50 protein-coding genes (2 of these 50 cut by a window edge) are annotated in these 57,671 nt (G+C 60.8%); 23 read left to right on the top strand and 27 right to left on the bottom strand.

The features are described from left to right. Window positions 1-1,201 carry the final stretch of a bifunctional aconitate hydratase 2/2-methylisocitrate dehydratase gene (gene acnB / locus J4E42_RS16300; RefSeq protein WP_032832425.1) on the top strand. 1,409 nt of this gene lie to the left of the window's left edge, so only the last 1,201 of its 2,610 coding nucleotides appear in the window; its start codon lies beyond the left edge, outside the window; the stop codon is at window positions 1,199-1,201. A 177-nt stretch (window positions 1,202-1,378) separates the two neighbouring features. Here acnB and J4E42_RS16295 read toward each other — a convergent pair whose 3' ends face one another. Beyond that, the gene (locus J4E42_RS16295; RefSeq protein WP_207285655.1) at window positions 1,379-3,040 is read right to left on the bottom strand and encodes a SulP family inorganic anion transporter; all 1,662 of its coding nucleotides are present in this window, start codon (window positions 3,038-3,040) and stop codon (window positions 1,379-1,381) included. Window positions 3,041-4,026: 986 nt separating this feature from the next. Continuing rightward, entirely contained in the window at window positions 4,027-5,307 is a 1,281-nt protein-coding gene (locus J4E42_RS16290; RefSeq protein WP_008036815.1) for an HAAAP family serine/threonine permease, read from the bottom strand. 374 nt (window positions 5,308-5,681) lie between these two features. On the opposite strand from J4E42_RS16290, the gene J4E42_RS16285 reads away from it, so the two are divergent. The 5 genes from J4E42_RS16285 to J4E42_RS16265 all read left to right on the top strand — a co-directional run bounded on the left by J4E42_RS16285 (window position 5,682) and on the right by J4E42_RS16265 (window position 9,902). Further along, on the top strand, window positions 5,682-6,065 hold the full coding sequence (locus J4E42_RS16285; protein WP_207285654.1) for a tautomerase family protein: 384 nt from the start codon (window positions 5,682-5,684) through the stop codon (window positions 6,063-6,065). A gap of 29 nt (window positions 6,066-6,094) precedes the next feature. After that, window positions 6,095-6,679 (top strand): TetR/AcrR family transcriptional regulator, encoded by a 585-nt coding sequence (locus J4E42_RS16280; protein WP_207285653.1) that lies wholly within the window; start codon window positions 6,095-6,097, stop codon window positions 6,677-6,679. A gap of 111 nt (window positions 6,680-6,790) precedes the next feature. After that, window positions 6,791-7,756, top strand: coding sequence for a 2-hydroxyacid dehydrogenase (locus tag J4E42_RS16275; protein ID WP_192227462.1), 966 nt, complete (start codon window positions 6,791-6,793; stop codon window positions 7,754-7,756). A gap of 143 nt (window positions 7,757-7,899) precedes the next feature. After that, entirely contained in the window at window positions 7,900-8,967 is a 1,068-nt protein-coding gene (locus J4E42_RS16270) for a phosphotransferase family protein (protein ID WP_008024825.1), read from the top strand. Window positions 8,968-9,134: 167 nt separating this feature from the next. Beyond that, window positions 9,135-9,902, top strand: a complete 768-nt coding sequence (locus tag J4E42_RS16265; protein ID WP_008036792.1) for an SDR family oxidoreductase — start codon at window positions 9,135-9,137, stop codon at window positions 9,900-9,902. Between the two features lie 632 nt (window positions 9,903-10,534). Here the strand turns inward: J4E42_RS16265 and J4E42_RS16260 are convergent. From J4E42_RS16260 to J4E42_RS16240, 5 genes are all read right to left on the bottom strand, one after another. Further along, the gene (locus J4E42_RS16260) at window positions 10,535-11,251 is read right to left on the bottom strand and encodes a hypothetical protein (protein ID WP_207285652.1); all 717 of its coding nucleotides are present in this window, start codon (window positions 11,249-11,251) and stop codon (window positions 10,535-10,537) included. A gap of 135 nt (window positions 11,252-11,386) precedes the next feature. Next, a complete protein-coding gene (locus J4E42_RS16255; protein ID WP_207285651.1) occupies window positions 11,387-11,638 on the bottom strand; it encodes a DUF1652 domain-containing protein in 252 nt (83 codons plus the stop codon). Window positions 11,639-11,814: 176 nt separating this feature from the next. Further along, window positions 11,815-13,311, bottom strand: coding sequence for a helix-turn-helix transcriptional regulator (locus J4E42_RS16250; RefSeq protein ID WP_207285650.1), 1,497 nt, complete (start codon window positions 13,309-13,311; stop codon window positions 11,815-11,817). 208 nt (window positions 13,312-13,519) lie between these two features. Continuing rightward, window positions 13,520-14,803: a Zn-dependent hydrolase gene (locus J4E42_RS16245; RefSeq protein ID WP_008036779.1), complete on the bottom strand. Its 1,284-nt coding sequence runs from the start codon at window positions 14,801-14,803 to the stop codon at window positions 13,520-13,522. A 140-nt stretch (window positions 14,804-14,943) separates the two neighbouring features. Then, complete coding sequence (locus J4E42_RS16240; RefSeq protein ID WP_008036778.1) at window positions 14,944-16,428, bottom strand: NCS1 family nucleobase:cation symporter-1; 1,485 nt, start codon at window positions 16,426-16,428, stop codon at window positions 14,944-14,946. A 552-nt stretch (window positions 16,429-16,980) separates the two neighbouring features. Between J4E42_RS16240 and hydA the strand changes: the two genes are divergently transcribed. The 3 genes from hydA (at window position 16,981) to preA (ending at window position 21,217) form a co-directional block, all read left to right on the top strand. Beyond that, complete coding sequence (hydA, locus tag J4E42_RS16235) at window positions 16,981-18,420, top strand: dihydropyrimidinase (protein ID WP_008024835.1); 1,440 nt, start codon at window positions 16,981-16,983, stop codon at window positions 18,418-18,420. A 154-nt stretch (window positions 18,421-18,574) separates the two neighbouring features. After that, window positions 18,575-19,942: an NAD(P)-dependent oxidoreductase gene (locus J4E42_RS16230; RefSeq protein WP_207285649.1), complete on the top strand. Its 1,368-nt coding sequence runs from the start codon at window positions 18,575-18,577 to the stop codon at window positions 19,940-19,942. Continuing rightward, window positions 19,943-21,217, top strand: coding sequence for an NAD-dependent dihydropyrimidine dehydrogenase subunit PreA (gene preA, locus J4E42_RS16225; RefSeq protein ID WP_207285648.1), 1,275 nt, complete (start codon window positions 19,943-19,945; stop codon window positions 21,215-21,217). It begins immediately after the preceding gene. Between the two features lie 116 nt (window positions 21,218-21,333). Here the strand turns inward: preA and J4E42_RS16220 are convergent, their stop codons facing one another. Next, a complete protein-coding gene (locus J4E42_RS16220) occupies window positions 21,334-21,954 on the bottom strand; it encodes a TetR/AcrR family transcriptional regulator (protein ID WP_008024841.1) in 621 nt (206 codons plus the stop codon). A 146-nt stretch (window positions 21,955-22,100) separates the two neighbouring features. Here J4E42_RS16220 and copC point away from each other — a divergent pair, with 146 nt between their 5' ends. The 6 genes from copC to J4E42_RS16190 all read left to right on the top strand — a co-directional run bounded on the left by copC (window position 22,101) and on the right by J4E42_RS16190 (window position 27,878). Then, a complete protein-coding gene (gene copC / locus J4E42_RS16215; protein ID WP_207285647.1) occupies window positions 22,101-22,466 on the top strand; it encodes a copper homeostasis periplasmic binding protein CopC in 366 nt (121 codons plus the stop codon). Between the two features lie 3 nt (window positions 22,467-22,469). Continuing rightward, window positions 22,470-23,327 carry a copper homeostasis membrane protein CopD gene (copD, locus tag J4E42_RS16210; protein ID WP_207285646.1) on the top strand — a complete coding sequence of 286 codons (858 nt, stop codon included), beginning with the start codon at window positions 22,470-22,472 and terminating at the stop codon, window positions 23,325-23,327. Between the two features lie 213 nt (window positions 23,328-23,540). Continuing rightward, window positions 23,541-24,839 (top strand): OprD family porin, encoded by a 1,299-nt coding sequence (locus tag J4E42_RS16205; protein WP_008024846.1) that lies wholly within the window; start codon window positions 23,541-23,543, stop codon window positions 24,837-24,839. A 272-nt stretch (window positions 24,840-25,111) separates the two neighbouring features. Next, entirely contained in the window at window positions 25,112-25,930 is an 819-nt protein-coding gene (locus tag J4E42_RS16200) for an NAD(P)-dependent oxidoreductase (protein ID WP_008024848.1), read from the top strand. A gap of 52 nt (window positions 25,931-25,982) precedes the next feature. After that, the gene (locus tag J4E42_RS16195) at window positions 25,983-26,870 is read left to right on the top strand and encodes an SMP-30/gluconolactonase/LRE family protein (RefSeq protein ID WP_207285645.1); all 888 of its coding nucleotides are present in this window, start codon (window positions 25,983-25,985) and stop codon (window positions 26,868-26,870) included. A 129-nt stretch (window positions 26,871-26,999) separates the two neighbouring features. After that, the gene (locus tag J4E42_RS16190) at window positions 27,000-27,878 is read left to right on the top strand and encodes an aldose 1-epimerase (protein WP_192227448.1); all 879 of its coding nucleotides are present in this window, start codon (window positions 27,000-27,002) and stop codon (window positions 27,876-27,878) included. On the opposite strand, the gene J4E42_RS16185 is transcribed toward J4E42_RS16190, so the two are convergent. The 13 genes from J4E42_RS16185 to pedF all read right to left on the bottom strand — a co-directional run bounded on the left by J4E42_RS16185 (window position 27,863) and on the right by pedF (window position 41,345). Next, window positions 27,863-29,590, bottom strand: a complete 1,728-nt coding sequence (locus J4E42_RS16185; protein WP_207285644.1) for a NahK/ErcS family hybrid sensor histidine kinase/response regulator — start codon at window positions 29,588-29,590, stop codon at window positions 27,863-27,865. The genes J4E42_RS16190 and J4E42_RS16185 overlap by 16 nt on opposite strands. Beyond that, window positions 29,574-30,737, bottom strand: a complete 1,164-nt coding sequence (gene ercA, locus J4E42_RS16180; protein WP_008024858.1) for an alcohol dehydrogenase-like regulatory protein ErcA — start codon at window positions 30,735-30,737, stop codon at window positions 29,574-29,576. The genes J4E42_RS16185 and ercA overlap by 17 nt, the downstream gene beginning before the upstream one ends. Before the next feature lie 195 nt (window positions 30,738-30,932). Continuing rightward, on the bottom strand, window positions 30,933-32,075 hold the full coding sequence (pqqE, locus tag J4E42_RS16175) for a pyrroloquinoline quinone biosynthesis protein PqqE (protein WP_008036765.1): 1,143 nt from the start codon (window positions 32,073-32,075) through the stop codon (window positions 30,933-30,935). Beyond that, a complete protein-coding gene (pqqD, locus tag J4E42_RS16170; RefSeq protein WP_008024861.1) occupies window positions 32,053-32,325 on the bottom strand; it encodes a pyrroloquinoline quinone biosynthesis peptide chaperone PqqD in 273 nt (90 codons plus the stop codon). Before pqqD ends, pqqE begins: the two co-directional genes overlap by 23 nt. Beyond that, window positions 32,322-33,074, bottom strand: coding sequence for a pyrroloquinoline-quinone synthase PqqC (gene pqqC, locus J4E42_RS16165; protein WP_207285643.1), 753 nt, complete (start codon window positions 33,072-33,074; stop codon window positions 32,322-32,324). Before pqqC ends, pqqD begins: the two co-directional genes overlap by 4 nt. 118 nt (window positions 33,075-33,192) lie before the next feature. Beyond that, window positions 33,193-34,107 (bottom strand): pyrroloquinoline quinone biosynthesis protein PqqB, encoded by a 915-nt coding sequence (gene pqqB, locus J4E42_RS16160; protein ID WP_207285642.1) that lies wholly within the window; start codon window positions 34,105-34,107, stop codon window positions 33,193-33,195. Between the two features lie 55 nt (window positions 34,108-34,162). After that, window positions 34,163-34,234, bottom strand: a complete 72-nt coding sequence (gene pqqA, locus J4E42_RS16155) for a pyrroloquinoline quinone precursor peptide PqqA (protein ID WP_003253598.1) — start codon at window positions 34,232-34,234, stop codon at window positions 34,163-34,165. 260 nt (window positions 34,235-34,494) lie between these two features. Further along, a complete protein-coding gene (locus tag J4E42_RS16150) occupies window positions 34,495-36,015 on the bottom strand; it encodes an aldehyde dehydrogenase family protein (RefSeq protein WP_008024867.1) in 1,521 nt (506 codons plus the stop codon). A 246-nt stretch (window positions 36,016-36,261) separates the two neighbouring features. Then, window positions 36,262-38,037: a PQQ-dependent methanol/ethanol family dehydrogenase gene (locus tag J4E42_RS16145; RefSeq protein WP_008024869.1), complete on the bottom strand. Its 1,776-nt coding sequence runs from the start codon at window positions 38,035-38,037 to the stop codon at window positions 36,262-36,264. A gap of 248 nt (window positions 38,038-38,285) precedes the next feature. Continuing rightward, complete coding sequence (locus J4E42_RS16140) at window positions 38,286-39,227, bottom strand: quinoprotein relay system zinc metallohydrolase 1 (protein ID WP_207285641.1); 942 nt, start codon at window positions 39,225-39,227, stop codon at window positions 38,286-38,288. A 16-nt stretch (window positions 39,228-39,243) separates the two neighbouring features. Further along, complete coding sequence (locus J4E42_RS16135) at window positions 39,244-40,005, bottom strand: quinoprotein dehydrogenase-associated SoxYZ-like carrier (RefSeq protein WP_207285640.1); 762 nt, start codon at window positions 40,003-40,005, stop codon at window positions 39,244-39,246. Continuing rightward, the gene (locus tag J4E42_RS16130; RefSeq protein WP_207285639.1) at window positions 40,002-40,880 is read right to left on the bottom strand and encodes an ABC transporter substrate-binding protein; all 879 of its coding nucleotides are present in this window, start codon (window positions 40,878-40,880) and stop codon (window positions 40,002-40,004) included. Before J4E42_RS16130 ends, J4E42_RS16135 begins: the two co-directional genes overlap by 4 nt. A gap of 3 nt (window positions 40,881-40,883) precedes the next feature. Further along, complete coding sequence (gene pedF / locus J4E42_RS16125) at window positions 40,884-41,345, bottom strand: cytochrome c-550 PedF (protein WP_207285638.1); 462 nt, start codon at window positions 41,343-41,345, stop codon at window positions 40,884-40,886. 254 nt (window positions 41,346-41,599) lie between these two features. Between pedF and exaA the strand changes: the two genes are divergently transcribed. Next, window positions 41,600-43,492 (top strand): quinoprotein ethanol dehydrogenase, encoded by a 1,893-nt coding sequence (gene exaA, locus J4E42_RS16120; RefSeq protein WP_310650442.1) that lies wholly within the window; start codon window positions 41,600-41,602, stop codon window positions 43,490-43,492. Window positions 43,493-43,630: 138 nt separating this feature from the next. Beyond that, window positions 43,631-44,278, top strand: coding sequence for a pentapeptide repeat-containing protein (locus tag J4E42_RS16115; RefSeq protein ID WP_207285637.1), 648 nt, complete (start codon window positions 43,631-43,633; stop codon window positions 44,276-44,278). A 155-nt stretch (window positions 44,279-44,433) separates the two neighbouring features. On the opposite strand, the gene J4E42_RS16110 is transcribed toward J4E42_RS16115, so the two are convergent. Genes J4E42_RS16110 through J4E42_RS29490 form a run of 3 tightly spaced genes read right to left on the bottom strand, consistent with a single transcriptional unit; the run spans window position 44,434 to window position 46,456 of the window. Continuing rightward, the gene (locus tag J4E42_RS16110; protein ID WP_008024884.1) at window positions 44,434-45,072 is read right to left on the bottom strand and encodes a response regulator; all 639 of its coding nucleotides are present in this window, start codon (window positions 45,070-45,072) and stop codon (window positions 44,434-44,436) included. Continuing rightward, window positions 45,069-46,331, bottom strand: a complete 1,263-nt coding sequence (locus tag J4E42_RS16105) for a histidine kinase (RefSeq protein ID WP_207285636.1) — start codon at window positions 46,329-46,331, stop codon at window positions 45,069-45,071. Before J4E42_RS16105 ends, J4E42_RS16110 begins: the two co-directional genes overlap by 4 nt. A 2-nt stretch (window positions 46,332-46,333) precedes the next feature. Further along, window positions 46,334-46,456, bottom strand: a complete 123-nt coding sequence (locus J4E42_RS29490) for a hypothetical protein (RefSeq protein WP_008024888.1) — start codon at window positions 46,454-46,456, stop codon at window positions 46,334-46,336. A gap of 157 nt (window positions 46,457-46,613) precedes the next feature. Here J4E42_RS29490 and J4E42_RS16100 point away from each other — a divergent pair, with 157 nt between their 5' ends. The 6 genes from J4E42_RS16100 to J4E42_RS16075 all read left to right on the top strand — a co-directional run bounded on the left by J4E42_RS16100 (window position 46,614) and on the right by J4E42_RS16075 (window position 51,814). Then, window positions 46,614-47,798 carry an ABC transporter substrate-binding protein gene (locus tag J4E42_RS16100; protein WP_207285635.1) on the top strand — a complete coding sequence of 395 codons (1,185 nt, stop codon included), beginning with the start codon at window positions 46,614-46,616 and terminating at the stop codon, window positions 47,796-47,798. A gap of 29 nt (window positions 47,799-47,827) precedes the next feature. Next, a complete protein-coding gene (locus tag J4E42_RS16095) occupies window positions 47,828-48,787 on the top strand; it encodes a YVTN family beta-propeller repeat protein (RefSeq protein WP_207285634.1) in 960 nt (319 codons plus the stop codon). Then, window positions 48,784-49,515: an ABC transporter ATP-binding protein gene (locus J4E42_RS16090; RefSeq protein ID WP_207285633.1), complete on the top strand. Its 732-nt coding sequence runs from the start codon at window positions 48,784-48,786 to the stop codon at window positions 49,513-49,515. The genes J4E42_RS16095 and J4E42_RS16090 overlap by 4 nt, the downstream gene beginning before the upstream one ends. Further along, a complete protein-coding gene (locus J4E42_RS16085) occupies window positions 49,512-50,303 on the top strand; it encodes an ABC transporter permease (protein ID WP_207285632.1) in 792 nt (263 codons plus the stop codon). Before J4E42_RS16090 ends, J4E42_RS16085 begins: the two co-directional genes overlap by 4 nt. Before the next feature lie 231 nt (window positions 50,304-50,534). Then, window positions 50,535-51,092, top strand: coding sequence for a PQQ-dependent catabolism-associated CXXCW motif protein (locus J4E42_RS16080; protein WP_207285631.1), 558 nt, complete (start codon window positions 50,535-50,537; stop codon window positions 51,090-51,092). A gap of 56 nt (window positions 51,093-51,148) precedes the next feature. Continuing rightward, window positions 51,149-51,814 (top strand): response regulator transcription factor, encoded by a 666-nt coding sequence (locus J4E42_RS16075; RefSeq protein WP_207285630.1) that lies wholly within the window; start codon window positions 51,149-51,151, stop codon window positions 51,812-51,814. A gap of 429 nt (window positions 51,815-52,243) precedes the next feature. On the opposite strand, the gene nahK is transcribed toward J4E42_RS16075, so the two are convergent. The 3 genes from nahK to J4E42_RS16060 all read right to left on the bottom strand — a co-directional run. After that, on the bottom strand, window positions 52,244-54,877 hold the full coding sequence (gene nahK, locus J4E42_RS16070; RefSeq protein ID WP_162130703.1) for a hybrid sensor histidine kinase/response regulator NahK/ErcS': 2,634 nt from the start codon (window positions 54,875-54,877) through the stop codon (window positions 52,244-52,246). Continuing rightward, on the bottom strand, window positions 54,807-55,970 hold the full coding sequence (nosP, locus tag J4E42_RS16065; protein ID WP_008024902.1) for a nitric oxide-sensing protein NosP: 1,164 nt from the start codon (window positions 55,968-55,970) through the stop codon (window positions 54,807-54,809). The genes nahK and nosP overlap by 71 nt, the downstream gene beginning before the upstream one ends. 646 nt (window positions 55,971-56,616) lie before the next feature. Then, on the bottom strand, window positions 56,617-57,671 hold the 3' portion of the coding sequence (locus J4E42_RS16060; protein ID WP_008040029.1) for a porin. Its footprint extends 130 nt past the window's final position; the window shows 1,055 of its 1,185 coding nt (coding positions 131-1,185); its start codon lies off the right edge, out of view — the gene reads right to left on this strand; it ends in the stop codon at window positions 56,617-56,619.

Below are 57,671 nucleotides of genomic sequence, written 5' to 3'. Positions count from 1 at the left end.
CGGCGGCGTTTCCCTGCGTCCGGGCGACGGCATCATCCACAGCTGGCTGAACCGCATGCTGCTGCCGGACACCGTCGGTACCGGTGGTGACTCGCACACCCGTTTCCCGATGGGCATTTCGTTCCCGGCCGGTTCCGGTCTGGTAGCGTTCGCCGCCGCCACTGGCGTTATGCCGCTGGACATGCCGGAATCGATCCTGGTGCGCTTCAAAGGCAAAATGCAACCGGGCGTCACCCTGCGTGACCTGGTTCACGCCATTCCTTACTTCGCGATTCAGGCTGGCCTGCTGACTGTTGAGAAGAAAGGCAAGAAGAACGCCTTCTCCGGCCGCATCCTGGAAATCGAAGGCCTGGACAACCTGAGCATCGAACAGGCTTTCGAGCTGTCCGACGCCTCGGCTGAACGTTCGGCTGCCGGTTGCACCATCAAGCTGTCGAAAGAGTCGATCACCGAGTACCTGAACTCCAACATCACCCTGCTGCGCTGGATGATCGGCGAAGGCTACGGCGATGCACGTACCCTGGAACGTCGCGCTCAAGCGATGGAAGCCTGGGTTGCCAACCCAGAGTTGATGGTTGCCGATGCTGACGCCGAATACGCTGAAGTCATCGAAATCGACCTGGCCGACATCAAAGAGCCTGTGCTCTGCGCGCCGAACGATCCGGACGACGCCCGTCTGCTGTCCAGCGTTGCTGGCGAGAAGATCGACGAAGTGTTCATCGGTTCGTGCATGACCAACATCGGTCACTTCCGCGCTGCCGGTAAACTGCTGGATCAGGTCAAGGGTCAGCTGCCAACCCGTCTGTGGCTGTCGCCGCCGACCAAGATGGACGCTCACCAACTGACCGAAGAAGGCTACTACGGCATCTACGGCAAGGCTGGCGCCCGCATGGAAATGCCAGGCTGCTCGCTGTGCATGGGTAACCAGGCACGTGTAGAGCCGAACTCGACTGTTGTGTCGACTTCGACCCGTAACTTCCCGAACCGTCTGGGTGACGGCGCGAACGTCTACCTGGCTTCGGCCGAGCTGGCGTCCGTTGCGTCCATCCTGGGTCGCCTGCCGACCGTCGAGGAGTACATGGAATACGCTGGCAAGATCGACAGCATGGCGGCTGATGTTTACCGCTACCTGTCCTTCGACCAGATCGCCGAGTTCCGTGAAGTTGCTGCGAACGCCAATATCCCGGTCGTTCAAGCCTAACGTTACAACGCTGTAAAAAACGCCGCCCATCGTGAGATGAGCGGCGTTTTTTTATGCCCGAAAGGTTTGCACCAATCCCCTGTGGGAGCGAGCCTGCTCGCGATAGCGGTAGTACATTCATATCGATGTTGACTGATCCTCCGCTATCGCCGGCAAGCCGGTCTCGCTCCCACAGGGTTATGCGGATAGCTTCAGGGCTTGTTGGACGGCAACATCGACACTCAAGCCGCTGAGAATCACCTGCTCCAGTTCTTGCGCCGGCAACTTCGACAGCGCCGCTTTTGCCTGATGCTTGAGCCGCGCCAGGATCAGCAGTTTGTCCTCGGCGCGCACCTGCAAAAAGAACGCTTCCAGCGCTTCGATGCTGGTGCCGTCCAGATCGGGCGACTCTTCGAGACTGAGGATAACCGTATGCACCGGCGGCTCCGCGTGCCTCGCCAGGCGCAATGCACCACCGAGAATGCGCTCCACATTGGCGAAAAACAGCGCCTCGCTGGGCCGCACGATCAGCACACCGGGGATTTCCTTCGCGTCGGGATGTCGTTGCAGGTCAATAAAATCGTGACCTCCGGCCATTTGCCCCAACACCTGGATGTCCGCCGACGACATCTGCTTGAGCATCAGCACCACGCTGATCGCCACTGCCAGCAGCAAGCCGTCAAGCACGCCCAGCACCAGCACCGCCGCTACCGCGCAAATCACCAGCAGGCGATCGCGACGCCAGATGAAATACCGGCCCAACGGTTGAAGGCTCAAGCCACGGGCCAAGGCATGAATGACGATGGCGGCCAGCACCGGCTCGGGAGTCAGGGCGATCCACGGCAACACCGTCAGGACGATGAGCAACACCACCCCGGCCGCCACAGTCCCGGCCAGACGCGAACCGGCCCCCGCCGCTTCATTGGCCGATGTCGCAGAATAACCAGCGCCTGCGGGCATGCCATGAAACAGTCCCGATAAAAGATTGGCCGCACCGAGGGCCAGCAGATCGCGGTTGGAAGACACCCGGTCGCCGTGTTTGAGCGCAAACGAGCTGATCGAGCCGTAAGACTCGGCATACAGGATCATCACCATGGCGAACGCGAGTTCACCCAAGCGCAACCAGTCAGTGAACGGCAACACCGGGAGCTGCGGCACTTCGAGGCTCAGATCGATGACGCCGATCAGCTTGACCCCGTAGGCTGGCAGGTTCAGCCATTGGCCCGCCGCGATGCCGAGCGTCACCACCAGCAAACCGCCAGGCAAACGCCTGACCCGCGCGCACAGCCACAACACCAGCAACGCCACCGCCCCGACCAATGCCCCGACTTTATTCCACTGCGGCCACTGCTCCAGCAGTTGCGGCAGGAAACGGATCAGGTTGCCGGTGCTCAAGTGGACGTCGACGATGCTCGCCACTTGTTTGAGGATGATGGTCACGGCCAGCCCCACTGCAAAGCCGCGCAGCACCGGTTTGGCGATGAATGAGGTGACGCTGCCGAGCTTGAATAACCCGGCCAACAGGAAGAAACCTCCGGTCATCAGCACCAGGCCGATCGCCAGACTCATACGCAAGGCCGGATCGCCATTGGCCAGCGCGGCGGTGGCGGCAGCCAGAACGGCCGCTGACGACGAGGTCGCGGACACGATGGCGAACCGGCTGGTGCCGAACAGTCCGTAACACAGCAGCCCGGCAAACAAGGCAATCACCCCGGCCTGTGGCGGCAACGCGGCAATGCTGGAATAGGCGACCGCCTCGGGCAGCAACAACCCGGCAATCGACAGGCCGGCCAGTACATCCAGCCAACGGTCAGGTGTATCGGCACGGGGTTGCGCCGATGCGCCGGGGATACGAGCCATGTAGCGTCTCCAGAGACGGCGCTTTACGGCGCGCCGATGCAGCCGCAGCTTAGCTGTTTATCCCTGGGGACAGGTGTTCTGGATCAGGTGCCATGCCATAAAAACGCTGGCCGTGTGCATATCCGTTTTTTGGGTTACGGCGGCTATTGGTTTCGCCCTTACGGCGAGTCACTTGGAAGAGCCCCAAGTAACCAAGGGCTCTTGCCCCTTTCGTTCGGTGCCTCGCTAATGCTCGGCATGCCCTCGCTCCGGTCCTGCTCCGTGGGCACGCCGCGATCGGCCATCCTTGGCCGTGCGCGGCTAACCCGGCATCCATGCCGGGTTGCCCACTGCGCAGAACCTCCACTCGGCCTCTCGAGGGGGCGACTACCGCCACAGCCGCCGAGGCGGCCTGAAAGCCGACCTGGCTCATTTGCGTACGCGTTGTCCTTCTCTGATGCGCTCACTCATTCCGGACATGTACACCGATCCCCTGTAGGAGCCAGCTTGCTGGCGATGGGCGTCAACGATAACGAGGGCTGTCTGAATGAACGCGTTGTCCAGACGATTTTCGCCGGCAAGCCGGCTCCTACAGGGAATTCCATGCGCTTTTGATTTCCACCACTCATCAGGCCGAGCGTTAGCTCGCCTTCCGCTTTTGATCTGAGCGCCCCCTCGAGAGGCCGAGCGCAGGTTCTGCGCAGTGGGCAACCCGGCATGGATGCCGGGTTAGCCGCCCCCGGCCATGGATGGCCGATGGCGGCGGGCCCACGGAGCAGGACCGGAGCGAGGGTATGGCGAGCATTAGCGAGCCACCGAACGAAAGGGGCAAGAGCGCTTGGTTACTTGGCGCTTCTCCAAGTGACTCGCCGTAAGGGCGAAACCATTAGCAGCCGTGACCGCAGCAACGGATATGCCCCCCCCTCAAAAAACCAGCGCACAAAAAAAACGGCCAACCCGCAAAGCGGATCAGCCGTCATCTCAACCAATCAAGCAAACAACAACAATCAAGCGCTCAGCGAATAAATCAACGCCGAAATAGCCACCAAACCAACCGCCGTCACAAACACATTCGACGCTTGACCACGGAAACGTGCCATCGCCGGCACCTTGCGGATCGCATACATCGGCATCAGGAACAGAATCGCCGCAATGATCGGGCCACCGAGGGTCTCGATCATCCCCAGAATGCTCGGATTCAGCGTCGCCACAATCCAGCACACCACCAGCATGAACGCCGCGGTCATACGGTCCAGCGTCTTGGCTGCCGGACGCTTGCCGCTCTTCACGATCAGACCTTTCAGACCTTCACTGGCACCGATGTAATGCCCGAGGAACGACTTGGAAATCGCCACAAACGCAATCAACGGCGCCGCAAACGCGATGGTCGGGTTGCTGAAGTGGTTGGCCAGGTACGACAGGATCGACAGGTTCTGCGCCTTCGCTTCCGCCAGTTGCGCCGGCGACAGGGTCAGCACGCAGCTGAACACGAAGAACAGCACCATCACCACCATCAACACATGGGCGCGGGACAGGATCTGCGAGCTGCGCTCTTCCGCGTGGTCGCCGTAGCGACGCTTCTGGTCCACCGCGAACGCCGAGATGATCGGCGAGTGGTTGAACGAGAACACCATCACCGGGATCGCCAGCCACAAGGTGTGCAGCAGCGCCGACGGCTCAGGCAGCGTCGATGCCGTGGTGAGGATGCCGCCGTTCCAGTGCGGAATCAGGAACACCGCCAGAAACAGCAACGCCACGATGAACGGATAGACCATCAGGCTCATCGCCTTGACGATCACCTGCTCGCCGCAACGCACCACCGCCAGCAGGCCGAGGATCAGCACAAACGACAGCACGGCGCGCGGTGGCGGCATGATGTGCAGTTGATGCTCAAGGAAACTGCCCACGGTGTTGGTCAGGGCCACGCTGTAGATCAGCAGGATCGGGAAGATCGCGAAGAAGTACAGCAAGGTGATCAGCGCACCGGCCTTGATGCCGAAATGCTCTTCCACCACTTCTGTGATGTCCGCGCCTTCACGACCGGACAACACGAAGCGGGTCAGGCCACGGTGCGCGTAAAACGTCATGGGGAACGCCAGCAGCGCCAGGACCAGCAACGGCCAGAAACCGCCCAGACCCGCATTGATCGGCAAAAACAGGGTACCGGCCCCGATGGCCGTGCCAAACAGGCCGAGCATCCAGGTGGTGTCATGACGATTCCAGCCCTCAAGGCTGACAGGGTTCGCCGCTACATAGCGTTCGTTAACGCTATTGGCCTGATCATTCATCCGGTGGGATCTCCACATTCCGGTCAGTTGCTACCCGGCCAGGACGAGTCGGAAAAATCCGACAGGCAGCGCCCTGGCCGAAACAGGGGCGCGATTCTCCGGGATTAATGAACAGAAGCAAAGACTTAGCTGAGGAATGGTTGTGCGGATCAGCAAATCTGCAGCGAACACCACCCTGTAGGAGCTGGCTTGCCAGCGATGTCGGACGGAAGAAAACCGCAATATCCAAAATCTTTCGCCGGCAAGCCGGCTCCTACAATTTCGGTTGAGCCTCAATCACGCACAAACGCTTCATCGCCAAAGCCAGCTTCGACTTGATAAAGGTTTGCCATCATGTATTTTAAGTAAACCCGCATCCCTTCCGGAGACCTTCCATGCCACTGGTTCGCATCGACATCAAAAAGCATCAGGATCCCACCCACGCCAAACGCATCGGGCAGTTGATCTACACAGCCATGCACAGCGCCATCGGCGTGCCGGAAAACGATAATTTCCAGATCCTCGCCGAACACGACGAGCAGCACTTCATCTTTGACCCGCAATACCTGGGGATCGACCGCAGCGACAAACTGGTGGTGATTCAGATCACCCTGAGCGAAGGCCGCACCGTCGAGCAGAAGAAACTGCTCTATAAAACCATCGCCGAGAGCCTTAACGCTGAACTGGCGGTGCGCCTCGAGGACGTTTTCATTAATCTGGTCGAAGTGAAAAAAGAGAACTGGTCGTTCGGCAACGGAATTGCCCAGTACGCCCTCTGATCGCCATCCTTTATCTATGTGAGCCGCCAATGCCCCGTGTTTCCCGCAAACAAGCCGAACTCAACCGCGAGATTATCGTCGAGGCGGCCACGCGGCTGTTTCGCGAACGGGGCGTGCATGGCATCAGCGTCATCGACGTCATGGCGGCAGCAGGCCTGACCCATGGCGGTTTCTATGGGCATTTCGAGTCCAAGGAGGCCTTGGCCCAGGAGGCCAGTGGCCGCGCATTCCAGCAATCGGCAGACCGCTGGAAAGACTGGATCGCCGCCAATGAAGACAAGAACGCCGCCCGTCAGGCCTTGATCAAACCCTACCTGTCGGCAGCCAGCCGCGATAATCCGGGCGACAGCTGCCCGGTGACGGCGTTTGCCGGTGACATGTGCCACGAAGCCGCCGAAAGCGGCCTGCGCCAAACGTTCATGGACGGTCTCGACTCATTGCTCGGCACGTTCGCCCCCCTGATGGACACTGGCGATGACGAACGCGATCGACAGCAGGCGCTGGTGCAGTTCTCCTTGATGGTCGGCGCCCTGACGCTGGCCCGCGCGACCCGTGGCGAACCGTTGTCCGATGAGATTCTGGACGCGGCGCGCAGCTTTTTGACAGCGCCATAACCTCTCCCTCCTGTTCCGCTATGATCATCTGGTAGCGCTGCGACCTTGATCGTTGCCAATGCACTTTGAAGCCAGCAATCTCTAGGGATTTTCAAGTCACAGGAGCCCAGCATGCCCGCAACCGTTCTGGTACTGGTTGAAACAATCAATGATTACTTGCCGATTCTGGAGCATCAGGGGTTTCACCTGATTCTGGCACCGACCCCCGCCGAGCGCGCCGAGGCCATTGCCACCCACGGCGCCCGGATCGATGCGGTCCTGACCCGTGGCCCGTTAGGTTTGTACGCTGACGAAATAGCCGCGCTGCCGGCGCTGAAGATCATCTGCGTGATCGGTGCCGGCTACGAACACGTCGACCTGCAAGCCGCCGCCGACCGGGGCCTGACCGTCACCAACGGCGCCGGCGTCAACGCGTCTTCGGTCGCCGACCATGCGATGGCGATGCTACTCTCGCTGGTGCGTGATATCCCGCGCTGCGACGCCGCCGTAAGACGGGGCGAGTGGCCGAAGATCATGCGCCCTTCCCTCGCCGGCAAACGCCTTGGCATCCTCGGCCTCGGCGCGGTCGGCATGGCCATCTCCAGGCGCGCGGCCAACGGCTTCGACATGACGGTCAGCTACCACAACCGCCAACATCGCAGCGATGTGCCATACAGCTTCTGTTCGACGCCTACCGAACTGGCCCGCGTCTCGGATTTCCTGGTGGTGGCCACGCCCGGCGGAATCGGCACCAGAAACCTGATCAATCGCCCGGTGCTAGACGCGCTGGGTCCCAACGGTTTTCTCGTCAACATCGCTCGGGCCAGTGTCGTGGTAACCGCCGATCTGATCGGCGCACTGGAACAGCGACGCATTGCCGGCGCGGCACTGGATGTCTTCGACCACGAACCTCAGGTGCCGGAGGCCTTGAAAGCCTTGAGCAATGTCATCCTCACGCCGCACGTCGCGGGACTGTCTCCGGAAGCGACCCAAGGCACGGTCGAACTGGTCGGGCGCAACCTGATGGCGTTCTTTTCCGGTGAACCGGTGCTCACCCCAGTCGCCCTGCCGGCCAATGCGAATCAGGCAGCGCTGTGACAACATTCAAACAGGTGTATCAAAAGCAATGATTGCCCGGCAACACGCTCACCTATAAGGGCTGATCGTGGTTGTCGGTGCCGGGTGTGCACATTAGATTAGCCAATAGTCTCAGGCCTCCAGAATAAGCAGAAGGGATAAGCATGGCGCTTACTGACCAGTCCACCCGTATCCGCTCCGGCGAAGAACTCGATGCCAGCCTGATCGATCCGTACCTCAAGGCCCACATTCCGGGCCTCAGCGGTTTGCCGCAAATCAGCCAGTTTCCCGGCGGTGCGTCGAACCTCACCTACCTGCTGGAATACCCCGAACAGGAATTTGTCCTGCGCCGGCCACCGTTTGGCCACAAGGCCAAATCCGCCCACGACATGGGCCGCGAATTCCGCATCCTCAATCAACTGCGCGACGGTTTTCCGTACTGCCCCAAAGCCTACGTGCACTGCACCGACGAATCGGTGATCGGTGCCGAGTTCTATGTGATGGAACGGGTCAACGGGATCATCCTGCGCTCCGAACTGCCGCCGGAACTGGGCCTGGATTCGGCGAAAACCGAAGCCCTGTGCAAGAGCTTCATCGACAAGTTCGTTGAACTGCACCAGGTCGACTACAAGGCCTATGGCCTCGGTGATCTGGGCAAACCCGAAGGTTATGTGGCGCGGCAGATCAAAGGCTGGAGCGATCGCTACGAAAAAGCCCTGACCCCGGACGCTCCGCAATGGGACGTGGTCAAAGCCTGGCTCAACGACAAAATGCCGGCCGATCACCCGACCTCAAGCATCGTGCACAACGACTACCGCTTCGATAACGTGATCCTCGACCCGAACAACCCGATGCAGATCATCGGCGTGCTCGATTGGGAACTCACCACCCTCGGCGATCCGCTGATGGACCTGGGCAACACCCTCGCCTACTGGATCGAAGCCGGCGACCCGGCCCCGGTGCAAATGATGCGCCGCCAGCCGAGCCACGCACCGGGCATGCTGACCCGCCGCGAATTCGTCGATTACTACGCCCAGCGTTCGGGCATCCAGATCGACAACTTCGACTTCTACTACACCTACGGCCTGTTTCGTCTTGCCGGCATCGTGCAGCAGATCTACTACCGCTTCTTCCATGGTCAGACCCAGGACAAACGCTTCGCGCAGTTCATTCACATGAACAAACTGCTGGAGCAGATGAGTTTGCAGGTCATCCAGAAATCCAGCCTCTGATACAACACACCACTTGTAGGAGCCAGCGATGCGGCGACCCGACTTGCCGGCGAATTGGACACTGCGGTGTATCTGTAATACCGCGTAATCGCTCTTCGCCGGCAAGTCGGGTCGCCGCATCGCTGGCTCCTACAGTACAAATGTCAGGCCTATAACAAGGAACTCCCATGTCCAAGACCCAGTTGTTCGACCTCGACGGCAAGATCGCTTTCGTCTCCGGCGCCAGCCGTGGTATCGGTGAAGCCATCGCCAAACTCCTGGCCCAGCAAGGTGCCCACGTCATCGTCTCGAGTCGTAAACTCGAGGGCTGCCAGCACGTCGCCGACGCCATCATCGCTGCGGGCGGCAAAGCCACCGCCGTCGCGTGCCACATCGGCGAAATGGAACAGATCAGCCAGGTCTTCGCCGGCATCCGCGAACAGTTCGGCCGCCTGGACATCCTGGTCAACAACGCCGCGACCAACCCACAGTTCTGCAACGTACTGGACACCGACCTCAGCGCCTTCCAGAAAACCGTCGACGTCAACATCCGCGGCTACTTCTTCATGTCCGTGGAAGCGGGCAAACTGATGCGTGACAACGGTGGTGGCAGCATCATCAACGTGGCATCGATCAACGGCATCTCGCCGGGAATTTTCCAGGGCATCTACTCGGTGACCAAGGCAGCCGTGATCAACATGACCAAGGTGTTCGCCAAGGAATGTGCGCAGTTCGGGATTCGCTGCAACGCCCTGCTACCGGGCCTGACCGACACCAAGTTTGCCTCGGCGCTGGTGAAGAATGATGCGATTTTGAAGACTGCACTGGCGCAGATCCCGCTGAAGCGCGTGGCGGATCCGAGTGAAATGGCGGGGGCGGTGTTGTATCTGGCGAGTGATGCGTCGAGTTACACCACGGGAGTTTCGCTGAATGTGGATGGCGGTTTTCTTTCCTGAGAAAGTCCGTCAATTGTAGGAGCCCGGCTTACCGGCGATGGCAATCTCGAGAACGCCATCGCGGTAAGCCTTGCATACCCAAATGTAAAATTACGTCTTTTCAGCCGGGATAATTTTCACCCACAACTCAGGTACAGGGAGCTATTGAGTCACGCACCGAGTCAAAGTGGTCTCCCTTGTCACCTGCCCTTCAGCCCTTGCGTCACCCAACACATCTGTTTTTTCAGACGTGTCACACGTGCGTTGAGGTATCGGAGGTGGGGCGGCGGGAGGTGGCGGTGGTGGACTGGCGCAACCGCTGAGTATTGTTATGCAAAAGGCAAGCGACAAAGGCGCAAACGTGCATTTCCCAAGAATGTTCATAGGTAGGCCCGCGGCAACTGATTGTCAGATATCTGTGAAACAAATGGATTTCCGCCTATTCACGGTCCAGTCACAGAGTTTTACCCACTTATTGCTTATAGCCCACTCGACCGCTTCTGCCACCCCGCATCGATGTTTCTTGCCCAATCTGCCAGTGCAAATGCCTACGACCATTAGAGAGGTCACGCCATGCGGTAATCCTGGAATGCCGACTCAATCGTTGTTCCAGTCTCTGCGTGTATTAACCCCCTTGATACCGATGCGCAGCCCTACTCTTCAGAAGAAGCTATTCCTACTTTGTACCCGGAAGGTACGAAGGTGATTCCGGTCCACGATGCAACATCAGCGGAAAAAATCCTTGCCGTTACGAACGCAGGTGTTGTGAAGACAACACGCCAGGTAATACCGTCTTTTACCATCACCTGAGGTTCCGTCGGCGTCACAACAGGTGGAAGCCATGAATCCAACGTTTTCATCTCCACCTGTTTGCCAAGCAAACTATCCCCTACCGGCTTCAACGTAATTTTAAAACTACTGCCAGCCTTTACACCGGGTACAAGCCCTGCGTGTGGTACGAATCCGCTCCAAGACGATGACTCCACGTAAATTGAAGAAACCGAATACCAAGGATGAGGAGGCGGCGTGACAATGCATGGAAACGTCAAAACCTCAGTAAAGTCCATCGCGAACAATATCAACGTGGCTTTTCCGATATTGGATTGTGGAGTGATTGTAAACTCCGCGATGCCGCCGCTCACTGTCACCCAACCCTTCGGGGCTATATCGATATTGGCCAGTTCGACGTCGACCACCTCCAGCCTGATTTGTTTACCGTCCAACAAGTTCGAAACGATCTTCAAAACATGTGAATCAGGCGCCTTCAGCGCAATCGGCGAACCCGGCAGATGCTCGACTCCATCTACAAATATCTTTGAGTCCTCCCACGAGTCAGGCTCTGAAAACTTTCGGCTCGTTTCGATTTCCATTATGAAACCCCTCTGATAACGCCGTGTTAAAAAGACACGGCCCACTATCAGAAAGATCGGGCAAGAGAGCTACTGTCAAACATGACAGTTCAACTAGAACAAAATGCTATAGCCCCCTTCACTTTTGATAATCCCCTACAGGATCGCATTCGGTCGACCCAGACTATTGCTTTCAAGCTCATAACGCAGTTCTTCGATCAGCGCCTGCACAGCGTCCGGCGTTCCGAGCGTTGTTAAGCTCAACCCACTGACCACCAGATCCACCTGCCCGGAAACCGGATGATAGAGCTTCACTGTGAGCGAATGATCCCCCGTAAGCGTGCACTCACAGGCCAGCGGCGAAAAACTGCGTTCCAGTTGCAGACGTAATTGCGCCAGGGAAATCATTGCGATTCACCTTGGCGACGGCGCATAAACCTGTGCGCTCTGAACGTGACCATGTGACGGTTCCTTTTCCTGTATCGAGGGGGACGCGAAGACTCGTATCTCACCCTTACAGCCTAAAAACCGCCGAGCCCGATCAGAACATCCATTTGCACTGCCTCAACTAGTGCATTTGCACCTTACCGCTGCCCTTTGGATCGCCACTCACCGGAAAACAATCCCCGCTCGCGTGCCCAGACAATCGCCTCGCTGCGACTGTGCACATCGAGTTTGGAGTAAACCGTCGATACGTGATTGCGCACCGTATTGGGGGCCAGTTTCAGGCGCGCGGCGATTTCCTTGTCGGCCAGGCCTTCGCAGATCAGGCCAAGCACATCGCGCTCCCGGGCCGTCAGGTCGGTAAACGACACACTGGGCAATTTCGGCGAATTGGCGCTCTTCACATTGGCGAGTTTTTCGATCAGCGTACGGCTGAACCAGGACGCGTCTTGCATCACTTCTTCGATGGCCGCCACCAACTCCAACTCGGTACGTTTGCGCTCGGTAATGTCCATCAACACCAGCAGATAACAAGGATTGTCCTGAATGTTCACGGTGTCGGCGCAAATCGCGCAATCGATCAGTTGAGCGTCTTTTTTTCGGATACGCACATCGATGCGATCAAGGCGGCCGGTTTTCTCCAGCGCCGCAAACAGCCGAGTGCGGTCGCCTTGGTCGTGGATGAAATCGATCTCCGCGAGGGTCTTGCCCAATACGTCTTCGCTGGGGTACGCGAGCGTATCAAGGAAGGCTTCGTTGACGTCGATCACCACCTGATCGCCAGCACCGCACACGAGGGTGGGCACCGGGGTCAATCGAAAGGCCTTGGCGAAACGTTCCTCGCTCTGGCGCAGGGCAACTTCAGCCTTGTGCCGTGGCTCCATGTCGACGAAAGAAAACAGCATGCAGTCTTCGTCGTTCAGCTCCAGCGGCTGCCCTGCGACGATGACCTGTTTGCTGCTGCCATCGGCCAACTTCAGCTCAGCCTGCATTTGGGGAATGGTGGTGTTTTCGCGCAAACGCTCGATCGCCAGGTCTTTCTTTTCGGCGCCTTCAAGGACGTCCAGTTCATAGGTCGAAACACCGATGACTTGATCGCGGGCATACCCGGTCATGTCCAGAAAACCCGAATTGACCTTGATGTAGCGCAAATCGCTGAGGCGGCAGATCACCGCCGGGGCCGGGTTGGCGTTGAACGTCTTTTCGAAGCGCTGCTCGGCGCTGGCCCACTCGGTGACATCATCCATGATCAGCACCAGCGACTCCGGCGCCCCGGCACTGTCGGCCAGGACCATGCTGCGCACGTTGTGAACCCAGGTGCGCTCCTCGTCGGCGGTCGGTGTCACCTCCACCAACACATCGCTGAAGGTCTCGCCCCGGGCAACCCGGTTGATCGGGTAATTGTCGGCCGCCACCGGGTGGTTATTGCGATAGCGCAACGCGAAACGCCGGGCATACTCCCTGGCGTTCGCGCCCAACTCGCTGATCCGGCTGACGCCGTGCATGGCCAGCGCAGCATCATTGGCCCACACAATGGTCTGGTCGAGCTCCAGCAGAATCACCCCGTCGGACAAACCGGCAATGATCTGCTGCAACTGGCGGCGATTGGTTTCGGTGGTCAGGACGTCCTGGCTCATTGGATCTCCACAATGGCGGCCGCGCCAACGTGTGGCGCTCTGTGAAGATTACGACCGCGAGGTGTGGGGATCGTGCGGCAAACATCCGAATCCGTAGGAGCGAAGCTTGCTCGCGAAGGGGCCATCGACTTCACTATCACTGTCGATTGAACGGGCGCCTTCGCGAGCAAGCTTCGCTCCTACATGGGCTTACGCGAATTTCTAACGTTTATGCCGCGAGCTGCCCCCCGGCAATCGCCGCCGAAGCCGCCAGCATCGCCCGCAACAACACCGCACACCCCGCCGCCAGGTCATCCGGCGCGGCGTTTTCGATTTCGTTGTGGCTGATGCCGCCTTCGCACGGGACGAAGATCATCCCGGCCGGGCCGAGCTCCGCGAGGAAGATTGCGTCGTGCCCTGCTCCGCTGACGATGTCCATGTGCGACAAGCCGAGCCCTTGCGCAGCACCGCGTACCGCTTCGACGCAGCCCTTGTCGAAGTACAGCGGCGGGAAGTCGGCGGTGGGGGTCAGTTCGTAGGTCAGGCCGTGTTCTTCACAGGTGGTTTCGATCACTTCGCGGACTTCAGCGATCATCGAGTCCAGCCTCGCCGGTTCCAGGTGACGGAAATCGAGGGTCATGCGCACTTCACCGGGGATGACGTTGCGTGAGCCGGGATAGGCTTGCAGGCAACCGACGGTGCCACACGCGTGGGGTTGATGGCCGAGGGCGGCGCGGTTGACCGCACCGACGATCACGGCGGCGCCAACCAGTGCATCTTTGCGCAGGTGCATCGGAGTCGGGCCGGCGTGGGCTTCGACGCCGCGCAGTTTCAGGTCGAACCATTTCTGCCCGAGGGCGCCCATCACCACACCGATGGTTTTGTGTTCGTCCTCAAGGATCGGGCCTTGCTCGATGTGGGCTTCGAAATACGCGCCGACCGCGTGACCGCTGACTTTGCGTGGCCCGGCATAGCCGATGGCGTTCAGCGCTTCACCGACGGTAATGCCTTCGGCGTCGACCTTGGCGAGGGTTTCTTCGAGGGTGAATTTTTCCGCAAACACGCCAGAGCCCATCATGCACGGGGCGAAACGCGAGCCTTCTTCGTTGGTCCAGACCACCACTTCCAACGGCGCTTCGGTTTCCACGCCCAGGTCGTTGAGGGTGCGCAGCACTTCGACCCCGGCCAGTACGCCGAAGCAGCCGTCGAACTTGCCGCCGGTGGGTTGGGTGTCGATGTGGCTGCCGGTCATCACCGGCGGCAGGTTCGGGTTGCGGCCGGGGCGACGGGCGAAGATATTGCCGACGGCGTCGATGCTGACGGTGCACCCAGCCTCCTCGCACCACCTGACGAAAATGTCCCGGGCCTGGCGATCGAGGTCGGTCAGGGCCAGGCGACACACTCCGCCCTTGACCGTGGCGCCAAGCCGGGCCAGGTCCATGAGCGACTGCCACAGGCGGTCGCGGTTGATGTGCTGATGGGTGGATTGCAGAACGTCTACGGCCGCGTTCATGGTGATCTCCTCAGGCAGTTGTTATAGGTTTTTCAGGCAATTCTTTGGTGTATTTGAGGCCGCCATCGCCGGCAAGCCGGCTCCTACAGGGGGACGCATTTCAACTGTAGGAGCCGGCTTGCCGGCGATAGGGCCATCCCTCACACCGGAGATTTCGCGATAGACGGGCTGGGCCGCACCGAGCACAACCCGTAATAAATCAACCCGCCCAGCGCCGAGCCAGTGAACCAGCCATAACTGTAAAACCAGCTGAACGCATCGCTGCCCAACGACAGTAACGTCAGCACCACCGGCACGCCGAACGCGATAAATCCATACCAGTTCCACGCCGGGTACACGTCATCGCGATACAACCCGGCCAGGTCCAGTTGCTGTTTCTTGATCAGGAAATAGTCCACCACCATGATCCCGGCGATGGGCCCGAGCAGGCTCGAATAACCCAGCAGCCAGTTCGAATAGACCGTTTCCAGGCTCAGGTCCGAGACAATCAGCCCAAGCTTCTTCAGCAATTCATGGCCCATCAGCAACAACCCCACCAGCCCGGTGAGCAACACCGCCTTGGTGCGGTTGATCACCTTCGGCGCGATGTTCTGGAAGTCGTTGGTCGGCGACACGATGTTGGCCGCGGTGTTGGTGGACAGCGTGGCGATGATGATCAACGCCATGGCCAGCGCCACCCAGACCGGGCTCTGGATATGGCCGATCAACGTCACGGGATCGGAGACGGTCACGCCCACCAGTTTCACCGACGCGGCAGTCATCACCACGCCCAGCGAGGCGAACAGGAACATGGTCAGCGGCAAGCCGATGATCTGCCCGACAATCTGGTCTTTCTGGCTCTTCGCATAGCGGCTGAAGTCGGGAATATTCAGCGACAACGTCGCCCAGAACCCGACCATCGCGGTCAGCCCGGCGGCGAAATAGCTGACCACACTGGCGCCTTCCGGACGCTTGGCCGGGATCGCCAGCAACTCGGTCATCGACACGTTCGGCATCGCCCACACCAGCAGACCGACACCCACCAGCACCAGCAGCGGCGCGGACAGCGTTTCAAGCCATTTGATCGAGTCGGCGCCGCGAATCACCACCCACAGGTTCAGCGCCCAGAAGACCATGAAACCGATGACTTCGCCGGTGCCACCGAGGGACTTCCAGCCCTCAAACACCGAGCCCAGAAACAGGTGAATCGCCAGCCCGCCGAACATCGTCTGGATGCCGAACCAGCCACACGCCACCAGCGCACGGATCAGGCAGGGAATATTGGAACCGAGGATGCCGAAGGACGAACGCAACAACACCGGAAACGGAATGCCGTATTTAGTGCCGGGGAAAGCATTCAGGGTCAGCGGGATCAACACAATGATGTTGGCAAGCAGAATTGCCACCAGCGCCTCGCCCACCGTCAGGCCGAAATAGGCGGTCAGCACACCGCCGAGGGTGTAGGTCGGCACGCAGATCGCCATGCCGACCCATAGCGCGGTGATGTGCCATTTGTTCCAGGTTCGTTCGCGCACCTTGGTCGGTGCCATGTCGTGGTTGTATCGGGGACTGTCGAGGACATCGCTGCCGGCTTCGAGCTCGAACAAGCCGTCGCGTTCGGTCACTTGCGATCTGATCTGTTGCATGGCCGCTCCACTGTTCTTTGAATTATTTTTTGCTCATCGGGGGCTGGCGGCATCAATAAACGTGCCGGGCACTCCGAATACGCATCGGGCAGTTCCATAAAAGCTTTGCAACTAACTGATGTTGATCAGTTTTATATCTATCTCCAGTGAGTACTCGGCGACGTGTCTGTTCTCTCAGGCTAAAGGCCAGGCAAGTTGTCCGAACCGTCAGGACTCAATCTGGTGCGTCGATCTTTTTTTCAAAGTTGCGCATCAACCATAGACCATTCTCAAGCGGCTGATTTCACATAAGAAATCTCGTCTATTTTTGGAACCTGTCAAGTGCGTCAAAATGGTGAGAGGCCTCACCATTTTGGTGATTAATCGATTTAGTTATTATTAATCAACAACTTAAAACTGTTATATGCATATAAAAAATATTCTTGCTCAATCCTTGAACTCATACTAGCTTCTAATCCTGACAGCGTTGACAGGAATATGACCGTTGACGCCTGCTGCCTATAAAACAGTTAGAACTGACACCAGTCAGTCATTGCCTGCGAGGAACTCGGAATGTCTCTGTTGATCCGTGGCGCCACCGTTATTACCCATGATGAAAGTTATCGCGCCGACGTCTATTGCGCCGACGGCGTGATCAAAGCCATCGGTGACAATCTTGATGTTCCGGCGGGTGCCGAAGTGCTCGACGGCAGCGGCCAATACCTGATGCCCGGCGGCATCGACCCGCACACGCACATGCAACTGCCCTTCATGGGCACCGTGGCCAGTGAAGACTTTTTCAGTGGCACGGCGGCGGGACTTGCCGGTGGCACCACGTCGATCATCGACTTCGTGATTCCCAACCCGCAGCAGTCGTTGATGGAAGCGTTTCATCAGTGGCGCGGCTGGGCGGAAAAATCAGCGTCGGACTATGGCTTCCACGTGGCGATCACCTGGTGGAGCGAGCAGGTCCGTGAGGAAATGGCCGAGCTGGTCAGCCATCACGGGGTCAACAGCTTCAAGCATTTCATGGCCTACAAGAACGCGATCATGGCGGCCGATGACACCCTCGTAGCGAGTTTCGAGCGCTGCCTGGAATTGGGCGCCGTGCCGACCGTGCATGCGGAAAACGGAGAACTGGTTTATCACCTGCAACGCAAGTTGATGGCCCAAGGCATTACCGGCCCTGAAGCGCATCCGCTGTCGCGCCCTTCGCAAGTCGAAGGTGAAGCGGCGAGCCGGGCGATTCGTATCGCCGAAACCCTGGGCACGCCGCTGTACCTGGTTCACGTGTCGACCAAGGAGGCCCTCGACGAAATCACCTACGCCCGCAGCAAGGGCCAGCCAGTCTACGGCGAAGTGCTGGCCGGGCATTTGCTGCTGGATGACAGTGTCTACCAGCATCCGGACTGGCAGACCGCCGCCGGTTATGTGATGAGCCCGCCCTTCCGTCCTCGCGGCCATCAGGAAGCGCTTTGGCATGGCTTGCAGTCCGGCAACCTGCACACCACCGCCACCGACCACTGCTGTTTCTGCGCCGAGCAAAAAGCCGCAGGCCGAGACGACTTCAGCAAAATCCCGAATGGCACTGCCGGTATCGAAGACCGCATGGCCGTGTTGTGGGATGAAGGAGTGAACACCGGGCGTTTTTCGATGCAGCACTTTGTGGCGCTCACCTCCACCAACACCGCGAAGATCTTCAACCTCTACCCGCGTAAAGGTGCGATTCGCGTGGGTGCCGATGCGGATCTGGTGCTGTGGGATCCCGAAGGCACGCGCACGATTTCGGCGAAGACTCATCACCAGCAGGTCGACTTCAACATCTTCGAAGGCAAGACCGTGCGCGGTGTGCCGAGCCATACGATCAGCCAGGGCCGGGTGGTCTGGGCGGACGGTGATTTGCGCGCCGAGCGTGGAGCCGGGCGCTATGTCGAACGGCCGGCGTATCCGGCGGTGTTTGATTTGCTGAGCAAGCGGGCGGAGTTGAATCAGCCTGTAGCAGTGAAACGCTGAGAGCGGCCTTCGGCCTATCGCTGGCAAGCCAGCTCCTACAGGGGAATGCATTTCAACTGTAGGAGCCAGCTTGCTGGCGATGGCGTCGGCCCAGGCGACAAAAAACCAATGCCCATCAGAGGCAGTTACCTCAAATAACCGTGAGGCCAACACCGTGATCAAGACCCTGACCCACCTCCCGCATCCCGTTGAGAATGCGGCCGCCCTCGCCGGCCACTTCACCGATCTGGCGCCGCCGCTCAACGATCGCCAGGCGCACCTGGAAGCCTCGCGCTGCCTGTATTGCTACGACGCGCCGTGCGTGAATGCCTGTCCGAGCGACATCGACATTCCCTCGTTCATCCGCAATATCCATCAGGACAACGTGCAAGGCGCGGCGCAAAAAATCCTCTCGGCGAACATCCTCGGCGGCAGTTGCGCCCGGGTCTGTCCGACCGAAATCCTCTGCCAGCAAGCGTGTGTGCGCAACAACGACCATGAATGCGCGCCCGTCTTGATCGGCCTCTTGCAACGTTACGCCGTGGACAACGCGCACTTTAGCGAACACCCTTTCCCGCGCGCCGCCGCAACCGGCAAACGCATCGCGGTGGTAGGGGCCGGTCCGGCGGGTTTGTCCTGCGCTCATCGCAGTGCCATGCACGGGCATGACGTGGTGATTTTCGAAGCACGGGAAAAGGCTGGTGGCCTCAACGAATACGGAATCGCCAAGTACAAACTGGTGGACGATTACGCACAGAAGGAGCTCGATTTCCTGTTGCAGATCGGTGGCATCGAAATCCGTCACGGGCAGAAACTCGGTGAAAACCTGACCTTGAGCGACCTGCATCAGCAATTCGACGCGGTGTTCCTCGGCCTCGGTCTCAATGCCAGCAAACAGCTTGGACTGAATCACGAGGACGCACCCGGCCTGCTCGCCGCCACCGAATACATCCGCGAGTTACGCCAGGCCGATGACCTGACACAACTGCCTTTGGCCGACCATTGCATCGTCCTCGGCGCCGGCAACACCGCCATCGACATGGCCGTGCAAATGGCCCGCCTCGGCGCGCATGACGTGAATCTGGTGTACCGCCGCGGTGTCGAGGACATGGGCGCCACCCACCATGAACAAGACATCGCCAAAGCCAATCAGGTGCGCTTGCTGACGTGGGCGCAACCCGAAGAAGTGTTGCTCGATGCTCAAGGCCACGTGCGCGGCATGCGCTTCGCCCGCACACAGTTGGTGGAAGGTCGCCTGCAAACCACCGGCGAAACCTTCGAACTGGTCGCCGATGCGATCTTCAAAGCCATCGGTCAGGCCTTTGACTCAAGCGCCCTCAGCGACCCGCTGGCCCGTGAACTCAAGCGTCAGGGCGATCGGATTGCCGTCGATGAACAGCTGCGCACCAGCATCCCCGGCGTGTATGCCGGCGGCGACTGCACCAGCCTCGATCAGGACCTCACCGTGCAAGCCGTGCAGCACGGCAAGCTGGCTGCCGAGGCGATCAACGCTCAATTGATGCTCAACGTGGAGGCTGCGTAAATGGCCGATCTTTCGATTGTCTTCGCCGGCATCAAATCCCCCAACCCATTCTGGCTGGCCTCTGCGCCGCCGACTGACAAGGCCTACAACGTGGTCCGCGCCTTTGAGGCCGGCTGGGGTGGCGTGGTCTGGAAAACCCTGGGTGAAGACCCGGCGGCGGTCAACGTGTCGTCGCGCTACTCGGCGCATTTCGGCGCCAACCGTGAAGTGCTGGGCTTCAATAACATCGAGCTGATCACCGACCGCTCGCTGGAGATCAACCTGCGGGAAATCACCCAGGTGAAAAAGGATTGGCCGGACCGCGCCTTGATCGTGTCGCTGATGGTGCCCTGCGTCGAAGAATCCTGGAAACACATCCTGCCGCTGGTGGAAGCCACCGGCGCCGACGGCATCGAGCTGAACTTCGGCTGCCCTCACGGCATGCCGGAACGGGGCATGGGCGCGGCCGTCGGTCAGGTGCCGGAGTATGTCGAGCAGGTCACCCGCTGGTGCAAGACGTATTGCTCGCTGCCGGTAATCGTCAAGCTCACGCCGAACATCACCGACATCCGCGTCGCCGCCCGCGCGGCCCATCGCGGTGGCGCCGATGCGGTGTCGCTGATCAACACGATCAACTCGATCACCAGCGTTAACCTGGAACGCATGGTCGCCAACCCCATCGTCGGCAGCCAAAGCACTCACGGCGGTTATTGCGGCTCGGCGGTGAAGCCGATTGCGTTGAACATGGTCGCCGAAATTGCACGCGACCCGCAGACTCAAGGCTTGCCGATCTCCGGTATTGGCGGCATCGGCAACTGGCGCGACGCGGCGGAATTCATCGCGCTGGGCAGCGGCTCGGTACAGGTGTGCACGGCGGCGATGCTGCATGGTTTCCGGATTGTCGAGGACATGAAGGACGGTTTGTCACGCTGGATGGACAGTCAGGGTTACGCCAGCGTGTCGGAATTTTCCGGACGCGCGGTGGGCAATACCACGGACTGGAAGTACCTGGACATCAACTATCAGGTGATCGCGAAGATTGACCAGGAGGCGTGTATCGGTTGCGGTCGTTGCCATATCGCTTGCGAAGACACCTCGCACCAGGCGGTGGCCAGCCTCAGGCAGGCGGATGGGACGCACAAATATCAAGTGATCGATGACGAGTGTGTGGGCTGCAATTTGTGCCAGATCACTTGCCCGGTGCAGGACTGCATCGAGATGGTGCCGATGGAGAACGGCAAGCCGTTTCTGGATTGGAATCATGATCCGAGGAATCCGTACCATGTCGCCGTTTAAATGATGCGCTGTCTGGTCTGACGCCTTCGCGGGCAAGCCTCGCTCCTACAGGTACAGCGCGGTACCTGTAGGAGCGAGGCTTGCCCGCGAAGAGGCCATCAGCAACACCCGAGATATCAGGGCTCCAACCCGATCCCCCGCAATATCACGCTCGTCACCGTCTGCACCGCCCGCTCGAACTGCATGTCCGACAGCGGCTGGTGATCGTTCAGAATATTCACCTGATGATCAAAGTCGGCGTAATGCTGAGTCGACGCCCAGATCATGTACAGCAGGCTGGAAGGCTCCACCGGCAGGATGCGTTTGTCGTCCACCCACTGGCGAATTTTCGCTTCTTTCATCTTGGCCCAGTCGTACAGGCTGGCGTCGAGTTTCTCACCCAGCGTCGGCGCGCCGTGGATGATTTCGTTGGCCCAGACTTTCGAGCCGTAAGGCCGGCTGCGCGAGTGGTTCATCTTGGCGCGGATGTAACTGCTGAGCACCACGCGCGGGTCATCGAACATCTCGAAGCACAGCGCATCCTGCTTCCACACTTCAAGCAAATCGAACAGCACGGCACTGTAGAGCTCGGTCTTGGTGCTGAAGTAGTAATGCAGATTGGAGCGCGGCAGTTGCACTTCGGCGGCGATGTCCGCCATGGCAGTGCCGCCGAAACCTTTTTCGGCGAAGACCTTTTCGGCCCCGAGCAGAATTTTTTCGACGTTACTGCGGCGAATCTCGATCTTGTGATTGCCCATGAGGGCTCCCTGACAACAGCGTTGCTCAAGACTAGCATCCGCCCTACATCGCGGCGACAGCGGAAAACGAAACTTCGTACACCCGCCCGCTCACGCTCGCAGTTAAACTGTCGCCCTTCTTCGAACCTGCCTCTGAGGTATCCACGATGCTTTTCAAGAAAACCCTGACCGCCGCCGCCCTGCTCGGCTCACTGCTCGCCGCTTCGTCGGTGTTTGCCCATGCCCATCTGAAAAGCCAGACGCCGGCTGCCGACAGCACCGTCAGTGCACCGTCGGATTTGCGCCTGGTGTTCTCCGAAGGTGTCGAAGCGGCATTCACCAAAGTCACGATCAGCAAGGACGGCGCCAACGTTGCGGTGAAAGGCCTGGCCACCGAAGGCAGCGATAAAAAGACCCTGGTCGTGACCCCGGCTGCGCCACTGGCGGCGGGCGCCTACAAAGTCGAATGGCATGCGGTGTCGGTCGATACCCACAAAAGCGAAGGCGCCTACAGCTTCAAGGTTGGCCAGTAATTCATGACGAGCGCGATGGTGCTGTGCCGCTTCCTGCATTTCACCGTGGTGCTGATGCTGTTCGGGGTCTGGGTATTCAGGCCGCTGCTGTTGGGTCATGAGGCGTTGCTGGACAAAACGCTGGCGCGAGTCAGCCGCTGGCTCGCCTCGGTCGCATTGGTCAGCGGCATCGCCTGGCTGCTGCTGATCACCGTCAGCATGGCCGGTGCGTGGGAGGCAGCGTTCGATCCGTCGACCTTGCGCCTGGTGCTGGGCAATACGTTTTTCGGCCAGGTCTGGCGCTGGCATCTGCTGCTCAATGGTTTGCTGATGGTTGTACTGCTGACCCCGCTTCACGCCAGCCAGCCCTTGCGCCTGGTCCTCGGCGGCTTGCTGCTGGCGACGTTGGCGCCGGTCGGTCACGGCGCGATGCTCGATGGCCTCAGCGGGCAGTTGCTGATCCTCAATCAAATCATTCACCTGACCTGCGTCGGCGCCTGGCTCGGTGGCTTGTTGCTGCTGGTGATGATCCTGCGGCAACCGGCTGGCCATGCTGTCCGCGAAATACTGCAACGCTTCAGCGGCGTCGGTTATGCGCTGGTGGCGGGATTGGTGATTACCGGGCTGATCAATGTGCGGGTGTTGACCGGGCAGTTCTGGCCGACCCCGTTGCTGTCCGGGTTTGCGTTGATTCTGCTGATCAAGGTGCTGCTGGTGAGTGCAATGCTGGGGTTGGCGCTGTTCAATCGGCAGCGGATCAAGGATTGCGAGCAGCGCATGGCGACGCTCAAAACCAGCGTGATTATGGAGTGGCTGCTGGGCATTGGCGCGGTGGCGGCAGTCTCCCTCCTGGGCACCATGCCCCCGATGATTACCGGATAAAACACGTCCCCTGTAGGAGCCGGCTTGCCGGCGATGGCGTACTTGAGATCGCCATCGCCAGCAAGCCGGCTCCTACAAGGATCGTGTGGGGCCATTCGAGTCATCGTATAACTTCTGATTGACATACCCTGAAACACTCGCAAATAATCGCCCCGATGTTGTACGACGACGTATGACAAAAATAAAAACAACAAATACCCAGGGAACGTCACAGTGAGCAAACTCGCCCGCAATTCCTCCATCCGCACTTCTCGCCCTGTCTTCGCACGCCGGCATACCCTGAGCCTGATCGGTTGCAGCAGCCTGGCCGTACTCGCCATGCCTGTGATCGGCCACGCCGAAGGTTTCGTCGATGACGCCAAGGCCACGCTGAACCTGCGCAACTTCTACATCAACCGCAACTTCACCAACCCGACCTACCCACAAGGCAAGGCTGAAGAGTGGACGCAAAACTTTATCCTCGACGCCAAGTCAGGATTCACCCCAGGCCCGGTCGGTTTTGGTGTGGATGTGCTGGGCCTGTACTCGCAAAAGCTCGATGGCGGCAAAGGCACCGGCGGTACACAACTGCTGCCGATCCACGATGACGGTCGCCCTGCCGACAACTTCGGCCGGATGGGAGTGGCGCTCAAAGGCAAAATCTCGAAAACCGAATTGAAGGTCGGCGAATGGATGCCGATACTGCCGATCCTGCGTTCGGATGACGGCCGCTCCCTGCCGCAAACCTTCCGCGGTGGCCAGGTGACCTCTACCGAGATCAGCGGCCTGACGCTCTACGGCGGCCAGTTCCGCCAGAACAGCCCGCGCAACGATGCGAGCATGGAAGACATGTCCATGAACGGCAAAGCGGCGTTCACCTCGGACCGTTTCAACTTCGGTGGTGGTGAATACCTGTTCAACGAGAAGCGCACGCAGGTCGGCGTGTGGTACGCGGAACTCAGCGACATTTATCAGCAGCAGTATTTCAACCTGAGCCACAGCCAACCCATCGGCGACTGGACCCTCGGCGCCAACCTCGGCTTCTTCAACGGCAAGGAAGATGGCAGTGCCCTGGCCGGTGACCTGGACAACAAAACCACGTTCGCCATGCTGTCTGCCAAATACGGCGGCAACACCTTTTACGTCGGCCTGCAAAAGCTCACCGGCGACAATGCCTGGATGCGCGTCAACGGCACCAGTGGCGGCACCCTGGCCAATGACAGCTACAACTCCAGCTACGACAACGCCAGGGAAAAATCCTGGCAACTGCGTCATGACTACAACTTCGTCGCCCTGGGCATTCCCGGCCTGACGATGATGAACCGCTACATCAGCGGCGATAACGTGCACACCGGCGCTATCACCGACGGCAAGGAATGGGGCCGCGAATCGGAACTGGCCTACACCATACAGAGCGGCGTGCTGAAGAACCTCAACGTCAAATGGCGCAACGCGAGCATTCGCAAAGACTTCAGCAACAACGAGTTCGATGAAAACCGCATTATCATCAACTACCCGATTTCGTTGTTGTAATACGCTGCCCGGCTGATCCAAAACCTGTAGGAGCCGGCTTGCTGGCGATGAACTCAAGGGCGACGCGTATATCCAGTTATTACGCGTGATCGTTAACGTCCATCGCCAGCAAGCCGGCTCCTACAAGGGATAGCGTTCTTGCCAGGTAACCCTCCGTCTTTTTTGACCAAAGTTGCGTTGACAAGACCCGGAAACCCTAACGATACTTCGGCACAGTCGTACGACAACCTACAACGAACTCAACAACAATAATTTCGCGCCCAGGAACTTCCATGACCACCACTTCCCAAGCCCCTTTCAATCGCCTGCTGCTGACCGGTGCCGCCGGTGGCCTCGGTAAAGTGCTGCGCGAACGCCTGCGCCCTTACGCCAAGGTCATTCGCCTGTCGGACATCGCCGACATCGCCCCCGCCATTGATGACCGCGAAGAAGTCGTGACCTGCGACCTCGCGGACAAGCAAGCCGTGCATCACCTGGTCGAAGGCGTGGACGCGATCCTGCACTTCGGCGGCGTGTCGACAGAGCATTCGTTCGAAGACATCCTCGGCGCCAACATCTGCGGTGTGTTCCACATCTACGAAGCGGCGCGCCGTCATGGCGTCAAGCGGGTGATTTTCGCCAGTTCCAACCACGTCATCGGTTTCTACAAACAGGATGAAGTGATTGACGGCCGATCCCCTCGCCGCCCGGACAGCTACTACGGTTTGTCCAAGTCCTATGGCGAAGACATGGCCAGCTTCTACTTCGATCGCTACGGCATCGAGACCGTCAGCATCCGTATCGGCTCCTCGTTCCCGGAACCGCTAAACCGCCGAATGATGAGCACCTGGCTGAGCTTCGGCGACCTGACCCAACTGATCGAACGTTCCCTGTACGCGCCGAACGTCGGCCACACCGTGGTCTATGGCGCTTCCGACAACAAAAATCTCTGGTGGGACAACCGCTACGCCACCGCGCTGGGTTATGCACCGCAGGACACCTCTGAAGTGTTCCGTGCAAAAATCGACGCCCAGCCGATGCCGGCCGCTGATGACCCGGCGATGGTTTACCAGGGTGGCGCGTTTGTCGCGTCCGGTCCGTTCGGCGATTGAGTCAGCGCTGTTCACTTGATCCCCACAACAAAAACCCAGGGAATGAGTTGCCATGCAAGCCGAATTGATTGTCGATGCCCGCAACACGGTCGGTGAAAGCCCGGTCTGGGTCCCGGAAGAAAACGCCCTGTACTGGGTCGATATTCCCGCCGGGGGCCTGCAACGCTGGAGCGCCGAAACCGGGCATGTCGAGGCCTGGACGGCGCCGGAGATGCTCGCCTGCATCGCGCGTCACCGCGATGGCAGCTGGGTCGGCGGGATGGAAAGCGGATTCTTCCGCCTCCAGCCGCACAATGACGGCAGCCTCGACAGTGAGTTGCTGGCCCACGTCGATCACCCGCGCACCGACATGCGCCTCAACGATGGTCGCTGCGACCGTCAGGGGCGTTTCTGGGCCGGCAGCATGGTGTTGAACATGGGCGCCAACGCGGCCGACGGTGCGCTGTATCGCTACACCGACGGGCAGCGCGGGCCGCTCGACGCGCTACTGTCAGGATTCATCGTCCCCAACGGCCTGGGCTTCAGCCCGGACGGGCGCACGATGTACCTGTCTGACTCGCATCCCCTGGCCCAGCAAATCTGGGCCTTCGATTACGACATTGACAGCGGCACACCGACAAACCGTCGGCTGTTCGTCGACATGAATCACTTCTGCGGTCGCCCCGATGGCGCTGCCGTGGATGCCGAAGGCTGCTATTGGATTTGCGCCAACGATGCCGGGCTGATTCACCGTTTCACCCCCGACGGACGCCTGGACCGCTCCCTCACCGTACCGGTGAAAAAGCCGACCATGTGCGCCTTTGGTGGCAGTCGACTGGACACCCTGTTCGTGACTTCGATCCGCCCCGGCGACGACCATGACGAACAGTCACTGGCGGGCGGTGTGTTCGCCCTTGATCCGGGCGTCAAAGGTTTGCCGGAACCCCTTTTCAGCCACTGATCGAATTCGCCAGACAACGCTGTACCTGTAGGAGCCAGGCTTGCCGGCGAAGGCGATCTCAAGGACGCCTTCGCCGACAAGCCTGGCTCCTACGGATAGTCCACGCATTCATAGATTTCGCAGGTCACCATGACGCCAACACTGCTCGAACTCGAAGACGAATTCACCCACCTCACCCTCGCCCCCGAAACCGGTGGCAGCATAGTCAACTGGACCGTGAACAGTTCGGGCCAGCCGCTGTTGCGCCACAGTGACGCGCACGCGCTGAACACCGGTCTGCCGGGCAAGCTCGGCTGTTTTCCGCTGGTGCCATGGTCCAACCGCATTTCCGACGGTGGTTTCGATCGCCCGGACGGCTGGCTCGCGCTTGAGCCCAACAGCCTCACCGATCCCCTGCCGATTCACGGCAGCGCCTGGCAACAACCGTGGCAGGTGGTTTCGCAGACCCGTGATGAAGTCGTCCTGCAACTCGACAGCATCAGGCCGTTCGCCTATCGCGCCCGGCAGCGTTTTCATTTGAGCCAGGGCAAACTGAGCATCGGGTTGCACGTCACGCATCTGGCCGAGCGCGCAGCGTGGCATGGTTTGGGGCTGCACCCGTACCTGCCGCGTACCGCCGGCACTCGGTTACAGGCCAAGGCTGAGCAGGTGTGGTGGTGCGACGCCTCGAAACTGCCGACCCGACTCGGTCCTTTGCCTGCCGAGTGGGATTTTCGCCAGCTCAAGGCCCTGCCCGACACGCTGGTCGACAACGGTTTCTGCCAATGGGATGGCCATTGCCTGATCCAGCAACCCGACCTCGGTTATGAACTGGAATGCCAGGCCAGCGGCAGCGATTACTTCCTGCTGTACTGCCCGGTGGACCTGGGTTTTTTCTGCATCGAACCGGTGAGCCATCCAGTCAATGCGCACCACTTGCCCGGTCGGCCGGGACTGGTGCTGCTGGAACAAGGTCAATCCGCCGAGCTGGGTTTCAGCCTGCAATACCGCGCCTACCCCAACAGCTGACTCAGCACCGCACGCAACTTGCCGGGTTTCACCGGTTTGTTCAGCAACGGCGCATCCAGTCGCTGCAAGGAGCGGCGGCACTGATCGGTGCGGTCGGCGGTGATGATCACCGCCGGAATCGTCTGGCTGAAATGCTCGCGCAAATGCCGGACCACCTCACACCCCACCACCCCATGATCGAGGTGGTAATCCGCCAGAATCAGCTCCGGCGCGTGGCCCTGCAACGCGGCCAGCGCCGAGGCCTCGTCGGTGGCGGTGACCACTTCGCAGCCCCATTGCCCCAGCAGCGCGCTCATGCTTTGCAGAATGCTGACCTCGTTGTCCAGCACCAGCAAACGCCGGCCCGGCAGCGGATTGCCCGTGCCCGGCTGGGGCGCCGCGAGGCTGATGGGTAACGGAACCTCACGGGAAATCGGCACCTCAATGCTGAACATCGAGCCGTGTCCCGGCAGCGAATGCACCTGGACCCGGTAGTCGAGAATCTTGGCGATGCGCTCGACGATCGCCAACCCCAGCCCCACACCTTTGCGGTCGGCGGCACGGCCGACGTCCAGTTGATTGAACTCAAGGAAGATCGAGTCGAGGCGATCCGCCGGGATCCCGCGCCCGGTGTCCCAGACTTCCAGACGCAGCCTGTCACCGCGACGCCGGGCGCCGAGCAGGATGCTGCCCTGGTCGGTATAGCGACAGGCGTTGCTGAGGAAATTGCGCAGGATGCGCGTCATCAGGCGCAGGTCGGTGCGAATGGCGTAATCGCCCATGTGCACGCGCAAGCGCAGCCCGGCCGCGTCGGCCACTGACTGGAATTCCGACACCAACGGCCCGAGCAATTCATCGAGGCGGTACAACGCGACATCCGGTTTGACCGCCGCTTGATCGAGCCGGGAGATGTCCAGCAAATCGGTGAGTAAATCTTCCGCCCCTTCCAGGGCCTGATGCGTGCGTTCGACCAGTACCTGCTCGACGTCCGGCAGTTTGCGCTCACGCAAGGTCGAAATCAGCAAACGCGCGGCGTTGAGCGGTTGCAGCAGGTCATGACTGGCGGCGGCGAGGTATTTATCCTTGCTGCGATTGGCGGCCTCGGCGGCATCACGGGCATCGCGCAAGGCTTCGGCGATCTGTTTACGCTGGGTGATCTGTTGCTGCAGGTTGCGGTTGGCTTCAAGCAATTCGTCGGTGCGCGCGGTGACGCGTTGCTCCAGTTCGTCATTGAGTTGTTGCAACCGTTGCTGGGCCTGTTTGCGTTCGGTGATGTCAGCGACAAACCCCTCCACCAGTTGTTCCTTATCGGGCCTGAGCAACAGGTTCATCAGCACATCGACGCTGCTGCCGTCCTGGCGGCGCAACTGGGTTTCGTAGCCGTGCAGGCTGCCTTGATGCCGAAGGATCTCGCCGATGTTTTCCAGCTCCTGCTCACCGCCGACGAACAGCTGGCTGGCCAGGTCTGCCTTGGAAAACATCACGTCTTGCGGGTCCTGATAGCCGAGCATGCGTGCCAGCGCCGTGTTGGCGGCCCGCATGCCGCCGTCGAGGCTGGCCTGGAAAATCCCGTAGACCGCGTGCTCGAACAACCACTTGTAGCGATTGCGCTCGGTTTCCAGGTCTTCCAGGCGGGCGGCCAGTTCAGGGTAATGGCTCTTGCGCGCCGAATGGCTGCCCAATCCGAGCAAGCCGGCCAGCGCCGCCTGTTGCTCGTCAGAGGGCTTCGCCATAGACGACCTCGACATCACGCTGACTGGATTCACGCGGGTTGGTCAGGATGCACGGGTCGTGCATGGCATGTTGCGACAGGAACGGGATGTCCGCCGTGCTGACGCCGTGCAAGCCGAGGGTTTCGTGGAAGCCGATGGCGTGTTTCAACGCGATCAGATGTTCAACCAGCCGCCCGCAAATTTGCCGGTGATTGAGGCCACGGCAATCGATGCCGAACGTCTCGGCAATCACCTTGAAGCGTTCCGGCGCCGAGCTGTAATTGAAGGCCACCACGTGCTCCACCAACACCGCGTTGCACAGGCCATGGGGCAAATCGAGGAAGCCACCGAGGCTGTGAGACATGGCGTGCACCGCGCCGAGGATCGCGTTGGAGAACGCCAGCCCGGCCTGCATGCTGCCGAGCATGATTTTCTCGCGCAGGGCGATGTCCGTCGGGTTGGCGATCATCTGCACCAGGTTGCCGTTGATCAGGCGCATGGCTTCCAGCGCGTGGGGGTCGGTCAGTGGCCCGTGGCCCGTAGAAACGAAGGCTTCGATGGCATGCACCAACGCGTCGATGCCGGTACAGGCCGACAGGAACGGGTCCATGCTCAGGGTGGTTTCCGGGTCGATCAGAGACACGTCCGGCACCACCGCTTTACTGACGATGGAGAATTTCATGCGCTCTTGCTGGTTGGAGATGATCACGAATTGCGAGACGTCCGCCGAGGTGCCGGCGGTGGTCGGGATCAGGATCAGTGGCGGGCTGGGCACGCTGATGGTGTCCACCCCTTCGAACTCGAGGATGCTGCGCCCGTGAGCGACGACAATGCCGATGCCCTTGCCGCAGTCCATCGGGCTGCCGCCACCGACGGCGACGATCACGTCGCAATGGTTTTCCCGGTACAACTCGGCACCGAGCATGACTTCCTCGACACGCGGGTTGGGCGAAACGTCGCTATACAAAAAGTAATCGATGCCCTGGGCCTGCAGGCTGGCCTCGACATCGGCAACCCAACCGGCGGCAATGACGCCGGGATCGCTGACCACCAGGACCTTGCGCGCGCCAAAGGTCTTGGCATAGTTGCCGACGTTGTGCCGGCAACCGGCACCGAAGATGATTTCAGGCGAAACGAATTTACGCAGCTGGCTGAGACTCTGGCTCATTGGAAAGCCTGTTTTTATTGTTTTGGAAGGTAAGAACCACACTAACCCATCCGGCTGTGAATGCAATCAGACCAATGGGTAGTCAGATTCCCTGTAGGAGCCGGCTTGCCGGTGATGGCGGCCGTACTGGCGATGTATGGCTCGCGGGCCTCATCGCCAGCAAGCTGGCTCCTACAGGGGGGAGTGTTACTTGATTCATCCGCGGTAGATCAAGCGGGAGGCCTTCTCATTGCGCAAGGTCAGGTGTTCCATGCCCTGCCCCGGCGCTTCGGCCTCCTCGCGAGCCTTGAGGATCACGCCATGGTGCGGTGACTTGCTGCACACCGGGTCGGCATTGGCGGCATCGCCGGTCAGCATGAACGCCTGGCAGCGGCAGCCACCCAGGTCCTTGTGTTTTTCATCGCAGGAGCGGCACGGCTCCTTCATCCAGTCGTCGCCACGGAAGCGGTTGAAACCGAAGGAGTCGTTCCAGATGTGCTCGATGCTGTGTTCGCGCACATTGGGGAATGTCACCGGCAATTGCCGGGCGCTATGACAGGGCAACGCCGTGCCGTCCGGGGTGATGTCGAGAAACAGATTGGCCCAGCCGTTCATGCAGGTCTTGGGGCGTTCTTCGTAGTAATCCGGGGTGACGAAGATCAACTTGCACGGATGCCCCTGCGCCTCAAGCCGTTCGCGGTATTCATTGGTGATGCGTTCGGCGCGCTGCAATTGCTCGCGGGTCGGCAACAGGCCCACGCGATTGAGCTCGGCCCACCCATAAAACTGACACGTGGCCAGCTCGACAAAATCCGCTTCCAGCTCCAGGCACAAGTCGATGATGCGGTCGATGCGATCGATGTTGTGCCGATGGGTGACGAAGTTCAGCACCATCGGATAACCCTGGGCTTTCACCGCGCGGGCCATGGCGAGTTTCTGCGCGAACGCCTTGCGCGAGCCGGCGAGCATGTTGTTGACCGCTTCGTCGGCCGCCTGGAAGCTGATCTGGATATGGTCGAGTCCGGCGACCTTGAAATCATGGACTTTCTGCTCGGTCAGGCCGATGCCCGAGGTGATCAGGTTGGTGTAGTAACCCATGTCCCGTGCGGCTTTTATCAACTCCGCCAGGTCCTGGCGCACCAACGGCTCACCACCGGAAAACCCCAGTTGCGCAGCGCCCATCGCACGCGCCTCGCGAAACACGCGAATCCATTCGTCAGTGCTCAGCTCTGCGCCTTGTTGGGCGAAATCCAGTGGATTGGAGCAATACGGGCATTGCAACGGGCAGCGATAAGTCAGCTCCGCCAGCAGCCACAGCGGTGGCCCCGGCGGCGCATCATTCGATCCAGAATTGAGCATGGGCCACCTCCAGAAACGCCAGCACATCCTCGTCGATCCCCGGCACACCGGGAAAACTCGCGGAGAGCAAATCGATGATCGCCGCCACACTGCGTTGACCGTCCAGCAGGTCGAGAATCTGCCCGGCACTGGCGTTGAGTTTGATCATGCCTTCGGGGTACAGCAGCACATGGCAGTCCTGACGAGGTTCCCACTGCAGCCGAAACCCCCGGCGCAATGCCGGTGACTGCGCACGATTGATCGGGCTCACAAGGCGATCCCCCGATGCCAGACGCGTTCGGTGGTCACCGTGTGATACGGCGGGCGTTCCAGCTCGTAGGCCATGCTCATGGCGTCGAGCATGCTCCACAGCACGTCGAGCTTGAACTGGAGGATTTCCAGCATGCGCTGCTGGGCTTCGACGGTGACGTAGTGCGCCAGGGTAATGCGCAAACCGTGCTCGACATCGCGCCGCGCCTGACTCAGGCGTGTGCGGAAATAGTCGTAACCGGCGGCGTCGATCCACGGGTAATGCGCTGGCCAGGCGTCGAGCCGCGACTGGTGGATCTGCGGGGCGAACAGTTCGGTCAGCGAGCTGCTGGCCGCTTCCTGCCAGCAGGCGCGCCGGGCGAAATTGACGTAGGCGTCCACGGCGAAACGTACGCCGGGCAATACCAGTTCCTGGGACAGAATCTGCTCACGATCCAGGCCCACCGCTTCACCGAGGCGCAACCAGGCTTCGATACCGCCTTCGCTGCCAGGCACGCCGTCATGGTCGAGAATCCGTTGCAGCCATTCGCGGCGCACGTCGCGGTCCGGGCAGTTGGCGAGGATGGCGGCGTCCTTGAGCGGTATGTTGATCTGGTAGTAGAAGCGGTTGGCGACCCAGCCTTGAATCTGCTCGCGACTGGCGCGACCGGCGTACATGGCTTGGTGGAACGGGTGATGGATGTGGTAGTACGCGCCTTTGGCGCGCAGGGCCTGTTCGAATTCGGTGGGGTTCATCGCTGTATCAGTCATTGCAGGTCTCCTGGAGGATTTGCGGTGTCTGGTCTGGCGCCTTCGCGGGCAAGCCTCGCTCCTACAAGGACCACGCTGTACCTGTAGGAGCGAGGCTTGCCCGCGAAGGCGTCATCCGCTACAGCACAATGCCCATGCCGTCATAAGCCACCTCGATCCCGCGCCGCTCCAGCAACGCCCGCTCAGCCGAGTCTTCGTCGAGGATCGGGTTGGTGTTGTTAATGTGGATCAGCACCTTGCGCTGACGAGTAAAACCCTCCAACACCTCCAACATGCCGCCCGCCCCACTCTGCGGCAGATGCCCCATCTCGCTGCCCAGGCTTTGGCCGACTTCACAGACGCGCATTTCGTCATCGCGCCACAACGTGCCATCCAGCAACAGGCAATCGGCACGCTGCATCCAGCTCAACACCTCGTCATCGATTTGCCCGAGGCCCGGCGCATAGAACAACGAAGCGCCCGTGCGCCGGTCTTCGATAAACAGGCCAATGGTGTCGCCTGGCTGTGGGTTACCCCGGTTCGGTGAATACGGCGGTGCATTGCTGACCAGTGGAATGGCCCGAAACTGCAACTGTTCGCAGGCCGCGATGCTGAACGGCTGGCGATCGAGTCCGATCGGTTGCCACTGCAAACCGCCGTTCCAGTGCTTGAGCATGGTGAACAATGGAAAGCCGCTGCTCAGGTCTTCATGAACCCGCTCGGTGCACCACACCGAATGCGGGCAGCCTTCGCGCAGGCTCAACAGGCCGGTGCAATGGTCGATCTGGCTGTCCATCAGGACCACGCCGGCAATGGCCGTGTCGCGCAAGCGACGTGCCGGTTGCAGCGGCGCGAAACTCTCGAGTTGCGCGCGGATATCCGGGGAGGCATTGCACAGCACCCAGTCCACACCGTTGTCGCTCAGGGCAATGGAGGATTGCGTGCGACGTAGCGCGCGCAGGCTGCCATTGCGCATACCGGCGCACTGGCGACAGTTGCAGTTCCACTGCGGAAAACCACCGCCAGCGGCGGAACCGAGAACGCGAATGTGCATGGGCGATGCTCCAGAAGGCAGGCCCGGCCAACGCAGCGGCTGGCCGGGTGGACGATCAGCGGTTGGCGAAATACATCGTCACTTCGAAGCCAATGCGCAGATCGGTAAACGCGGGTTTAGTCCACATGGGTCATTCCTCTTCTTGTGCCGGACGATTCCGGTAGAACCATTAATGCACGGGGCGGCAGGCGCCCGAATGCTACTTTCGAAGGAGGTTGTGGGGTGCGTTGGTAGGGGGTATGGCGCGGTCGTCAGGCACACAAAAATCCAATGTGGGAGCGAGCCTGCTCGCGATGAGGCCATTACATTCAACATTGATGTTGACTGTCACGCCGCCATCGCGAGCAGGCTCGCTCCCACAGGAGGATAGTGGTGATTTTGCGGGGGTTAGAAGAACCCCAGCGGATTGATGTCGTAGCTCACCAGCAGGTTTTTGGTCTGCTGATAATGGTCGAGCATCATCTTGTGGTTCTCACGGCCGACACCGGACTTCTTGTAGCCACCGAACGCGGCATGCGCCGGGTACAGGTGGTAGCAGTTGGTCCAGACGCGACCGGCCTTGATCGCCCGGCCCATGCGGTACGCGCGGTTGATGTCGCGGGTCCACAGGCCGGCACCGAGGCCGAACTCGCTGTCGTTGGCAATCGCCAGGGCTTCGGCTTCGTCCTTGAACGTGGTGATGCCCACCACCGGGCCGAAGATTTCTTCCTGGAACACGCGCATCTTGTTGTGGCCCTTGAGCAAGGTCGGCTGGATGTAATAGCCGCTCGACAAGTCACCTTCAAGACGCTCCGCCGCGCCGCCGGTGAGCAGCTCGGCGCCCTCCTCCTGGGCAATTTTCAGGTACGAGAGAATCTTGTCGTATTGCTGCTCGGACGCCTGTGCGCCGACCATGGTGTCGGTGTCCAGCGGGTTGCCGCGCTTGATCTTGACGATCTTCTTCATCACCTCGGCCATGAACGGTTCGTAGATCGATTCCTGCACCAGTGCCCGCGACGGGCAGGTGCAGACTTCGCCCTGGTTGAAGAAGGCGAGCACCAGGCCTTCGGCGGCTTTCTCGATGAACTGTGGCTCGGCGTTCATGATGTCTTCGAAGAATATGTTCGGCGACTTGCCGCCCAGTTCGACGGTGCTCGGAATAATGTTCTCGGCGGCGCAATGCATGATGTGCGCGCCCACCGGAGTGGAGCCGGTGAAGGCAATCTTGGCGATACGTTTGCTGGTGGCCAGTGCCTCACCGGCTTCGCGACCGAATCCTTGCACGATGTTGAGCACGCCGGCCGGCAGCAAGTCGGCGATCAGTTCGGCGAAGACCATGATCGACAGCGGTGTCTGCTCGGCAGGCTTGAGCACGATGCAGTTGCCGGCCGCCAGGGCCGGGGCGAGTTTCCACGCGGCCATCAGCAGCGGGAAGTTCCACGGGATGATCTGCCCGACCACGCCCAATGGCTCGTGAAAATGATAGGCGGTGGTCAGCTCGTTGATTTCGGCGGCGCCGCCTTCCTGTGCACGGATGCAACCGGCGAAGTAACGGAAGTGGTCGGCGGCCAGCGGTACGTCGGCGTTGAGGGTTTCGCGCACGGCCTTACCGTTGTCCCAGGTTTCGGTGACGGCAAGGATTTCGAGGTTTTGTTCGATGCGATCGGCGATTTTCAGCAGCACCAGCGAGCGGTCCTGCGCCGAGGTTTTGCCCCAGGCATCGGCAGCGGCGTGGGCGGCGTCGAGCGCCCTTTCGATGTCGGCGGCGCTGGAGCGCGGGAACTCGGCGATCACTTCACCGGTTACCGGCGAGGTGTTGGTGAAGTACTCGCCATTGACCGGTGCGACGAACTCGCCGCCGATGAAGTTGCCGTAGCGCGGTTTGAAGGAAACGACGGCGCCGGGTGTTCCGGGTTGTGCGTAGATCATGATGGGCCTCTGTCTGGGTCGATGCCTGTCGGGCAAACAGGCGATGAACCGATAGTAGAGAGCCCCGCGTGCCAGACGAATGCGCCGTTGGCAGGGGGGGCTCTCGTTATTTGGTAGTAGGTTTCACGCATTCCCCTGTAGGAGTGAGACCGGCTTGCCGGCGATGGCGTCTGTTCAGCCAGAATTGCTATGACTGACACACCGCTATCGCGAGCAGGCTCGCTCCCACAGGTTTTACGGTTGGAGTTAGTGCTTGGCCACCAGGTCTTTCGGCAACTTGAAGGTCCAGAGCATGCCGCCCTGGTTGAAGTCCTTCACGCGCTTGGCCACTTCACCGCCCCACAGCGGAACAGCACCGCCCCAACCGGACAGCACCGAGACGTACTGCTCGCCGTCCATTTCCCAGGTCACGGGCGAGCCGAGTACGCCGGAGCCAGTCTGGAATTCCCAGACTTTCTCGCCGGTCTTGGCATTGAACGCCTGCAGGAAACCTTCCGGCGTGCCGGTGAACACCAGGTTGCCTTTAGTGGTCAGCACCCCGCCCCACAGCGGCGCGAAGTTCTTGTGACGCCAGACTTCCTTGCCGGTTTTCGGGTCGATGGCGCGCAATACGCCGATGTAGTCTTCGTTCAAGGGCTTGATGGTGAAACCGGCACCGAGGAACGCCGCGCCTTTCTTGTAGGCGATGCCTTCGTTCCAGATGTCCATGCCCCACTCGTTGGACGGTACGTAGAACAACCCGGTGTCCTTGTTGTAGGCCATCGGCATCCAGTTTTTCGCGCCGAGGAACGCCGGGGCGACGAACACCGAACTGCCCTTGGCTTCGGTGCCCGGTGCGCCCGGACGGCTGGCTTCGTTGTAGATCGGCCGGCCTTGTTTATCGAGGCCAGTGGCCCAGGTGATCTTGTCGACGAAGGGGAAGCCGCGAATGAATTTGCCGTTGGTGCGGTCCAGCACATAGAAGAAGCCGTTACGGTCCGCAGTCGCGGCGGCTTTGATTTCTTTGCCGCCTTCGCTGTAGTTGAACGACACCAGTTCATTCACGCCGTCGTAGTCCCAGCCGTCGTGGGGCGTGCTCTGGAAGTGCCACTTGATGGTGCCGTCGTCCGGGTTCAGCGCCAGGCGTGACGACGAGTAAAGGTTGTCGCCAGGGCGCAGGTGCGAGTTCCACGGCGCCGGGTTGCCGGTGCCGAACAGCAGCAGATTGGTTTCCGGGTCGTAGTAGCCGCCGAGCCAAGGGGCGGCGCCGCCGGTTTTCCACAGATCGCCGGGCCAGGTCTTGCCTGCTTCGCCACCGGAGATACCGTTCTCTACCGCTTTGCCGTCCTTGTAGACGTAGCCCATGTGGCCCTCGACGGTGGGTCGGGTCCACAACAGATCACCGTTTTTCGGGTCGTAGGCTTCGATCTTGCCCACCACGCCGAACTCGCCACCGGCCACGCCGGTAATCAGTTTGCCGTTGATCACCAGCGGCGCGGCGCTGATCGAATAGCCTTCCTTGTGGTCGGCGACTTTCTTGCTCCACACCACTTTGCCGGTGTCTTTGTTCAGGGCCACGAGCTTGGCGTCGAGGGTGCCGAAAATCACCAGGTCGCCATACAGTGCCACGCCCCGGTTGATCACGTCACAGCACGGACGGATGTCATCGGGCAGACGCGCATCGTATTGCCAGAGTTTCTTGCCGGTGCGCGCATCCACCGCAAACACCCGCGAGTAGGAGCCGGTCATGTACATAACGCCGTCCTTGATCATCGGTTGCGCTTGCTGACCGCGTTGTTTTTCGCCGCCGAAGGAGAAGGCCCAGACCGGCCGCAAGTCTTTCACGTTGTTGACGTTGAGGGTGTCGAGCGGGCTGTAGCGTTGACCCTGGACGCCCAGACCGTTGGTGACGACCTGCTCCGGGTTCTTGGGGTCCTGGAGAATGTCCTGGTCGGTGACGGCGGCCAATGCGGTGCCGGACAACAGCATGGCACTGAGCAACAGGCTCAAGACGAAGGGTTGGCGACGTGCGGGTTGGGTCATGACGGCTGCCTCTGCGGTTATTGTTATACCCGGGAAATTTTCCCGGTCTGGTGCAGATTCTTGGGCGCCGCCGCCCTTGCAACAATTGCCCGCAGTGCTGAGATTGCTAGTTCCTTAGTACAGGGTCGGGTGTTATTGACCAACACACATCCCCTGTGGGAGCGAGCCTGCTCGCGAAGGCGGCCGCACATTCAGCATCAATGTGACAGACAGACCGCTATCGCGAGCAGGCTCGCTCCCACAATGGATCAGCGTTGGTTGGTGGTGGAGTCAACGCGTTTCATTTGTGTGCGCTCGTAGCGCGGATAGAGATGACTGACGCTGCGGATCAGTTCGTAGCGACTCAGGCTGATCCCGGCGAAACGTTCGGGAATCGGGCTGCGGATCATCTCGGCCATGTCGCTGCCGTTGGCCGCACCCTCGCGCATCAACTGGTCGAGCCAGCCGAGGTAGTCACGCATTTGTTCGAACGGTTTTGCATCCGTGGCCACCGGGCCGTGACCGGGGATAATAAGCGTCCACGGCAGCCCCTGAAGCGTGGCGATGTCCGCCAGCCACACCGACAACCCCGGACTGTTGGGCGTGGTCAGCGCCCGCTGGTAAAACACCAGATCCCCGGCAAACAGCACGCCGGTTTGCTGGTCGAGAATAGCCAGATCCGCGCCGGTATGCCCACCCAGGCTCAGCAGGCGCAGATCATGATTCCCAAAATTTCGCACGCCGGGCATCAGCGTCTCGGTCGGCAACACCACCTCGGTGCCCCGCATCCAGTCGCCCACCAGCCGATACATGTTTTCGGCCATGGCGTCGCCCTGCTGCTTCAACAACTCGCAGGTGCCCGCGAGCCCGCCGATCGGCACATCGCTGAAGGCCTGATTGCCCAGCACATGATCGGGATGATGATGGGTCAGCAACACCTGGATCACCGGTTTGTCGGTGGTCGCGGCAATGGCTTTGCGCATCGCTTCGCCGTATCGCCTGGACGGCCCGGTGTCGATCACCACCACCCCGCGTTCGGTGACGATGAACGCTGTGTTGACGATGTTGCCGCCGTTGGCCTTGGCAAAATTGTCGGTACTGCCTTCCAGCAGCCAGGTGTCGGCGGCGATCTGCCGGGGCTTGAGTGAATAGTCGAGTTCGGCCAACGCCGGAAGGCTCAGGCTAATGAACAACAGCAGCATCCAGCGCATCACGCGCTCCTTTGAGTCAGGGTATGGCCGCATCAAATTCGTTGCCGCTGTTGTCGCGCAGCAACAGGCGCGTCTGCCCTGCCCCTTCGATGTCGAAGGCCAGGTTGGGGTTTTCGCTGACGGCGGGAAACAATTCGAGGCGGGCCAGCACTTGATCGTTCTGATCCCGCAGCTCGGCATGGTTGATGAAGAATTCCGGGATACCGCCGACCATGCCGTTATCCATCGGGTGCGCCACCTGCAAACGCAAGCGGCTGAATTCGCCACGAGGATAACGTCCGCCAAGCACTTCGCCGATGCGCTCTTCCCAGCCCGGCTGGGTGCGCACCACGCTCGGCGCCGTACATCCGCCGCCCGCCGCATCGATCAGGGTCGAGCCGACATGCCACACACCGTCGCGAGTCAGGACGGCCGCGCGCAGCGGCGTGGCTTGTTCAACACGAATGCGGATCGACAGCCAGGGCAACACTCGATCCAGCGGCTGGAAATCGACAATTTTCGGCAAAGGATTGAGCTCGGCCCAGGCGAGGATTTTCACCACCTCGCCCTTGAACGCACGGGCGTCGATTTCCAGCGGCACTTGCCGGGCGTCTTCGGCGAACGGCGGCGCCAGCAGCTTGACCCGCTCATCAAACACGAACGGCGCGTCGCCAAGCATCTGCTTGTGATAGAAGGCCCACATCACCGACGGCACCGGGTCTTTACCCGGCGCGATGTCTGCCGCGTGCGCGGCCAAGGGCAGCCAACAGGCCAACAGACAACACATGCGCCAGTTCACTGTTGATACATCTCCGGGACGTCATAGCGCAGGCCATAACGGGCATAAATGGCTTTCACCGAACCCTCGCGGATCAAGGTTTCCAGCGCCTCTTCCACGGCATAGGCCAATTGCCGGTTGCTCTCGTGCACGGCCATGCCGATTTCCCAGAGTTGCTTGCCCATGTTCGGGTAGGCGTTTTCCGCCAGCGCCACTTGCGGGTCGGCGGCTTCATGAACCTGCCAGTCGATCTCGCCGCGCATGGCCATGACCGCGTCGACTTCGCCCGCCTTCATCGCCGCGAACGCCTGGGGCACACCGGGGTAGTGATGGGTTTTGCCGGCGAGCATGCCGTTGAACACCGAGGTCAGGTAGAACGACGGCACACTGTCGACCTCGACGCCGATCGGGTGATGCTCGAACACGGCGACGCTGGCCACCGATTCCAGTCGACGACGGTCATAGGCGACTTGCCATTGTTCGTTCTGATACGGACCGAACATCACCACATGGCTGTTTTCCAGTTCACCCAGTTCGTTGCGCTTGCGTGCGTAATCCTGGTCATAGGGCACGCGCATCATCAGGTCGGCCAGTTGCAGATCGTGCAACGGACTGGCGCGCCAGATGTAGTCGCGCAGGTCGTCGTCGAGCTTCTCGCCGGCGGGCGCCCAGATCAGCGTCAGGCGCACGCCAAGCGCTTTGGCCAGGGCCTCGGCGAGGTCGACATCGACGCCACGGGGTTGGCCGGCGTCGTCGAAACTGTAGGGGGCGAAGTCTTTGTAGACCGCCACTTTCAGCTCTCCGGCAGCGATCATTTCGTCATAGCTGCGGACCTGCGCCTGCACCGTCTGGCAGCACAGCAACACAGCGCTGATCAACACCGCGAGCAGGCGCATGCATTACTCCTCGACGCGGACGCTGTCCAGGTAGGTGCGAACCGCCCACAGGGCTTCCTGGCTCAGGTAGTCTGCCATTTTCGGCATGTACACCCGGCCGTCACGCACCGCGCCATGGCGCACCCGTTCGACGAACCATTCATCACCGGCCTCGCCGACATCGAGCATGCGCAAATCAGGTGCGATGCCGCCGGACTTGGCTTCCAGGCCATGACAGGCCGCGCAGTTCTGGTTGTAGGCCGATGAACCGATCTCGACGGCCTTATCGTGTTCCGGGGAAGCGCGGTAAGGGTTCACCGCCGCCCATCCATCGCCATCGAGTTGCACGCCGGCGTCCTTGATCGGGGTCAGTCCCTGGGTTTCGACGGCTTGTGGCACGACATTGCCGTGAGCCCAGACCGAACCTGCACTGATGAAACCGGCCAGCAGGCCGGCAACGAGCAAGACGTTGCGTTTTGTTGTCATTGTTATGCCCTCAGGATTGCACGCAAAACCTCTTTACAGAGGCTATGGCAGCCATCTTAGGAATCACTTCGCACAAGCCCCATGCTGCTTTGGTGGCCGCCACCCAGTACCTTGGTAGTAGGGCTTGCGACGCACATCCAAATCAGGTGCCGCCTGGGAAATTTTCCCGGCAACAGCGGGACTTTTTCCGTATTCGCCACCCCGTCGGACGCACCACCCTGTGCAGGCCAAAACCTCCACTGGGAACTGCAACCATGACAATAATATCGCTACCCGCCCTTTCCCCTATGACCCTCGCCGTGCAAGCCTTTTTGCTGGTGAGCAGCCTGTCCCTGAGCGCGGCCAGCCAAGCTGCAACCGCGCCTGCCACATCGACGCACAACGTGAGCTGGGAAGACATTGCCAACGATCACCTGACCACCAAGGACGTTCTGCAATACGGCATGGGCACCAACGCCCAGCGCTGGAGCCCTTTGGCCCAGGTCAATGACAAGAACGTGTTCAAGTTGACGCCGGCCTGGTCCTACTCCTTCGGCGATGAGAAGCAGCGCGGCCAGGAATCCCAGGCCATCGTCAGTGACGGCGTGGTGTACGTCACCGGTTCGTACTCGCGGGTATTCGCCCTCGATGCCAAGACCGGCAAGCGCCTGTGGACCTACAACCATCGCCTGCCGGACAACATTCGTCCGTGCTGCGATGTGGTCAACCGTGGCGCGGCGATTTATGGCGACAAAATCTACTTCGGCACCCTCGACGCGCGACTGATCGCGCTGGACAAGAACACCGGCAAAGTGGTCTGGAACAAGAAATTCGGCGACCACGCCGCCGGTTACACCATGACCGGCGCCCCGGTGCTGATCAAAGACAAGACCAGCGGCAAGGTGCTGTTGATCCATGGCAGTTCCGGTGATGAGTTCGGTGTTGTCGGGCAACTCTATGCCCGCGACCCGGACACCGGCGAAGAAGTGTGGATGCGACCTTTCGTCGAAGGCCACATGGGCCGCTTGAACGGCAAGGACAGTACGCCGACCGGTGACGTCAAGGCGCCGTCCTGGCCGAACGATCCAACTACTGAAACCGGCAAGGTCGAAGCCTGGAGCCACGGCGGCGGCGCCCCTTGGCAGAGCGCCAGTTTCGACGCGGAAACCAACACCATCATCGTCGGCGCCGGCAACCCTGGCCCGTGGAACACCTGGGCGCGTACCTCCAAGGACGGCAACCCGCACGATTACGACAGCCTCTACACTTCGGGCCAGGTCGGCGTCGATCCGAGCACCGGCGAGGTGAAATGGTTCTACCAACACACCCCGAACGATGCCTGGGATTTCTCCGGCAACAACGAGCTGGTGCTGTTCGACTACAAGGACAAGGACGGCAAAACGGTCAAGGCCACCGGCCATGCGGACCGCAACGGCTTCTTCTACGTGGTCGACCGCAACAACGGCAAATTGCAGAACGCCTTCCCCTTCGTAGACAACATCACCTGGGCCAGCCACATCGACCTGAAGACCGGGCGGCCGGTCGAGAATGAAGGCCAGCGTCCGGCCAAGCCGCTGCCGGGGGAAACCAAGGGCAAACCGGTGGAGGTTTCGCCGCCGTTCCTCGGTGGCAAGAACTGGAACCCGATGGCCTACAGCCAGGACACCGGCCTGTTCTACATTCCGGGCAACCAGTGGAAAGAGGAATACTGGACCGAAGAGGTCAACTACAAGAAAGGCTCGGCCTATCTGGGCATGGGGTTCCGCATCAAGCGCATGTACGACGATCACGTCGGCACCTTGCGGGCGATGAACCCGACCACGGGCAAAGTGGTGTGGGAGCACAAGGAACACTTGCCGTTGTGGGCCGGCGTGCTGGCGACCAAGGGCAACCTGGTGTTCACCGGCACCGGCGACGGTTTCTTCAAGGCCTTCGACGCGAAAACCGGCAAGGAGCTGTGGAAGTTCCAGACCGGCAGCGGCATCGTCTCGCCGCCGATCACCTGGGAACAGGACGGCGAGCAGTACATCGGCGTGACCGTCGGCTATGGCGGCGCGGTGCCGTTGTGGGGCGGCGACATGGCCGAGCTGACCAAACCGGTGGCTCAGGGCGGGTCGTTCTGGGTGTTCAAGATTCCGAGCTGGGATAACCAGACCGCGCAGAAGTAATTCTCCCCACCCACCTCTGTGGGAGCGAGCCTGCTCGCGATTAACCTGAGACCGCCGCGGGGCACCAGACACCCCGCGTCATCGTTGACGACCATCGCGAGCAGGCTCGCTCCCACAAGGGAAGCCAGAGACCTTGCCATGAAATACCTGCCTCTAATGCTATTGCTCGCCGCCCTTCCGGTTTTCGCGGATGACAGCGACGACGCCCCCCTGATCATCAACGGCTGCACCCTCGCCGAACACAGCCAGTGCCCCGGCGCCAATCTCAAAGGCGCCAACCTGAGCAATCAGGACCTGCGCAACATGAACCTCAGCGGCGCCGACCTGCGCGACGCCGACTTGCGTCACGCCCGCCTCGACCTCGCCAACCTGGAAAAAGCCCAACTGCAAGGCGCCAACCTGACCCGCGCCAGCCTGCAACAAAGCAACCTGCGCCTGGCCGACTTCAGCGGTGCGACGTTGATGGCGGTCCAGGGCTGGGGCTTGTTTGCCCAGGGTGCGCAGTTTCAGGACGCCAACCTCAGCGGCGCCTACCTGCAATTCGCCCGCCTCTCCGGCGCCAAACTGCACAACGCCAACCTGCGGGCGGCCGACCTGGAAATGACCTGGTTGAGCAAAGCCGACCTCAAAGGCGCGAATCTCAGTGATGCCAATCTGCAGGAAGCCAAGTTCGGTGAAAGCAACCTGGAACAGGCAAACCTCAGCGGCTCGCGTCAGCATTATGCGAACTTTCAGGATGCGAATATGGAAGGCTGCATCGGTTGCCCGACGACGTGGGATAAATAACCTCAAACCAACACCGCGCCCCCCCCTGTAGGAGCGAGCCTGCTCGCGATAAACCTGAGACCACCGCGGGGCATCTGACTACCCGCGTAATCGTTGACGACCATCGCGAGCAGGCTCGCTCCTACAGGGGGATTTGTGCTAGCCGCACGGGCGCGTCATCCCGCCTTTCGCACCACCCCCATATCAATCCCCAGATGCACCAGCTCGGCATGGGAGCTCACCTGCAATTTGCTCTTGAGCAACGTCAGGTGATTGGAGACGGTCTTGCTGCTGATGCTCAGCTGTTCGGCAATCACACGGGCCGGGGTGCCTTTGGCGAGCATCACGAAAACCTCCAGTTCGCGCTGGGTCATGCTCTGCAAACGCGGGTCGCTGGCGTCCTGTTGCGGGTGACACGCCAGTTGAGTGGCCAGGGGCTGTTCGATGTAGGCGTGGCCCGCGAGAATCCGCCGCACCGCCTCGATCAGCACTTCGGGCGCCGAGCTTTTGGTCAGGTAACCCGAAGCGCCCGCCTCCAGTGCCTGGCGCACCAGCGGCAGCTCATCGTGCATGCTGAAAAACAGCACGCGCAGTTGTGGCAGACGCTGTCGCAACCGGCGCGTGGTTTCCAGCCCGCTGATCCCCGGCAGGCCGAAATCCATGATCACCAGATTTGGCACGGCCTCCTGAACCCTGATCAGCGCTTCTTCACCCGTCGCGGCTTCACGCACTTCCATCGCCGGCAGCAACGCGCGCAACAAACTTGCGTAGCCCTGACGGACCACCGCATGGTCATCCACCAGCAGAATATTCATGACGCCTCCAAAGGCATGCTCAAGGCCAGCGCCCAACCGGCGCCGGGGTGGCTGATGATGCGTAACTCACCGCCCAGACTGCGGGCGCGCTCGAACATCGAATACAAACCGACACCCGGCCGCTGTGGCTGGCGGGCGCCGCGTCCGTTGTCACGAATCAATAAGCGCAAGTGGCCGCCGCAGTGTTGCAGGCGAACCCGCACCTGGCTTGCATCGGCGTGGCGGGCGACGTTGGTCAAGGCTTCCTGCAACAGGCGGTAGAGATGGGTCTTGTCCGGCGCAGACAATGGCGGCAACGAAGCGCTGACGCGCAACTGACAATCGACACCCTGTCGGCCTTGCCACTGCTCCACCAGCAACGCGAAAGCCTCGGCCAACGGCAGGTGTTGCAACACCACCGGATAGAGGTCGTGCACCAGCGCCCTGAACCCTTGTTGCAGGTGCTCGCAGTTGTGTTCCAGTTCACGCACCGTGCGCTCCACGGTGTCCGGTTGATCGGCGACCAGACGCAACAGACAGGCCTGCGCACGAATCCCCGCCAGGTATTGACCGAGGTCGTCGTGCAGGGTCTGCGCCAGATGAGTGCGTTCCTGTTCCTGCACCGCAAGCAAGGTCTGGGTCAATTGCGTGTTGTCGGCGCGCGCCTGCTCGAGTGCTTCGGTCATGCGATTGAAGTGCACCGCCAGTTGCCGCGCTTCCGGCAGCCCTTGTGCGCGCAGTCGCACCTTGAGCTGGCCGCCGGATACCTGCCGCAATGCGCGCAGCAACTCATCGAGCAGGCCCATGCCCCGGCGCACGGCCCAGCGAATGGTCAACAGACTCAACAACAACGCCAGGCCACACAGGCTCAGTAATTGCTGGAGGGAATCCCAGACTTCATCGATTTCATCCCGTGGATCGACCGCAATCAGCACACGCCGGCCATCCTGCAGATCCAGCTCCCGCACGCTGTGCCGGACCTCGGCAAACAGCAACCGCCCGAGCCAGGCGTCGAGCCCGTCCTGCATTGGCGGTTGTGCCGCTTCGCCCGGTTCGAGCCAGCGCACCCGCACGTGACGCAGACTTTGCGTCAGCCGTGGTTGCAGGCTGGCGGAATCGCGCGCGGCGGTTTCGCTCAAGTACTCAACCACCGCCTCGGCGGATTGCAGCTCTCGCTCCACATCCGCCAGCGCCTGGTGCATCAGCAAGCCCATGCACGCCAAAGTGACCAGCGCGAAAAATCCGCAGACCCAGAGATTGATCCGCCACAGGGCCGACACGCCTAGCGCCCCGGTGTCGCAGGCATCACCAGCAGCGACGCAGGGCGCGGGCCGTGGAGCTTGTCGACGCCAATCAGACTCAGGATCAGCAACAACGGCAGGAGCAGCGCCTTGAGAATACGCATGGTCGATCTCCTTCAGAGTGATGGCCGTTGTTGCCCATGCTAAAACCGCGCCGCCCTCGGCGAGTTACTACCTTGGTACTGCCTCACTGGTACTTTCTGCATATTTCATCCCGTCCTCAGGCTTCCTATGCTGGCGCTACCCGTGATGGAGTGCCTTATGCGCCAGCTTGCCCCTTACGCCCTGATCTACCTGTTGGCGATTGCCTGCGCCGCCGGGCTGGCGACGCAAAGTCAGGCGGCCGATGCACCGCTGCAAGTGCAGATCGGTTACCTGGGTTATCGCCCCGACCCGGGGCCCTTGCTGTCGAACATCATTCCCGAGCCCGTCGATGCCGGCCTGCGTGGCGCCGAACTGGCGATCACCGACAGCAACAGCACCGGGCGCTTTCTCAATCACAGTTACAGCCTGGCCAACGCCAACGTCGACAACCCGCAGGCCTTGCTCGATGCGGCCAAGGCGCAACACGCGCAAGGCCTGCGCCTGTTTGTGGTGAACGCACCGGTGGCCAGCCTGCGGCAACTCAGCGCCGCCCTGCCCGACAGTTTGCTGATCAACGCCGGCAGCCCGGATGACAGCCTGCGCACCACCGATTGCCTGCCGAACGTGCTGCACACGCTGCCGAGCCGGGCGATGCTCGCTGATGCCTTGGCGCAGTTTCTGGTGGTGCGCAAATGGCAACGGGCGCTGCTGATTGTCGGCCCGACCGTCGACGATCAAGCCTATGCCGCCGCCCTGCGCCGCGCGGCGAAACGCTTCGGCGTGCAACTGGTGGCGGAAAAAGCCTGGAGTTTCGATAACGATCAACGCCGCAGCGCCCAGGCCGACATGCCGCTGTTCACCCAGACCGCCGAGTACGACGTGGTACTGGTGGCCGATGAACGCGGTGACTTCGGCGAATACGTGCCCTACCAGACCTGGTATCCGCGCCCGGTGGCCGGCACTCAAGGCCTGACCCCGGTGGGCTGGCACAAGACCGTGGAAACCTACGGCGCCGCCCAATTGCAGAAACGCTTCGAAGCCATGGCCGGGCGCTGGATGAACGACCGCGACTTTGCCGCGTGGATGGCCGTGCGCAGCATTGCCAGCGCGGTGAGCAAACTGCGTCAGACCGATCCGATGGCGATCCGCAACCTGGAAATCAGCGACCAACTGCCGCTCGATGGCTTCAAGGGTCGCAAGCTCAGTTATCGCCCGTGGAACGGCCAGTTGCGCCAGCCGATCCCCATCGTGCAGCCGCGGGCGCTGGTCAGCACCTCGCCACAGGACGGCTTTCTGCACCCCTTCAACGAAATGGACAGCCTCGGTTACGACAAAGCCGAGGTCAGCTGCCGCTTTCCCTGATTTTCCACAACAACAATAAGGAATCCGCCATGCGCCGCACCCTGCTTTCATGCGCCCTGTTGCTCGCTGCCGGGCACGCCGCGGCCAGCACCGCCTGGGTCTCCAACGAAAAAGACAACAGCCTCAGCCTGATCGACATGCAGACCCTGCAAGTCACCGACACCCTGCCCGTCGGCCAGCGCCCGCGCGGTCTGTTGCTGTCCCACGACAACAAGCTGCTGTACATCTGCGCCAGCGATTCGGACCGGGTTCAGGTGATGGACGTGGCCACGCGCAAGATCATCAAGGAACTGCCTTCGGGCAAGGACCCCGAGCAATTCGCCCTGCACCCGAACAATCGCTGGCTCTACGTTTCCAACGAAGACGATGCGCTGGTGACGGTGATCGACACCGAAACCTCCAAGGTGCTGAGCCAGATCAACGTCGGCGTCGAGCCCGAAGGCATGGCCGTCAGCCCGGACGGCAAATGGGCGGTGAACACCAGCGAAACCACCAACATGCTGCACTGGATCGACACCGGCACCCAGGCCCTGGCCGACAGCACGCTGGTGGATCAGCGCCCGCGTTTCGTCGAGTTCGCACCCGATGGCAAACAGTTGTGGGCCTCGGCGGAAATCGGCGGCACCGTGACCATTCTTGACACCGCCACCCGGCAGGTCCTCAAGACCCTGACCTTCCAGATCAAGGGCGTGCACCCGGACAAGGTGCAACCGGTGGGCATCAAACTCAGCGCCGACGGCAAGTACGGTTTCGTCGCGCTGGGCCCGGCCAACCACGTCGCGGTGATCGATGCTAGAACCTTCGAAATCCTCGATTACCTGCTGGTCGGCCGGCGCGTGTGGCAGATGGCATTCACCCCGGATCAGAAGCAATTGCTGGCCACCAATGGCGTCAGCGGCGATGTGTCGGTGATTGATGTCGACAGCCTCAAAGTGAGCAAATCGGTAAAGGTCGGGCGCTATCCATGGGGCGTGGTGGTGACGCCATGAACGCACTGGAAGTCAGCGACCTGAGTTTCGCCTACGGCGCGCGGGAGGCGTTGCGCCAAGTGAGTTTCAGCCTGGCGCCCGGTCGTTTTGCGGCGCTGCTGGGGCCGAACGGCGCCGGCAAATCAACGCTGATTGCCTTGCTGACGCGGCTGTACGATGTGCAACGCGGTGATATCCGTGTCGGCGCTTGTTCGTTGCGGGATGCGCCACGCCCGGCGCTCAAGCAATTGGGTGTGGTGTTTCAGCAAAGTACGCTGGACCTGGACCTCAGCGTTGAGCAGAACCTGCGTTATCACGCTGCGCTGCACGGAATGTCGCGGCGTGAAACCGCAATTCGGGTCGATGCCGAACTGGCCCGTCAGTCGTTGACCGAACGCCGTCGCGAGCGGGTACGCGAGCTGAATGGCGGTCATCGTCGCCGGGTGGAAATCGCTCGCGCGCTGCTGCATGAGCCACGCCTGTTGCTGCTCGACGAGGCCAGTGTCGGCCTCGATCCGGCCAGTCGTCTGGCGCTCAATCAACACATCCGCAGCTTGTGCCGCGAGCACCGCCTCAGCGTGCTCTGGACCACGCACTTGCTGGACGAGGTGCAGCCGAGCGATGACTTGCTGATTCTCCATCAGGGTCGTTTGGTCGCCAGTGGCCAGGCCGATGCGTTGAGCCTGGAACACGGCGGCGACCTCGGTTCGGCCTTCGCTCGCTTGACCACCTCGGGAGCCGTGCGATGAACGCGTATTGGCAATGTTTCAGCGGCATCGTGCTGCGTGAATGGCTGCGTTTCGTGTTGCAGCGCACGCGGTTTCTCAGTGCACTGGTGCGCCCGCTGCTGTGGCTGCTGGTGTTCGCCGCCGGTTTTCGCGCGGCACTCGGCATCGCGATCATCGAGCCCTACGACACCTACATTCCGTATGAGGTCTACATCATTCCGGGGCTGGCCTGCATGATCCTGTTGTTCAACGGCATGCAAGGTTCGCTGTCGATGGTCTACGACCGGGAGATGGGCAGCATGCGCGTGCTGCTCACCAGTCCCTTGCCCCGCACGTTTCTGCTGTGCAGCAAACTGTTGGCCACGTCACTGATTTCGCTGTTGCAGGTGTATGCCTTTCTGGCGATTGCCTGGGTGTACGGCGTGCAGCCGCCGGCCATGGGCCTGTTGATCGCCTTGCCGGCGTTGCTGCTGGTGGCGTTGATGCTCAGTGCGTTGGGGTTGTTGCTGTCAAACGCGATCCGCCAGTTGGAGAACTTCGCCGGGGTGATGAATTTCGTGATCTTCCCGCTGTTTTTCCTGTCGTCGGCGCTGTACCCGCTGTGGAAGATGCGCGAGTCGAGCGAGTGGTTGTATTGGTTGTGCGCCGTGAACCCGTTTACACATGCAGTGGAACTGGTGCGGTTTGCCTTGTACGAGCGCTTCAACCCGTTGGCATTGGCGATGTGCATCGGCCTGACGCTGCTGTTTTCGCTACTGGCAGTCCTCACCTTCAACCCCCAACACGCCGCCCTGCGCAAAGCCAACTAACCACCCAAATCCCCCTGTGGGAGCGAGACCGGCTTGCCGGCGATGGCGGAGTGTCAGCCGACATCAATGCCGGATGTGATGGCTTCATCGCGAGCAGGCTCGCTCCCACAATTGGATCTCCATCAAACATGGCAAAATTACTACTTTAGTACTGGTTTTCCTGTCTATCGTCGCATTCCCAACGCACCGCGACTGGCATGTAATGGGCTCATAACTATAAGGACTGAACCCATGCCGCGTGCCCGACGTGTTCTGCTGCGCCCTTCCCTCGCTGTGTTATCGCTGAGCCTGTTGCTGGGCGTCGCACACGCCGAAACACCGCTGTTCTCCGCTGATGGCTATCGCATAGGCCTGTACCGCAGCCCCACGCCGAATCAGGCCGAAGGTGCCGCCATCATCGACACCGCCGCCCTGCAAACCCTGCTCACCCAGACGCCTCGCCCAGTGTTGATCGATGTCTACCGCCGCCAATGGCTGCAAGGGCGTTTCATCGAAGACCAGCCCCACGAAAACCTGCCCGGCAGCCACTGGCTGGCCAACACCGGCGATGGCGACCTGACACCCGACTGGCAGGATTACTTCACACGCAATCTGGAAAAATTCACCGCCGGCGATCCCCGACAACCGCTGGTCTTTTACTGCCGGTCCGATTGCTGGTTGAGCTGGAATGCGGTCAAACGCGCCGCCGCCATGGGCTATAAGACTCTGTATTGGTATCGCGATGGCCTGGATGCCTGGCAAGCGGCGAACCTTCCCGTGACACCCGCCCTGCCCGAACCTTTTCCCTGACCTTTACGCGTGCGTGTTGTTGCCACACCATAATCAAAATAATGAGGTGAAAGGCTATGTACAAAATTCTGATTGCCGACGATCACCCGCTGTTTCGCGAAGCCATTCATAACGTCATCAGCGATGGATTCCCGGGCAGCGAGGTCATGGAAACCGCCGACCTCGACAGCGCCCTGGTGCTGACTCAGGACCACGACGACCTGGACCTGATCCTGCTCGACCTGAACATGCCCGGCATGCACGGCCTCAATGGCCTGATCAACCTGCGCAACGAGGCACCGACCATTCCAGTGGTGATTGTCTCGGCGGAACAGGACAAGCAGATCGTGCTGCAAGCCATTACCTATGGCGCGGTGGGTTTCATCACCAAGTCCTCGCCACGGGTGCAGATGACCGACGCGATCCAGCAGATTCTCAATGGCAACGTCTACCTGCCGCCGGACATCATCCGCACGCAGAAAAGCGGCACCCATCGCCGGATGAACGACACCCCGAGCTTCCCGCCGGAACTGCTCCAGGCCCTGACCCGCAAACAGTTGCTGGTGCTGGAGCGCATGACCAAAGGCGAGTCGAACAAACAGATCGCCTACACCCTGGAAATCGCTGAAACCACGGTCAAGGCCCACGTTTCGGCGATCTTGCGCAAACTCAACGTGCACAATCGGGTACAGGCGATCCTGAGTGCCGGGGATATTGATTTCGGCTCTTATCTACGGCGTTGAGACCGCGTCGCGCCCATCGCCAGCAAGCCGGCTCCTACAAGAACAACGCAATCCCCTGTAGGAGCCGGCTTGCCGGCGATGAGGCCCTCAACATCAACAAAAATCTCAAGGCCTGCCGAGCAAATCGCCAGCAAGCTGGCTCCTACAGGAACAACGCAACCCCCTGTAGGAGCCGGCTTGCCGGCGATGAGGCCATCAGCACCCGCACAAACTTCAGGGCCGGCCGAACAAATCGCCAGCAAGCTGGCTCCTACAGGAACAACGCGATCCCCTGTAGGAGCCGGCTTGCTGGCGATGAGGCCATCAGCACCCGCACAAACTTCAGGGCCGGCCGAACAAATCGCCAGCAAGCTGGCTCCTACAGGAACAACGCGATCCCCTGTAGGAGCCGGCTTGCTGGCGATGAGGCCCTCAACATCAACAAATATCTCAAGGCCTACCGAGCAAATGACTCATCGCCGTCTTCAGTTTCATCGGCCGCACCGGCTTATGCATCAAGGTGTGCCCCAGCTCTCGAATCTGCAATTTGAGTTCATTGCTGTAATTGGCGGTGATCATCATCGCCGGAATGGCTGAGCCGCGCCGGGCGTTGATCCGCGCCACGGCATCCACGCCGTTCTGATCGTCATCCAGGTGGTAATCGGCAATCAGCAAATCCGCCTCGGCGTGATAATTGTCCACTTGCCGCGCCAAATCCTGCTCCGACAGCGCCGTCACCACCAGACAACCCCACCCTTCGAGCAAGGTGCGCATGCCGGCGCAAATCGCCGCATCGTTATCCAGCACCCATACCCGTGCACCGCGCAGTCGCTCAAGCATCGGCTCACTCATCAACAGGCTCGGCAGTGCCTTGGGTGCCGTCGCGCTCAAAGGCACCTCGACGGAAAACACCGAGCCCTTGCCCGGCCACGAACGTACGTGAATGCGGTGCCCAAGAATCCCGGCAATTTTCTCGACGATTGCCAGCCCCAGCCCCAACCCGCGATCCTGATCCGGACGTTGCACATCACCGCGTTTGAACTCCTGGAAAATCTCTTCCAGACGGTTTTCGGCGATGCCCATGCCGCTGTCCCAGACCTCGATCGACAGCCGCTGATGATGCCGCCGGCAACCGAGCACCACGCGGCCGCTGTAGGTGTAGCGAATCGCGTTGCTCAACAGGTTGCGCAGGATCCGCGCAAGCAATTGAATGTCGCTGCGCACCAGCGCCGAACACCCGATGAAATGCAGCTCAAGCCCTTCGCTGCGTGCGACTTGGGTGTACTCGGCGGCGAGGTTTTCCAGCAACTCGCTCAAGGCGAACGGCGCGATGTCGGCCTTGATCACCCCGGCATCGAGTTTGGAAATGTCGACCAGCGTGCCGAGCAGATTCTCCACGTCCTCCAGGGAATTGCTGACGTTGCGCACCAGAATCTCGTTGGCCAGCGGCTCCCGGCGTTCGAGCAAGGCGCTGGTAAACAGGCGCGCGGCGTTCAGCGGTTGCAGCAAATCGTGGCTGACGGCGGCAAGAAACTTGGTCTTCGACAGGTTGGCCTGCTCGGCTTCGAGCTTGGCCTCGCGCAGGCGTGATTCTACCCGCCGACGTTCGTCGATCTCGCGCAGCAACTGGTCATTGAGGGTCGTCAGCTCCGCCGTACGTTCGCGCACCCGCAGTTCGAGGTTCTGATAGGCCTGGTGCAACGCCTCGGCCGTGCGGCGGCGTTCGGTGATGTCGCGGATCAACACGAAAATCCCCACCACTTCGCCGGTTACCAGCCGATTGGGCACGTAGGAGCGCAGCATGTAGCGCTCCTGGTTGTTGATGTTGGTTTCGGCGAACTCGAACGTCACGCTCTCACCGGCCAACGCCCGTGCCACATAGGCTTCCAGGCGCTGGTAATGCTGCTCGCTGTGCACTTCGCGCAGGCTCTGCCCGAGCATCACGCCGCGTGGCCAGCAGTACCATTCTTCGTAGACCTTGTTGGTGAACTCGTAGACAAGGTCGGCATTGAGGTAGGCGATCAGCGCCGGTACGTGGTCGGTGATCAGGCGAATCCAGCGCTCGCTTTCGCTCAGCGCTTCGGCGTGCTGGTAGCGTTCGGTGATGTCGGTAAAGGTGTTGACGAAGCCGCCGGTGGGCAACGGATGCGTGCGAATTTCCAGGACCCGGCCATCGTACAGACGCTGCTCGCATTCCTGCACCGGGCGCCCGTTGCCGTCACGGCTAGCCGGGGTCAGCAGGTTCAACTCGCTGTCGGCGATCACTTCGGCGAACGGTCGATGCGCCGCCACCGGCGCCAGGCCGCTGAGTTCAAGGAAGCGCCGGTTCCACAACTCCAGAATGCCCTCGGCGTTGACCATCGCTACGCCTTGGGACAGGTTGTCCACGGCCCGTTGCAACAAATGCGATTTCTGCGCCACGGCCTGCTCGCGGCGCACGGTTTCACTGAGTTTGACGTCGGTGATGTCGGTGAACAGGATCACCCGCCCGCCTTCCTGGGTCGGCCGTTCGCTGACTTGCAGCCAGCGACCGTCCTGCAAGCGGAACAGCAGGTTCTCGTCGGCCTGCCCACGCGGTTCTTCGGTGAACAGACCGGTGGACAGCATCAGCCGCTTGACCTCGGCCAGGCGCATGCCGGCGTTGATTCGCACCCGGCTGTTACCCCAGAACGCCTTGAAGCGGCTGTTGAACAGCACGATCCGCTGCTCCGCGTCGAACAATACAAAGGCGTCGGAAATGCTCTCGATGGCGTCGATCAGGTGTTGATGCGCGGTTTCCGCACGCAGACGCGCTTCGCTGAGCAAGTGATTGCCTGATTTCAGTTCAGCCATGGCCTGGTTCAAGGCATCGGTGCGCTCACGCACCTGTTCGGCCAGCACCACCGAATGCTGGAACGCCGCGTACGGGTCGTTGCCGCGGGTGATGCCGGACTCGATCCGTTCGATCAGCGCAGCATTGATGCGCTGCAATTTGTGGTTTTCGTGCCGCAGGCTGGCGACTTGAGCCGCAAGCTCAGCGATGTCCAGGGGAGCGGCCTCGGGCAATGGCAACCCCGGTGAAGGTCTGGTTGATGTGCATGCCATTGAACTGTTCTCCGTAGGTGTTGAAACCCATCACCCGCTGGTCGCGCAAAAACCTGCCGATCTGCTCCAGATTGCCGCCGTCTTCCAGTTCCAGGCGCCTGAGAAAACAGTCGCAGCCGATGGTCAACAACAGGTCACCGAGGCGTTCCTGCAAACCGTCGAACAGGGTTTGCAGATTGGGCAGCATCGGCCCTGGGGTCATGACGGTGAGGACGATGCCGTTTTCCACGGCGCAGTAGAAACTCAGGCTCAAGTCCGGGTGCACCTGCTGGATGGCCCGCACGTAATACTGATCGTTGATCCGCACCGCCAGCGGGTGGGCGGCGAAGATCCGATGATCGAGTTCAGCCACGGGGACACCGATGTGCCGGGCGTACTCCTCGGCGGCCGGTTCAGCATTCAGTTCGAAGACCCGGCGCGAGGCGCTGTCGGCGCCAGTGACCACCAGTTTTTCCGCTCTCGGCAGGATGTGGTGGGTGGTGAAGACTTCGAAGTCGAGCCAGGTGTTGACCAGCACCACCACCGCCGCGCCGCTGTGGAACTCGCCGCCGAAGTAAACGTGGGTGTGGGTCAGGTAATTGTCGTCGCCGGCCGAGCCACCGAAGTGCGGAATGTCGCCCAACGCCGCGCTCAACGCCGCGAGCACCATTTCTTCACGGCTGGACAAACCATCGAGCAAGGTCAGGGCAAAGCTGTTGCCCTTGATCGGCGCCAGGGTGTTGCTGCGACAACCACTGACCAGACGCTCGACCATTTGCTGGGCGTCGATCAGGCTGAAGCGCTCCATCTCGTCGATCAATTCGGCATCGATGGAAAAATGCCGATGGTCGAAACCCACCGCCGTCACGCAGTTGCGTCCGTAACCCAGCGGGGTGATTTCCCCGGCGCTGGTGCAGCCGACCAGACGGATACCGCCAAAGCTCTGCTGCAAGGCCTGGCCCAGCGCCTGCAAGTCGTACTCGGCGGAGCAAAAAAACAGCACAAAGCCCAAATGCGGGTGCAACAATTGCCGCGCCAACTCCTGGGCTACCTGCTGGGCATCGGTCGCCTGGGACATCGCACTGACGACCCCGTCGCTCTGAACCTGCTGCATCGTCGCCTCCCGCAGGTGCGCATGTATGAGGTTGGAGTGTACGAAGGCAGCGGTCGGCGACGTATGCTACTTGGGTAGCGGTCAGGCGCTTCGATGGGATGAGAATCGGACGGGATCTGCAAAACACCGCAAATCCCTGTAGGAGCCGGCTTGCTGGCGATAACGGTGGGTCAGGCAACAATGATGGTGACTGACAGTCCGTCATCGCCGGCAAGCCGGCTCCTACAAATCCGTGCCCGGCGCGCCATTGTCTGCCATGACACAAAACCTGTAGGAGCCGGCTTGCTGGCGATGGCGGTGAGTCAGGCAACAATGATGGTGACTGATGCGCCGCTATCGCCGGCAAGCCGGCTCCTACAATTCCGTGCCCGGCGCGCCGTTTTCTGCCATGACACGAAACTTGTAGGAGCCAGCTTGCTGGCGATAGCGGTGGGTCAGGCAACAATGATGGTGACTGATGCGCCGCTATCGCCGGCAAGCCGGCTCCTACAAATCCGTGCCCGGCGCGCCGTTTTCTGCCATGACACAAAACCTGTAGGAGCCAGCTTGCTGGCGATAGCGGACTGTCAGGCGACAATGATGTTGACTGATACACCGTCATCGCCGGCAAGCCGGCTCCTACAGGGGATTTGCGTAGCGTGCGGGGTTACCAGGTCAACACCGCCCCCACCGCGAAGGTGTCGGTGTCTTCGTTTTGCGCGCTGGTTTGGTGGCCATTGATTTCGAACTGGTTGTACTCGGCCACCAGCTTCAGGTTGTCGTTGACGTCATGGAACAGCGCAATGCCGCGAGTCTCATAGTCCGCGCCGCTGCCCACCACGCCGTTGCCGTCGTCCTTGGTCTTGCCGTAGGACAAGGCCAGGCGGTTTTTGCCCAGCTTGTACGAGCCCTGCAACAGGTAGCCGTCGCTGTCGACATTACGCAGCGTCGGTTCGCCAGCGTTGTTGGTGAAGAACGGGTTGATGCCCTTGGCCTGAAAACCCGAACCGGTCAGCGACAAACCGCCCATTTTCGCCTGCACGCCATAACCCAAACCTTTGGAGGTCACGGACTGCACCGTGGAATCGGTGTTGTCCGAAGTCTGGTAGCTGCCGTTCACCCAGCTGTAAATCTTCGCCCCGGCGAGGTCGAACTGATAGGTGATCTCGCTCTCGGTGCGCGGGTTTTCCTGATAGGCCTTGCCGGTCGCGCTGCTGTCGTTGGTGTCCACCGGGTCCATGATCCCTACCGCGACTCGCAGGCCGTCCATCACCGGGGTGCGGTAAGTGATTTGCGATGTCGGGAACGGGTACGGATAGCCGCTGCCGATGTTGCCGAACGACACCCCGCCGCCATCCACCAACCCGAGCGTGTCGCTGACCTGGCCGTAACCGGCCAGCAACTCATCGAGCAGAATGTTGGAACGGGCAAACAGGCCGAAGTCCTTGCCGATCAGCACTTCGCCCCATTCCGGGTTGGCCACCGTGCCGTAGAACTGCCGCACGTCGATGGCGGTGTCGGTGCCGTTGGTTTCGCTGTCGTTGATGGTCACCCAGAACGACGCCCGGGCGCCGAGCTTGAGGTCGTCGACCTGCTTGCCCATGTTGAAGCCAAGGTAGTTGGGCAAAAAGCCCATTTTCACCCGTGCCTGTCGACGGTCGAACTGCTCGCCGGCACGGTCGACGTCGCTGTTCACATAGAAGGCGTTGATGTAGCCATCGG

It is taken from the genome of Pseudomonas sp. FW300-N2A2, assembly GCF_017351735.1.
In the GTDB taxonomy this organism is placed as follows: Bacteria; Pseudomonadota; Gammaproteobacteria; order Pseudomonadales; family Pseudomonadaceae; genus Aquipseudomonas; species Aquipseudomonas migulae.
This window is presented reverse-complemented; position numbering and strand designations above follow the sequence as displayed.

Excerpts from the sequence above, each read along its gene's own strand:
- ercA (WP_008024858.1), bottom strand. The coding sequence starts at position 30,737 with ATGAGCCAGAGTCTCAGCCAGCTGCGTAAATTCGTTTCGCCTGAAATC.
- J4E42_RS16110 (WP_008024884.1), bottom strand. The coding sequence starts at position 45,072 with ATGAATATTCTGCTGGTGGATGACCATGCGGTGGTCCGTCAGGGCTAC.
- J4E42_RS16260 (WP_207285652.1), bottom strand. The coding sequence starts at position 11,251 with ATGGAAATCGAAACGAGCCGAAAGTTTTCAGAGCCTGACTCGTGGGAG.
- J4E42_RS16245 (WP_008036779.1), bottom strand. The coding sequence starts at position 14,803 with ATGAACGCGGCCGTAGACGTTCTGCAATCCACCCATCAGCACATCAAC.
- pqqB (WP_207285642.1), bottom strand. The coding sequence starts at position 34,107 with ATGCACATTCGCGTTCTCGGTTCCGCCGCTGGCGGTGGTTTTCCGCAG.
- J4E42_RS16085 (WP_207285632.1), top strand. The coding sequence starts at position 49,512 with ATGAACGCGTATTGGCAATGTTTCAGCGGCATCGTGCTGCGTGAATGG.
- J4E42_RS16220 (WP_008024841.1), bottom strand. The coding sequence starts at position 21,954 with ATGGGCAATCACAAGATCGAGATTCGCCGCAGTAACGTCGAAAAAATT.
- J4E42_RS16150 (WP_008024867.1), bottom strand. The coding sequence starts at position 36,015 with ATGATCTACGCACAACCCGGAACACCCGGCGCCGTCGTTTCCTTCAAA.
- pqqC (WP_207285643.1), bottom strand. The coding sequence starts at position 33,074 with ATGACTGATACAGCGATGAACCCCACCGAATTCGAACAGGCCCTGCGC.
- J4E42_RS16250 (WP_207285650.1), bottom strand. The coding sequence starts at position 13,311 with ATGAGCCAGGACGTCCTGACCACCGAAACCAATCGCCGCCAGTTGCAG.
- J4E42_RS16200 (WP_008024848.1), top strand. The coding sequence starts at position 25,112 with ATGACCACCACTTCCCAAGCCCCTTTCAATCGCCTGCTGCTGACCGGT.
- preA (WP_207285648.1), top strand. The coding sequence starts at position 19,943 with ATGGCCGATCTTTCGATTGTCTTCGCCGGCATCAAATCCCCCAACCCA.
- J4E42_RS16195 (WP_207285645.1), top strand. The coding sequence starts at position 25,983 with ATGCAAGCCGAATTGATTGTCGATGCCCGCAACACGGTCGGTGAAAGC.
- J4E42_RS16095 (WP_207285634.1), top strand. The coding sequence starts at position 47,828 with ATGCGCCGCACCCTGCTTTCATGCGCCCTGTTGCTCGCTGCCGGGCAC.
- J4E42_RS16185 (WP_207285644.1), bottom strand. The coding sequence starts at position 29,590 with ATGGCGAAGCCCTCTGACGAGCAACAGGCGGCGCTGGCCGGCTTGCTC.
- J4E42_RS16140 (WP_207285641.1), bottom strand. The coding sequence starts at position 39,227 with ATGCGCTGGATGCTGCTGTTGTTCATTAGCCTGAGCCTTCCGGCGTTG.
- J4E42_RS16145 (WP_008024869.1), bottom strand. The coding sequence starts at position 38,037 with ATGACCCAACCCGCACGTCGCCAACCCTTCGTCTTGAGCCTGTTGCTC.
- copD (WP_207285646.1), top strand. The coding sequence starts at position 22,470 with ATGACGAGCGCGATGGTGCTGTGCCGCTTCCTGCATTTCACCGTGGTG.
- J4E42_RS16290 (WP_008036815.1), bottom strand. The coding sequence starts at position 5,307 with ATGAATGATCAGGCCAATAGCGTTAACGAACGCTATGTAGCGGCGAAC.
- nosP (WP_008024902.1), bottom strand. The coding sequence starts at position 55,970 with ATGCAGCAGGTTCAGAGCGACGGGGTCGTCAGTGCGATGTCCCAGGCG.
- J4E42_RS16100 (WP_207285635.1), top strand. The coding sequence starts at position 46,614 with ATGCGCCAGCTTGCCCCTTACGCCCTGATCTACCTGTTGGCGATTGCC.
- J4E42_RS16295 (WP_207285655.1), bottom strand. The coding sequence starts at position 3,040 with ATGGCTCGTATCCCCGGCGCATCGGCGCAACCCCGTGCCGATACACCT.
- J4E42_RS16255 (WP_207285651.1), bottom strand. The coding sequence starts at position 11,638 with ATGATTTCCCTGGCGCAATTACGTCTGCAACTGGAACGCAGTTTTTCG.
- pedF (WP_207285638.1), bottom strand. The coding sequence starts at position 41,345 with ATGACAACAAAACGCAACGTCTTGCTCGTTGCCGGCCTGCTGGCCGGT.
- J4E42_RS16270 (WP_008024825.1), top strand. The coding sequence starts at position 7,900 with ATGGCGCTTACTGACCAGTCCACCCGTATCCGCTCCGGCGAAGAACTC.
- pqqE (WP_008036765.1), bottom strand. The coding sequence starts at position 32,075 with ATGCTCAATTCTGGATCGAATGATGCGCCGCCGGGGCCACCGCTGTGG.
- nahK (WP_162130703.1), bottom strand. The coding sequence starts at position 54,877 with ATGGCATGCACATCAACCAGACCTTCACCGGGGTTGCCATTGCCCGAG.
- J4E42_RS16090 (WP_207285633.1), top strand. The coding sequence starts at position 48,784 with ATGAACGCACTGGAAGTCAGCGACCTGAGTTTCGCCTACGGCGCGCGG.
- J4E42_RS16190 (WP_192227448.1), top strand. The coding sequence starts at position 27,000 with ATGACGCCAACACTGCTCGAACTCGAAGACGAATTCACCCACCTCACC.
- exaA (WP_310650442.1), top strand. The coding sequence starts at position 41,600 with ATGACAATAATATCGCTACCCGCCCTTTCCCCTATGACCCTCGCCGTG.
- J4E42_RS29490 (WP_008024888.1), bottom strand. The coding sequence starts at position 46,456 with ATGCGTATTCTCAAGGCGCTGCTCCTGCCGTTGTTGCTGATCCTGAGT.
- J4E42_RS16285 (WP_207285654.1), top strand. The coding sequence starts at position 5,682 with ATGCCACTGGTTCGCATCGACATCAAAAAGCATCAGGATCCCACCCAC.
- J4E42_RS16280 (WP_207285653.1), top strand. The coding sequence starts at position 6,095 with ATGCCCCGTGTTTCCCGCAAACAAGCCGAACTCAACCGCGAGATTATC.
- J4E42_RS16265 (WP_008036792.1), top strand. The coding sequence starts at position 9,135 with ATGTCCAAGACCCAGTTGTTCGACCTCGACGGCAAGATCGCTTTCGTC.
- copC (WP_207285647.1), top strand. The coding sequence starts at position 22,101 with ATGCTTTTCAAGAAAACCCTGACCGCCGCCGCCCTGCTCGGCTCACTG.
- J4E42_RS16275 (WP_192227462.1), top strand. The coding sequence starts at position 6,791 with ATGCCCGCAACCGTTCTGGTACTGGTTGAAACAATCAATGATTACTTG.
- J4E42_RS16080 (WP_207285631.1), top strand. The coding sequence starts at position 50,535 with ATGCCGCGTGCCCGACGTGTTCTGCTGCGCCCTTCCCTCGCTGTGTTA.
- J4E42_RS16130 (WP_207285639.1), bottom strand. The coding sequence starts at position 40,880 with ATGCGCCTGCTCGCGGTGTTGATCAGCGCTGTGTTGCTGTGCTGCCAG.
- hydA (WP_008024835.1), top strand. The coding sequence starts at position 16,981 with ATGTCTCTGTTGATCCGTGGCGCCACCGTTATTACCCATGATGAAAGT.
- J4E42_RS16240 (WP_008036778.1), bottom strand. The coding sequence starts at position 16,428 with ATGCAACAGATCAGATCGCAAGTGACCGAACGCGACGGCTTGTTCGAG.
- J4E42_RS16115 (WP_207285637.1), top strand. The coding sequence starts at position 43,631 with ATGAAATACCTGCCTCTAATGCTATTGCTCGCCGCCCTTCCGGTTTTC.
- J4E42_RS16075 (WP_207285630.1), top strand. The coding sequence starts at position 51,149 with ATGTACAAAATTCTGATTGCCGACGATCACCCGCTGTTTCGCGAAGCC.